This is a genomic window from Flavobacterium magnum, assembly GCF_003055625.1.
Classification (GTDB): Bacteria; Bacteroidota; Bacteroidia; order Flavobacteriales; family Flavobacteriaceae; genus Flavobacterium; species Flavobacterium magnum.
The window spans coordinates 3,400,422-3,458,092 of record NZ_CP028811.1 but is presented as its reverse complement, the minus strand read 5'-3'; the positions used below and the strand labels follow the sequence as shown (position 1 = coordinate 3,458,092).

The following is a 57,671-nucleotide window of genomic DNA, read 5'->3' as shown; positions in this document are numbered from 1 at the left end:
CGGTGTCGGCATTTCCTTTGGACTGGACCGGATCTATCTGGTTGTCGAGGCGTTAGGATTGTTCCCTGCAGCCGTTACAGCAACATCCAAAGCACTTTTTGTAAATTATGGTGAAACCGAGGCCCTCTATGCGATGAAAGCGATTATGAACCTGCGGAAATCGGGCGTGCGGACGGAACTTTATCCTGACAATGTTAAAGTAGGCAAACAGTTCCAGCATGCGGACAAAAGGCAGATTCCGTTTGTGGTCATTGTTGGTGACCAGGAGATAAAGGAGGGGAAGTTCACGTTAAAAAACCTAGCGACCGGCCATCAGGATTCAGTCGATTTTTCGCAACTCGAAATGATGCTTACGGACGAGCAATAAAAAAGCTCCTTAGGTAGAGGAGCTTTTTCGAAAGATGCAGATTGATTTTTATTTCAGTAATATTTTTTTGGTGATTCTGCCGTTCGGCGTATCGACGTTGACGATATAAACTCCTGCACTCAGCCCTGAGACAGGAAGATTGATGTTGGTCTGGTCCATTTCAGAGATGTTCCAGGTCACTGTCTTCTGTCCGGTAATATTATACAGGCTAACGGTTGTTGCATTATTGGACGTAGGATTTGAAAGTGCCAACACTTTGTCAGAAGCGATGTAATTGACAGAAATCTTTGCGTCGGCGACAGCACCCGTTCCCAAAGTGGACTGGGTTGAAAAGCGCAGCGAGAACCTGTTATTGAAAGTACCAATGCCGACTGAGGCGGTGAAGGGACCATTCTTGATGTTGAAATACGAGTTGTTGTCGGCATCATAAATGTAGACTTCCTGCGTTGGATCCCAATATTCTGCCGCATCAATATTTATCGAAATGGTGCCAACGGAATTAGAACGTACACCCAAAGGGTAAATCGCGTTCGTATCGTAGTACCCGACACCCTGAATGAAGAGTTCCGTGGTGCCACATAAAAAATAGAAATCATTCGGAAGGTTGAATACGTTGATCGCATCAAACCCGGGGTCAATGCCTTCCGTAGCATTGTCGTTTTCAAAGCCTATAAGGATTTGACGATAAAAGTTATTGTGCGAATGGAAGCCCAAACGGAGTTTTGTAAATGTCTCTTCAGTGAAGTCGTCATCCTGTCCGAATGACTTTGGTGCCACAAACAGCATCCCGACGAGGAATAGGGCGCTGAGGCTTGTGTAGATGTTTTTCATGATTTAGTAGGTTTTATTTTTGCTAAAATTAGGCCTAAAAAATTATGTTAAAAATTCTTTTCGTTGAGTTGCATATTTTCTCGTTGTATGGCGAAAACCACGTATTTTTATGGGGGTTAACATATTGATTTTATTGGGTTTATGGTATCAGTTAATAAGAAAAGGCGTCCAATATACCGGACGCCTTTCTTATTTATATGATGGGGTTTATGCTTATCTCACGATAATCTTTTTAGAAACAGACCCGGTTGTTGTTTTGACCTTAACAATATAGGTACCGGCACTGATGTTTTTAACAGGAATGCGGATGTTCTCCTGATTTTCGTTTTTCACATCCCAGGCGGAAATTTGTTGTCCCAGCACATTAAACAGGACCGCAGATTCCACTGTAGTCGAATTTAGCGTATTCTTAATATTGAGCGTCTGGTCATTATTTGTAAAGATCACGCCGATTTGATTTTCGTTTACCGGATTTGTCACCCCAAGCGGATTCGAGAACCTTAATGAGAAACGCTGTTCGAATGTTCCGGCATCCAGCACCGTTTCAAAATTGCCCTCCCTTAAATTGTGGTAAGAATCGTCAAGTGAATCATAAATATAAATAGGCTGATTGTCATCAAGTTCTTCCACGCCATCCAAGCTGAATTTCACGGGTGCAGCGGTGTCGGAAGTAACACCCAACGGGTAAATTGCAGCATCCTGAAAGTATCCTACTCCTTGGATTAACAGGTTTCCATCATTTGTCTTGAAGTACATATCGCTTGGATTCGCATCGAAGCTTAGGGCATCGTAACCGATATCGAAACCATCTGTAGCATCGCTGCCCATAAAGCCGATCAGCAATTGACGGTGCATCTCAGCGTTGTTGTCGAAACCAATCCTGATTTTAGGTTTGCCTGCTGAGGTCGCCGGAGTCGGTGTGTCTTCGTCAGTTGTTGTCTGAGCTGTCCTGAATAAGGCGTTTGAGGTGCTTTCGTTTTCTTTGATAAATGCACGCTGGCTGTTTTTAAATTTCAACGAGCCACCGGTGGTACTCCCTTGTACAAAGAATCCCTGTCCAACAGGAATATACCTTCCGGGCGTGTATGAGGTCGAGGTGCCGGTACCGCCCGTGCCGGATGCCTTAACCTGTGGAGGCAGACCGCCTACCAGGTTGAGCGTGGCATAGCCACCCTTGTAATTGGCGTACACGTGCGTGTTATTCTCAGGGGCGTGGATCCAGATATACAGGGCACTGTCCAGTGCGCCGCTTGTCCCGGGATTGCCACCGATTATGTTGTCTTTTATAAAAGCCTCAGAATCCAGTGCTGAAGGATATGGATTACCTACAAGGCTCAGGTTGCTGGCGGCTATAGGGCTGGTGATATCGCCGTTGTTCGGTTTGCCTACGAAAACGTAGTTTTGGTTGGATGCCGCGGCATTCGATCCCTTTAAGGTAAATCCCTGGCCGGCAGAAAGTGCTCCGGTTTCACCAACATATGACCAGCTCGCATACGCATTGGTAAGATTTTGGTATTTATATATCCAGGCGCGACTTAACGTTACGGGTGTGGTGCCCGGCGCATCCTGATCATTGATCCATTGCAGGTTTACCGGTGAGCCGGAGGTCCCGTCTTTCATTACGCCATCAACCGTATAGGTGCTTACGCCTGCACCATTCGTTGAAGGAATCACCGGCGAACTCCAATAATTGTAATTAAATGGATTTTTTGTTCCTTGCTGATCGCGCTCTATCTTACCGGTTGTTGTCGTGGCCAGGTCGCTGCTTGCACCCTGTATCAACTGAGATTTCCCGGTCAAATCTATTGTTCCCTGCAAATCTAAATACCAGGTGTTTTCAATTTTCTTGTCGCTGTTTACGGTGATTTTCTTCCCGGCGTCGACGATGAGGCCCACTCCCGTAAGATTGTTTGCCAACGTCACGTCGTGCTGCACCTTAATAATTGAATAATCATTGGCGGCTACGTCGGGACCATAAATGAAGTTCTCTGTATCGGTCAGCGCTGTGCTATCCAGAATTCCTGCCTGTTTCGTTTTGAATGGCAATGGCGCGTTCTGTGTTTTAAGGTACTTTACGTTATAAATCCTTGTGAATGCAGTATTCGACTTGTCATCGTCAATTCCGGCAATCGTATAATCGTCAATTACATCATTCTTGTAGTTATCCATCCTGAAGTAACCGATCAGGCTTGCCCAAGTTGTCGATTCAATTTCCTTAGTGGTAATTACCGTTCCTTTAACCTTGTTGGTTTCGCCAAGCTGGATTTCCTGATATACCATTTTTTGGATCTGGTCTGCAGTCAATTGGGTGTTGAACACACGAATTTCATCAATATATCCTTTGAAGAAATTTGTAAGGGCTCCGGAAGTTTTAGCGATGGTGAACTTTGAAGTGGTTGTCGGCAATGAACCTGAGGCTGCAACGCTCGACACCAATTTACCATTTAAGTACAGTAACAGGCTTCCTGATGAACTGTAAGACGCCGCGACATGGTACCATCTTTTCAAATCCAGAGCCGTTGAACTGAATGTAGTGCTCACGTTCGGTGTGGCTGCGCTTAATTTTCTGTCACTTCCCACGCTCAGGTACAAATTCGAGTTTCCGAAAAGCACCCCCGCGCTCGCGAAGAACTCATCTAATTTGATCCAGCCCATAATCGTAGCGCTGGACAGGTTACTGATCAAAGCCGGTCCTTCACCATAATCGTTTCGGCCATCAAAATCTATCAGCAGTTTCTTGTCTGTGAAACTTCTTGGAGAGCCGTAGCCGGCAGCATTTACTGTAGAGGTATTGTTGTCGATTGCGTCCCTGATCCCGTCTTTGTCAACGTCAGTGGTGCCGTCTACTTTGCCGTCATTATTGCCGTCGAATGACGCAAATAACGTTCCGGCAATATCAAATGTTGAACCGTTGGATTTTACATCCCTGTAATCGGCTTTACCATCATTATTTGTGTCGGTAGGGAAAGCTTTACGCTTCGTTGCATCAACAACCCCCGTACCGAATACGTTAGGATCTTCATCGTTAAGATCCTGGATTCCATCACCGTCAGTGTCCGCGCCGCTGTCATCAACACCGTCGCCGTTGATGTCAGCATCTCCGTTGTATTTTGCATTTGCGCCTCCGGTGTAGAACGTGTCTTTTTGTGCTTCGTCGATATCAAAAATGCCATCATTGTCGCTGTCAAGATCCATGAAATCATAAATCAGGTCGCCGTCAGAATCCAGTGGGGTCTGACCGACAACGAGGTCATTTAATCCGTTGGTATTTGCGTCAACCCATTTTGTGCCGTTGCTTAAATCCATCGTGCTCTTACCGCTGCTGTATGCGCCAAATCCTGCCTCTACAACATCAGGGATACCGTCATTGTCGTCGTCAAGGTCAAAAATGTCCGCGTCACCATCACCTTCAAGGTCGCAATACTTTTGAGAGATGACGATATCATCCATCGCCAAATCGTTACCGAATCCGCCCGGCGAGGTGTTGCTCAGCCTGATCTTAAAGCTGGTCCTTGATCCCAGGTTTGCCGTGGTGGTGAAATTTTTCCAGATTGACGTCGTACATGAGTTCCCGCTTGCACAACGCGTAATGCTCGGTGTTGTATAAGTTGTACCGGAAATTACCGCATTGGTGCTGGTGTCGATAAATTCTACTTTGATTGTTGGGGTTTTCCTTGGAAGCTCGCTTGGAGAGAAAGCGGAATCCAAATTGTCAAGGTTCATTACCCAAAAGCTATATGACACGTCTATATTAGGTAGAATGCCGTTGATGGTATTTTCGTAAAATACGCCGGCGTTGTTTGATGCGTTGAATACTGCCATCCTTCCGTTCGTATCACCCGGAGTATGGTCATCAGACTTCACCCAGGCATACCATGAGAAATCAGAGATATTTGTCGGATCAGCCTGATTAATACCCGCAATCTTGTAGTAAACGGTATAATCATCATCATAGAGCGTCTGGCCGCTTTCGAACGTATAATTCGTACTCGCCGAGGGTGTCGTTTCGCTGATCTGCACGCGGGTGGTGCCTGTCCCGAAATCCTCATTTAAAAATATCGTAGACGCCGTAAGGCTCGAAACAGATTTACATATTGATTCTTCTAAAGTGTCCGGCACCCCATCGTTATCGTCATCGAGATCGTTGTTGTCAGTGATGCCATCACCATCGGAATCCAGGTAGGTATTTCCGGTTCCTGCTATTGAAAAGTTGTAAGGGTTCGCGCCAGAAACGTTCGTCACGATGCTGAATGACCCGACACGCGATCCCGCTCCTGAAGGGTTGAAGCTGATCGTGAAAGTGACTTCCGCCCCGGGTGCAACTGTGGCAGCCGGAGTCGATGCACTGAATTCGACAGCATTTGTACCCCCGATGGTAACAGCGCCCAGCACCACCGTCGCGGTACCTGTATTTTTTATAGTGTAAGTCCTGGTCAGTAAGCCTGAAAATATATATTGGGCCCCAAGATTGGTAAAGTCTGACGTGCTTGGTGAATTGTCGTTGTCGGAAATTACGGTATTGTTACCCGAAATCGTCATGTTTGGTGTCCCTCCGTTACCGGTAATGGTAAACGTGTAAGGGTTTTCGTCGGCATCATTGTTGGGGATGCTGATGATTGCTGTGCGTGTTCCGACAGCACTCGGATCAAAAGTCACGGTAAATGTCGTTGATCCGCCCGAAGCAGCTACGGGTAGGGTAGGTTGGGTGGTTACTGAGAAGTCAGCCGCGCCGCTGCCTGAGAAGGTGATATTCCCGATGCCTAACAATCCCACGCCGCTGTTCTGGATGGTAAAGGTTTTCGAAATTGTCCCGGAATAATAATCGACCGTTCCAAAATCAGTGTTGTCAGAAGTTGATGGCGAATTGTCGCCCGTCGCAATATTATTTCCATTTCCGCGGATATTGATTTCAGGGTTGTTCCAGGTCACGATCACACGTCCGTTTGCGCCGGCACCACCGGAAACGGTTACCGCTGAGTTTCTCAGTGCTCCGCCACCGCCACCGCCGGGAGTTGTCCCTGCTGTACCATTTCCGCTTCCAACCGCCACCAGCCTGCCTGCTCCACCGTTTCCACCGCCATTGAGCGCAATTCCTCCGGTAGACGTAAGTCCCGTAGCACCATCATTGGCCGTACCAGCTGAAGCGCCGCCGCCTCCACTGAAGGCTACCCCAGAGGTAGCGCTAACTCCAGCCCCGCCGGAATATTTAATTGTTCCTGTACCGGCAGATGCCTGGCCGCCTGCTCCACCTGTGGCGGAGTTTAAACCGACCGTTTTGCCGCCTTTTGCGATGACCAATGTTGAAAAAGAGGAATCTTCGCCGTCAGCGATATCGGTCGTAGCGCCCGTACCCACCGTGACGTTGTATGTTCCTGCCGTAAGCACGATTGTGCTGCTGGAATACGCACCACCACCGCCACCGCCGCCCGCGCCGTTAGACCCGCTTCTTGAGCCGCCCCTTCCTCCGGCGCCCCATACGTGTATTGTGGCATTGTAGGTATAGCCAGCAGGTACGGTAAAAGTGCCATCAGAGTTAAAAGTTGCGGTGTTGTCCTGTGCAGCACTGTATGCTGCAGATAAAAGTAAACTGAAAAGAAACAACAGTTTCTTAAATGTCATTGTAGTATTTTCCATAAGACTCAGATTTTGATTTGGGATTAAAATCTGGGGCGAATGTAAAGTGTTAAAATCGAGCCGGGAAATATATTCGTTGAGTGGTATTTTTTATCGATAAAATACACGTTTCACATGCTCTGAAAAGCCTTTAAAAATCAGTGTTTTACGTATAAATTAAACATTTCGCACCATAACTTTTTGTGATAGTTATTTGTAGGATTTTTATTCACCTGCACAATAGCTTTTTTCACCGCAATTTTAGCTCATTTCAGAGTGCCGAAAAAGCAAAAAAAAATGGCCAATACTCATTGGCCATTTTTCGAAATCCTGATGTGGACAATTGATTATTTCATCACTATTTTCCTGCTGAAGCTTCCTGCAGACGTGTTGATTTTTACAATGTATGTGCCGGCAGCATGGTTTTTTACCGGGATTTGCAACAGCGCATCACTATTGCCGTCCATTTCCCACGTTTCAAGGCTTTGTCCCAAAACATTGAAAAGGGCTACGCTGTTGACTGTGAAACGGTGTTCGTTGTTCTGGATGTTGATCGAATTGTTGTTATTTGTAAAACTGATTGCAGGTCCGTTAGGCTGCTGGTTTTCAATCCCCAATGTCGAGCTTACAAACCGCAGTGAGAAGCGGCTTTCATACGTGCCCTGTGGTAAGACCACATCATACGTTCCGGCTTTGATGTCGTGGTAGGACTGGTCTTCGTCATCGTAGATGTACACATCCTGGTCGTCCTCGAAGTTAATCATTTCGTCTATGTTGAATTGCACGTTTCCGTCAATACCGGCCTTCACGCCCAGCGGATAAATATTGGCTTCGTTAAAGAACCCTTCTCCCTGGATGATCAGCCTGGTTTCTCCGTTGAGGAAGTACATATCGTCTGCCAATTGGTCGAACATCACCGCGTCATAACCCGGATCAATCGCACTGGTAGCATATTCGTTCATAAACCCAAGCAGCAGCTGCCTGTGGTAATTTGTGGCCGAGGTAAAGCCCAAACGAATTTTCGCAAATCCCGTAACGAGATAACTGTCGTCCTGGTTTCCTGAACCGTTGCTGTCGGAAGCCGAATTGGTTTGGTTGGCATTCCTGAACATGATGTTAGATGAGCCACTGGTTTCCTTTACAAAAAGGCGCTGGTTGTTGTTGAACTTAATTGATCCGCCGGTGCTGTTACCGACCACGAAGAATCCCTGTCCTACGGGAATGAACCTTTTTGGGATGCGGCTGCTCGAACCGAGTCCGCTGATGCCGGGCGCTGCCACCGGAGGCGTTCCACCCACATTGGTCAGTGCGGCGTAGCCACCCTGGTAGTCCGAGTAAACGTGGGTATTGTTGGTCGAATAGTGTTCCCACAGATACAAAGTCCCGTCAATCGAATCTAAGTTGTCGTTGATGAACTGTTGCGAATCCAGGGCCGAAGCATACGGATTGCCACACAAATTGAGGAATCCCGCGCCGATAGGCAGCGTAATGGCGCCATTGTTTGGTTTTCCGGTGAAGGTGTAATTCTGCGTCGGGGTCGCTGCCGCAGATCCTTTCATGGTGAAGCCTTCTCCGGGAAGCAATGTGCCGGTGGACCCGATATAACCCCAGTTGGCATAGGCGTTACCCACGTTTTGGAACTTGAAAATCCACGCATCGGAAATCGATATCGGATCGGATGCGGTAACGCTCTGGTCTGACACCCAGTTGATGTTCTTGATGTTGTCCGGATCGGAACCGTCCCTGATGACGTCAGTTATAGTATAGCCAAGGTTGTTTGCGGTCGTGCTCAGTGCGCTCACTGGCGAAGACCAGTAATTGTAATTGTACATGTTAGACTGGCCCTGCTGGTCACGCTCTATAGCACCTGAACTGGTAGGATCGAGATCGCTTCCGAAAGGCTGCACCAGTTGCGATTTGCCGACAAGGTCAATCTTTCCGTCAAGGCTCAGGTAATGGGTCACTTCAATCTTAATGTCATTGTCGGCAGTCAGTTTGTTGCTCAACATGTCGAGTTCCAACACGACTTTGTTTGTGCTTGTCGTAATGTTATGACTGGTCTGCACAATATTCCAGCCAATCCTTGTGGTGCCGTCAACAATAGAGAAGCTGTAAGGATTGTCCTGGACATCGCTGTTTTTCCAGGTAGTATCCGTGGTCCAGTCGCCGTCAGCATTTGAGACATAAGGCAGCGGTGCGGTCTGGTAATCTACCGTGATGAGGTTTTTGATGGCTGCGGTGTAGTCGTTGTCAGACATATCCTTGGCATTGGTATACGTATAAGTGGACATTGGGTAGTACGCTTTTACGCTCGACCATGGAATGCTTTTCACCTCATTCAGCGTGACTGTCTGCGGGACGATGCTTCCGTTCACTGTGCTGTCGCTGTGCTCGCGCAGTTCCTGGTTCATCACGTAACGCAGCTGTGCCGCGGTGAGCGCAGTGCCCCATACCCTGACTTCGTCAATGGTGCCGTTGAAGAACGATGTGGTGTTTGTGCCATCTGCGGCAGCGATAATAAACGATTGTGTATTGGCGGGAACCGGTAGCAAAGCTTCGGTGGTATCGAGTACACCATCGATGTACATGCGTGCATTGGTGCCGTCAAATGTAACCCCGATGTTGTGCCATTTCCCGGTAGGGATGACTACTGAGGAAGTGATGGTCTGCTTTGTGCCGTTCATCCAGCTCATTTCGGCAAAACCACCGCTGTTGATAGACAATTCGTATCCTGTCGTGAACGTGTTGTTCCTTTTGGAGAGAATGGTGCGGTTTGACGCATTCCTTTTTATCCACGCGGAAACGGTGAAATTGGTGTTGTTCAGGTTCAGTACATTTCCGGCATCCATGTAGTCGTCGACACCGTCAAATGAAATAGACCTGACAAAGGTGCGTTCCGGGGCGTAGCCGAAAGTGATGTATGTGGTACCGTTAAAATCGTAAGTGGTTTCCAATTTGGAGCCATTGGCGCGCATCACCCTGTATTCTGCCGTAGGGCTGAAAATCGGGCTGCTCGAAATGAACATTAAAAAGTCGCCCGGCGGAGTGATTGTCGAAGTCAGCAGGGTAGAAGGGACCGATACGGTTACGGTTTTCACGTCGCCGCCATTTTCAATCACTTTCCATGTCCTGCCGATGGAGACGAAATCAACCTGTGTGGTCAGCCCGGCCACTCCGGCACTCATGTTAACGAGAATCGGGGCCTGTGCGCCCAGTGTGCCATTGTTGCTTCCCCAGATCAGGAAGTTCTTGTCGTTGTCGAAAGTAGCGGTATTGTCTGAATTTTTGGCTTCAATGGTTGTGAGGCCCATGGTCACGTCACTCGAAGTATTTTCGGTACGCGATTGTTTTTGATTCAGTTGTGATTTATCATCCCTTCCGATTCCGGCGATGTTGTAGTTAAAACCGTTTGCCGACGGATAGATTGTCGTGCCATCAGAATCTACATAGTCCTGGCTCACACCATTGACACCTAAAGTGATGCCGTACTTGATGGCAAGGTAAGACTCGATCTTGCTCTTGTCTGCATTCGAATTCAGGCTGCTGTAGTTGATGATTTCAAGGATATCGCCTTCGTAGCTGGCATCAAAATATTCACTGCGGCCCAACCAGTATCTGGAGTTGACAATGTCTTTATAAGGCTGGTAATTGGTACCTGTAAGGTATTCGGTAGTGCTTAGTGTCGAGCCGTTGCACAACAGCATCATCCTGCCCGTTGCTGTGTTCCTTCTCGGGTTAAACATGTTTACGCCCGAATAGATTTTCGTAGCATTGTATTCGGCGATTCCGTAGCTGCTTGATGCCCCCTGGTTGTAGGCTACGATATCCGGGTTGGCACCATATCGCGTAGAGGTGTTGCCCATCTCAAACCCGGTAACATCCTGGCTGTTCTTATTGATTGCGATGTCGTCCCCACAATAGATATCCTGAGCGCTGGTAGACGACGTAATGTTGTTTTTAGGCTTTAAAACGATGAACATATCCTGGTTGTTGAATCCCTGGTTGCCATATAACGTACTGGCACCGTTGAATTTGATGACCGGATTGAAGTTTACGTTGTCAGCGGTATTGTTCCTGAATTTAGGTTCTCTCGAAAATTTTGCAATAGCATCTTTCGTGCTTCCTGTGGTCTGGTCATTCCAGATGCTGAGGTTGTCGTTGTCATTTACAGTACCAATCTCACTATTGGCCTTGAGCCAGAATTTGAGGTTGCTGGTCACACCTCCGGGTCCGTTGGTGAGTGCTGTCGTATTCTGTACCTGAGCCGTAACCACAAATGTAAATGTCGCTTTTGATGACGGGCTGTTGGCGTTGCTGGTCACAGTGACTGTAGCAGAGAATGATCCTACAGATGACGGCGTGAAAGTAACCACGAATGAAGCCGGAGAGCCCGAGTTGACTGTGCCTGACAAGGACGAAATCGTAAATCCTGACCCTGCAGTGATTGCTGTCGACGAAATGGCTAAACTGGATGTGCCGTAAGAATACACGTTGAATGGAATCGCGATCACTGTAGAAAGATCTGTGATACCGAAGTCGGTCTGGTTGGCAATGCTCGATGTGGTAGCACCGTCTGAAATGGCCACCTCATTGCCTTCGATACCGATATCACGGCCGGAGATTACACCGTTTCCTTCGATTACAAAATCGAAAACACCCTCGTCGTCGTCGCTGTTGTTGATGGTGACGATGGCCACGGCACTTCCTGTATTTGTTGGCGTATAACGGATCTGGAAGGTGGTGCTTCCGCCCGCTGCTATGGTGCCGCTTGGCTGGGTGATGACAGTGAAGAATCCGCTTCCGGTTACTGAAACATAGCTGGGTCCGCCGGATAAAGTCAATGGCCCCGTCCCTAAATTCTGTATTGTAAATGTACGTGTCGTTGAATTGCCAATGGTAGTAGTTGTGAATAGCGTACCGTCAGCAGCTGCGCCACGGGCGGCACCATCAGCAATGGTAACGCCGAGGCCCTGTATATTAATTTCAGGGCTTACACCAGTTCCGCCGGTTCCCCTTATGTAGAAATTAAACGGGTTCTCATCCGAGTCATTTGTCACAAAAGACAAAGTGGCATTCCTAACCCCGGCGGCTGTTGGCGTAAATTTTACGGAAAAAGTCGTACTTGCGCCGGCAGCCAGGTTAGTGGCTGGTGAAGTCATCAATACGAATTCAGAGGCATTGGCACCGGCGATCGTAAATGTTCCAATTGTCAGTGGCAAGGTTCCGATATTCTGTATCGTATAGGTTTTGGTTGACGAGATCAGCACGTTCACAGTGCCGAAATCGGTATTGTCTGTAGTTTCCGGCGTCGTATCTTCATCGGCGATGTTAAATCCATTACCTGATACGGCAATCTCCGGTGCATTCACTGTCGCCAATATACCTGTCCTTGGCGAGGTGACGCAGCCTCCGTTAGAAACTTCAATGTAGAATGTGGTAGAGGTGACGATATCCGGCGTCGCAAATGACGTGCCTGTTCCCAAAGCGGCACCTCCGGTCGCTGCAGCAAACCATGAAATCGTTCCGGTTGATGCCGTGGCGCCTAAGGTCACCGATCCCGTTCCGACCCGTGAGCCCGGAGTCGTCGTGAGCACGGTCGGCATGGCGGTGGCCGTTACAGCAAGGGTTCTCGGTGTACCGCTTCCGCAAGATATGGAAGGCGTGACGGTGATGTTACCCGAACCGCTTCCGGCAGTTACCGTAACGGAATTGGTTGTTCCTCCCGCGGTTTGTGTCCAGCCTGAAGGGAAAGTCCAGTTGTATGTTACCCCCGATACCGCTGTGACGCTATAGTTCTGGATCGTAGTCTCACACACATTGGTAGCCCCCGTAATAACGCTTGGCTGGGCCGGCGCAGTTGATGGTGTTACGGCAAGCGTGCGCGCGGTCGATGTGCCGCAGCTGTTTGTCGCTGTTACGCTGATATTTCCGGATCCCGCTCCAACGGTCACGGTAATCGAGTTGGTGTTTGTACCGCCGGTTTGTGTCCATCCTGACGGCAATGTCCAGTTGTATGTTACGCCGGCTACGTTTGTTACTGCATATGATACCAAAGTCGCGCCAATACATGGTGTAGCATTACCCGTTATCGCAGCAGGCTGTGCCGGCGTTGTAGTAGGACTCACGGCCAATGTTCTGGCGGTTCCTGAACCACAACTGTTTGATGGTGTAACCTGTACGTTGCCCGTGCCAGATCCTACCGTTACGGTAACCGAATTTGTAGTTCCTCCTGCGGTTTGCGTCCAGCCGGAAGGAAAAGTCCAGCTGTACGTTACACCTCCAACACCGGTCACAGAGTAAGATTGTGAGCTTCCGATACATGGGGAGTTGTTTCCTGTGATCGTTGAGGGCTGCGCCGGCGTGGTGATTACGGTCGTCGAGGCAGTGTTATTTGTACTTATTGATGAGCTGCAATTATTTGGCGATGTGCCGCCGCTTGCAAGATTTGTTATTGTTACGGTAGTCGCGCCGCTATTTGCCAGTGCACTGGTGTTGAAAGACCCGGTCCCGGCTACGGTCACCGTCATTGAAGCAGTGTTGCCCGTTGCAGTATTGCTTCCTGATAGGTTATATGTCACGGTGTAAGTGCCTGTAGGAAGGTTTGCTGCAGCGCCGTTTAAAGTGACTGTTGCGGCACTTCCCTGACAGGTATTTGCGGGCAGCGTACTGGAAGTCAGGCTGTAAGTGGAGCATACCCATGTAATAACTACCCTTCCTGCTGATCCACTTCCACCGGCCCTGTCAGTAGTGGTTCCTGTGCGCCCGCCTGCACCTCCAGCACCATAGCCACCGGCAGCAGCTCCGTCTCCGCTGGTTGCTGAGCCGTTAGCCCCGGCAGTACCGCCTGTGACTGCAACTCCACCGGTGACGCCTACGGCAGCGGATCCATTGGAACCTGTACCTGCACTGGCACCACCACCTCCTCCAGAAGTACCTCCGGCAACTCCGGTGCCACCATTTCCGCCATAAAAATTAGTGGTGCCACCGACGTTGCCCATTATAGGAGCCGTCGCACCTGCTGCTGTATTGCTGTTTACGATGGCTGCATTTCCGCCGCTGCCACCCACTGCCAATATCGTCAGAGTGGAGCCAAACCACGAAGATCCACCCGCGCCACCGTTACCTGTAGAACCGACGCCGCCGGTACCTACCGTAACCGTGTAGGTGTTACCGGGAATAACGTTGACGGCATTGTTCCTGACATAAGCGCCACCGGCTCCGCCACCACCGGCAGAAGGTGCGCCGGTAGCCCCGCCGCCCGCGCCACCGGCACCCCAGGCTTCAACCCGAATGCTTGTTACGCCTGCCGGCACGGTAAATGATCCTGTTGTTGTAAATGTTTGCGATTGCGCAAAACTTAGGGCAGTAAAGAGCAAGCAGGCTAGTAGGGTTAGCCTGCCCATTAGTAGGGTAGTTTTTTTCATATCCTTTGGGGTTAGATATTAAAATATGTATTTATTCTTTTTCAGAGAACTGCGATAAAACTACTACATAAATTCCTAATAATAAAACTTTTGAGGCAAAAATTTTAACAAAATAATCGACGAACGGTTTTCAATCGTCGCCAAAGTGCATAAAATAAGGGTTTTTAAGATTTCTTTAAGAAATTATTTTTTTTGGTATTTCAGACTATTTTTACTTGGCAACTCATTATTAATGTAGATTTATACAAAAGTTATCAACATAACGCGTTACGGTTTTTCCAAAATTAATCGCGCAAACTCCATTCGCCGAATCGGAGCTAAAGTAAAAAGGCCTTCTAACAAACAGAAGGCCTTTTCGGATTGAAATAAAAATGGATTTTTTAGTACACCACTTTTTTGGTGATTACGGTATCATTTTGGGAGGTGACCTGAACGAGAAGCACTTCTTTTTCTGCTCTTAAATCGTTTAGCTGCAGGGAAGTTGAATTGACTTCATTTCGCTCGTAGATCAGTCTTCCGCGAATATCGAAAATCTTAACGGATGCCATCGGCTGTATCGATGTCCTGATGTTTAAGAAGCCGTCTGTCTTGTACACTACGACATTGTTTTCATTAAACACGGGACTGTTAGTGCCGAGTGGCGCGCTTTGGTATACAATTTCGAACCGGTTGGCAAACGTTCCTTCCAGGCTCTCGAACGTGTAGGCACCTTGTGACATGTTATGCGTCAGCCCGACGACGTTGTCCTTGATAAAAATAGACTGGGCACCTGCAAATAGGCCGTCGACATGGTCAATGGACAGCGTATACGTCCCTGGGACATCAGCACGGAAATTAAGCGGAACCACATCGGTATCCACGAATGGCAGCGCACGCCCCTGGATTACAAAACTTTCATCATCGATGATACTTGAAATGCTGCTCCCATTTTCAATCAATACACCGTCTATCGATTCGTCTTTCGCCTGCGTAGCGCCATCCATGTAGGCAACAAGGATCTGGTTTGCAGGTCCGTTGTTGCTGCTAAGGTTCAGCCACATACGGTGTTTCTCAACAGGAACGGTCCTGAAAAACTGGCCTGCATTGTTACCTGTCCTCATGGCATTGGTAAACGTGGCGGTACCCGGCGTGGTTTTTGCGAGTACAAAGCCCTGTCCTGTCTGTATGCTTCCGTTAGGTGTAGCGCCTCCAGCAATAGAAGCAACGCCTCCGGTGGTGTTGTATGTGGCATAATTTGCCCCGCTTTCTGCGCTTTGTGACGTGTGGGTCCAGAAATACAGCGTTCCGGGGTTGCTTGCCAAGAAAGCATCGGCATCGATTGTCGAAGGGTAGGGGTTACCAATAAGGTTGTACCCTTGTCCGTTCGTCACCGTCACCGGCAGGGTTTTGCTACCGTTATTCGGCACCCCACTGAAACTACCGTTGAAGGTGGTTGGGGTAGTCGGGAATGTATTGGGCGCCCTGATCATATATCCTTTAGCCACAGCAAAGTCAGTCGTCGACGGATTTACAGGTGCAAATGAGTTTGTGGTTTCGTCGAGTACATAAAACCGATTCGTCAGCGTTAGCGGTGAGAATGTCAGCAGGTTTTGCGGATATACCGGCGACGACCAGTAAACATAATCCTGGCGGCGCATCTGTGCTGTTCTTTTGGAAGTGATAGTGCCCGAATTTGCAACGTCTTTGATCTGTATCAAATTCGCGTTGTTCCTGAAAGTTACGGTCGCAGTTGGCGAAACGGTCACTTTGCCGGCAATGGTAAAGTCGTGACCTGATAAGACATTGACATCAAAACCGCCATTTATTTCCAGTTCGCAGGCGGTCAGGTCGCCGACAGAGGTGTAATTGGCGTTAATCACCGCCTTGACACCGGCAACGGGGTAGCCGTTAGTCCACGTGTTTCCATCCCAGGTAGTGATAATCGGGGCAGTTACCGTGAAGTTTTGTGTTTTAGAACAGCCGCTCGCATCGGTTATGGTACAACTGTAATTGCCCGGAGCAAGGTTTGTTGCAGTAGCAGCATTACCTCCTGATGGCGACCAGGAATACGTATAGGGGGCGGTACCACCTGTAGCAATGACCGTGGCTGTTGCATCAGTTTCACCGTAACAGCTGATACTGGTCTGGCTGAACGAATTGCCTAATACTGTTGGCTGGGTAATGGTGAACGCCTGGTCCTTAAAGCAACCGTTGGAATCAGTAATCCTTACCGAATAATTCCCGGCAGCCAGGTTTGACGCCGTAGCGGCAGTCCCGCCCGAGGGCGACCAAAGATAAGTGTAACTTCCGGTCCCGCCTGAAGCGACAACGGTAGCCGATCCTGTCCATGCTCCGAAACACAATACGTTGGTTTGTGATACGGTATTTGAAATTGCAGCCGTTGGCTGTGTAATTGTGAACGCCTGATCCTTAAAGCAACCGTTGGCATCGGTAATCCTTACCGAGTAGTTTCCTGCAGCCAGGTTTGAGGCCGTAGCGGCAGTCCCGCCCGATGGTGACCAAAGGTAAGTGTAACTTCCGGTCCCGCCTGAAGCGACAACCGTAGCCGATCCTGTAGCCGAACCAAAACACAGTACGTTGGTTTGTGAAACAGTGTTAGATATGGCAGCTGTTGGCTGTGTGATGGTGAATGCCTGGTTTTTAAAGCAACCGTTGGAATCAGTAATCCTTACCGAATAGTTTCCTGCAGCAAGGTTTGAAGCTGTTGCGGCAGTACCGCCCGAAGGCGACCAAAGGTAAGTGTAACTTCCGGTCCCGCCTGAAGCGACAACGGTAGCCGATCCTGTCGATGCGCCGAAACACAATACGTTGGTTTGTGATACGGTGTTTGAAATTGCAGCCGTTGGCTGTGTAATGGTGAACGCCTGATCCTTAAAGCAACCGTTGGCATCGGTAATCCTTACCGAGTAGTTTCCTGCAGCCAGGTTTGAGGCCGTAGCGGCATTTCCTCCCGAGGGCGACCAAAGGTAAGTGTAACTTCCGGTCCCACCTGAAGCGACAACGGTAGCCGATCCTGTCGATGCTCCGAAACACAGTACGTTGGTTTGTGATACGGTGTTTGAAATCGGAGCTGTTGGCTGTGTAATGGTGAACGCCTGGTTCTTAAAGCAACCGTTGGCATCGGTAATCCTAACCGAGTAATTTCCTGCAGCCAGGTTTGAGGCCGTAGCGGCAGTCCCGCCCGATGGCGACCAAAGGTAAGTGTAACTTCCCGTCCCGCCTGAAGCGACAACGGTAGCCGATCCTGTCGATGCGCCGAAACACAATACGTTGGTCTGTGATACGGTGTTTGAAATTGCAGCCGTTGGCTGTGTAATGGTGAACGCCTGATCCTTAAAGCAACCGTTGGCATCGGTAATCCTTACCGAGTAGTTTCCTGCAGCCAGGTTTGAGGCCGTAGCGGCATTTCCTCCCGAGGGCGACCAAAGGTAAGTGTAACTTCCGGTCCCACCTGAAGCGACAACGGTAGCCGATCCTGTCGATGCTCCGAAACACAGTACGTTGGTTTGTGATACGGTGTTTGAAATCGGAGCGGTTGGCTGTGTGATGGTGAACGCCTGGTCCTTAAAGCAGCCGTTTGCATCGGTAATCCTTACCGAATAGTTTCCTGCAGCAAGGTTTGAAGCCGTAGCGGCAGTCCCGCCCGATGGCGACCAAAGATAAGTGTAACTTCCGGTCCCGCCTGAAGCGACAACGGTAGCCGATCCTGTCGATGCTCCGAAACACAATACGTTGGTTTGTGATACGGTGTTTGAAATCGGAGCTGTTGGCTGTGTAATGGTGAATGCCTGGTCCTTAAAGCAACCGTTGGCATCGGTAATCCTTACCGAATAGTTTCCGGCAGCCAGGTTTGAGGCTGTTGCGGCAGTCCCGCCCGATGGCGACCAAAGGTAAGTGTAACTTCCGGTCCCGCCTGAAGCGACAACGGTAGCCGATCCTGTCGATGCTCCGAAACACAATACGTTGGTTTGGGAAACAGTGTTAGATAGAGCAGCTGTTGGCTGTGTAATGGTGAACGCCTGATCCTTAAAGCAGCCGTTGGCATCGGTAATCCTAACCGAGTAGTTTCCCGCAGCCAGATTTGACGCCGTAGCGGCAGTCCCGCCAGATGGCGACCAAAGGTAAGTGTAACTTCCGGTCCCGCCTGAAGCGACAACGGTAGCCGATCCTGTCGATGCTCCGAAACACAATACGTTGGTTTGTGAAACAGTGTTAGATATAGCAGCGGTTGGCTGTGTAATGGTGAACGCCTGGTCCTTAAAGCAGCCGTTGGCATCGGTAATCCTAACCGAATAGTTTCCTGCAGCCAGATTTGACGCCGTAGCGGCAGTTCCTCCCGAAGGCGACCAAAGGTAAGTGTAACTTCCGGTTCCGCCTGAAGCGATTACGGTAGCCGATCCTGTAGCCGAACCAAAACACAATACGTTGGTTTGTGATACGGTGTTCGAAATCGGAGCTGTTGGCTGTGTAATGGTGAACGCCTGGTCCTTAAAGCAACCGTTGGCATCGGTAATCCTTACCGAATAGTTTCCTGCAGCCAGGTTTGACGCCGTAGCGGCAGTCCCGCCCGATGGCGACCAAAGGTAAGTGTAGCTTCCGGTTCCGCCTGAAGCGACAACGGTAGCCGATCCTGTCGATGCTCCGAAACACAGTACGTTGGTTTGTGATACGGTATTTGAAATCGCAGCTGTTGGCTGTGTAATGGTGAACGCCTGATCCTTAAAGCAGCCGTTGGCATCGGTAATCCTTACCGAATAGTTTCCGGCAGCCAGGTTTGACGCCGTAGCGGCAGTCCCGCCAGATGGTGACCAAAGGTAAGTGTAACTTCCGGTCCCGCCTGAAGCGACAACGGTAGCCGATCCTGTCGATGCTCCGAAACACAATACGTTGGTTTGTGAAACAGTGTTAGATATAGCAGCTGTTGGCTGGGTAATAGTAAACACTTCATTTTTCGTACAGCCCGTCGCATCGGTAATGGTACAGGTGTAGGTTCCGGCGGTGAGGTTAGACGCTGTGGCCGCGGTTCCTCCTGACGGCGACCAAGAGTAGGTGTAAGGTGCTGTTCCGCCGGATGCTACTACAGTAGCTGAACCGGTTGCGGCGCCAAAGCACAGAACATTCGTTTGCGATGGGGTATCGGTAACATTACAGATATCAATGTTGAGCACCTGCCCGCCTAAAAGCGCGGTATTGTTTCCTTTTACGGAGAATTTGAAGCTATCCGGATTCGTATTGGCACCACCGTGCACATACGTTACGAGATTGTTATTGATGTCAGCCTGCGTGAAGGAACCGCCCAGGGCTAATGTCGTTCCACTTAATTTCAGGGAGCCATAAGTCGGTAGTTTGGTGATATTGTAAATCAATTGTGTTGCCGTAGCTGAAGGTTGTGCGGCAAGCAGCTTACTCTGCGCAATAGTAGCCGTTGCTGATTGCGCCATCTTGACCGAGTTTATTGTTGCCGTTACGTTGTTCACTACCTGTAACTTTCCGCAAACGGTCATACTCATGCCGGTGAAATTTCCGCCAGCTCCGGTTACCCTGTCGGTAGCCAGTAAAATCCACGTTCCCAATGAAGAGGAACCGTTAAAATTCGACAAGGGCTGGTTGGGTTGTTTTGTACCGGTCAGACCGCCGCTGCAACCGGTTGGTATAGGCGAGGCGCTGTCATCCCAGGTTACATTCATTCCGGATCCTGAGCAATCCCGATTATAGATTTCAGCAAAGTTTCCGGTTGGGCCACTGAACTGCATCTTAAGGTCGGTCATTTGTGTATGCGTACCGGTCAGCGTGAGGTTGACGTCGCTGATCATGATGTCATCGGGCACATCGAGACGGGCGCTCACAGCGTTGGTGCCTGTAGTTTCCCATGTCGCATCATTATTCTGGAAATACACATTGGAATATGTTTTGCAAAGGTCGTTAGCTATCTGGAAAACGTACACTTCCGAAAAACTGCCGCTGATGCAGGGGTTGATCGGTTTTACTCTCCAATAATTTATAGTGCCCTGCGTCAGGCCTGCCGTTTGGTAATACGGCGTGGTTACTGTGGCACTTTCCGTAACAGTAGCAAAGGTCGGATCGGTTGAAATCTGTACCTGATAAGACGAAGCGGTAGTAAGGTCAGACCATGAAAGCAGGGTAGAGGTCTGTTGGTTTTTTGCTCCGTTGGACGGACTTGTCAAAGTGACGTTGCCGATGGCGTTGTCAAACACTTTCAGCGTCAGCGGAAGGTTGATCGTAGCGCTGGGTGCCGTTCCGGTAAATGTCAGCGGATAGATTCCTGCAGCGACACCACTGATTCCATTAACGGTCATCGTCACCGTGCCGGAAGCCGCTAAGGTCGTCGGTGAGAATACTGCAGAGGCGCCGGAAGGCAAACCGGTGACGGAGAAGGCGGTAGTTTCAGTGAACGGGGTTGCTTTGGTGTAGGTTACTGAAAACACTGCGCTGTTTGGCTTGCATGTTGGTACGGTGGCTTGTGATGTCGTCAGTTCAAAGGTGTTGGCCTTGATTTCAAAATCTGCATTGGAAATGTCGAAATAAATGTTACCGACTGCTTCCACCTTAATCCTCATATTTTTACCGACGTTGTTAGGAACCGTAATTGCCTGCGTACCGTCGTTTGGCGTAGACGCCAGTATCGTTACGGGATAGGTGTATCCGCCATCGGTAGACAGCTTGATGGCCACGTTGGCCGTCGAAACCGGGGTAGCGGAGGTTCCTGCAACATCCCAGGTTACGGTTTTGGTTTCACCGACATACCACAGGATGCCGGAAGTATTGGGCGATGTGACCAGAAACGGACCTGCCGAGGAAACCGTTACAACAGAGTTGTCGCTATTGGTCTGTCCGCCCAGCGTGCTGTTGTCGCGGACGGTCAGCCTGAAGTTGAGTGTACGCGCTACGCTGGGCAATACTTCCCAGGTTGGGGTGGTATTCGCGACAATTGCGGTCATTTTAGGGAAAGTCCGCGCGGGGCTGGTCGTAGCAAAATATGACCTAAATACAGGTCCGGCCGTGTTGGTGCTTACGGGTGGCTGGGTACCGCCGTCGGTAGCGTCAAATTGTTCCCAGCAATAGGTGAGTACGTCTGCCGTATCAACATCGGTGGCTGAGCCGGTCAGTGTAAAAGGCGTTCCCTTCGGGATGGTATAGTCAGCGCCGGCATTAGGTATCGGTTCCGTATTGGCGATAGCGGCTTCTGATTCACACGTATGGCCTGCTATCGCTGCGGTGATTTGTGCGATGCTCCTCGCGTGGAAATATGCGTCACTGTTGTATTGCACGTTCGGTGAACAGACGCCGGCATACCCCATGATGGTGGTCCCGCTTCCCACTTCGTAATCGTCAGCTACCTTTGAACCAAAACAGGCGTTATAATAGGTATGTCCTGCAGAAAACTGGTGCCCGATTTCGTGGCATACATAATCGATGTCGAAAGGGTCGTTTTGCGGCGACACGATTCCGGTCACGCCGCTACCTTTAGTGGACGCGTTACATGGGCCGGTTCCGGCGATCCCGCCGCCGCCTGTGCTGAATACGTGCCCGATGTCGTAAGCACTCGCACCGATCAGGCCGGTAATGTTTGATGTGTTTGCGCTGAGCATCGTGCTTCCATTGTAATTGTCGTATGGGTCAGGATCGGCTGTGGGCGTATCGATGTTGAATTCGTTAATGTATACGAGCCTGTTTTCACTGGGCACAACCTGGAACACTACGGCAAAATCGTTTCGGTACACGCTGTTTACCCTTGTGATGGTGGTATTGATGGCAGCGAGTATGGTACTCATGGTGTTGCCATAATAAGCGGAGTATTCTGATGTACAGGCAATCGCTATGCGGTAGGTCCTTAGTTTGCCGTCGATTGAGTTCCTTGCGGTACTTGGCGTGGGGGCGCCGTCGGCAAGGTTGATGTCCAACTCTTTCATGTCGGCGTTACAAATAAATGGATTCTCAGGGTCTTTAGAACAATCTGCCCTGTCATACACGATGTAGTCATTTCCGTTATTCCTGAAATTGTACGGATCGATGTAGATGGTTTTTTCTCCTGTGATGAGGCCCGTAAATCCGCCCTGATCCATACTGATGTAAATTTTGTTCAGCGGATTCCTGGCACTTACGCCGTAATATGACCTGATGTCGGTGTAGGTTTTCTCGAGATCAGGATGCAGGACGCTGACCCTTTCTATGTTGAAAGTTTCAGTGGTGCCGTCTTCGCGTGGAAAATCGATTTTTACGGCTGCAGAAAGGTTGTTGTGTTCGTCCCTTTTTACGGCATGGCTTAATTCGGATCTGATGGCCTGTAAATCCAAAGTATAGATTTTGTATTTGTCGGGAACCGTTTTGCGGTCCGGTCGTTTCATAGACGCGGCACCGCTTTTAGATTGCCATGGATTTATGGTCTGGGAAAAACATAAAGGGGCAAAAAGGATGCTGGCAAGAATTGCCAGTAGGGTAGATTTTTTCATTTTAATCAGATTTGGTAGACCAAACGTATTAAATGAAAGTTAAATCACCAAATTTTTTATCGATTAAATGCATTATTTTATCGATAAAATACATAAAAGCACTTAAAAGTAAGTATAATCCTACTTATTTATGTTTTTTTTGATTTGTTTTATCATCTGACTAATAGTTGAAACAATTCTAAATAGAAAAAGGCTCTCAGAAAGTCTGAAAGCCTTTTATTTTCTTGGTAGCGAGGACGGGAGTTGAACCCGTGACCTCAGGGTTATGAATCCTGCGCTCTAACCGACTGAGCTACCTCGCCATAGTTTCGGTTACTGCATCCGGGAATGCGGGTGCAAATATATAATTAAATTCAAAGGGTGCAAACTAAAAACCCACAAAAAAATTAATTTTTCAAAATGCGCTTTTTTAATTTTTATTCTATATATTTCCAAAAAAATTACCCCGTTTCATGGAAGTTAAAGTAAAATATGAATTGGAATTTCCTATAAATTCTTCACCCCAACTCTTATACCAGTATATATCAACACCTTCGGGTTTGTCTGAATGGTTCGCCGACAATGTAAACTCACGCGGTGAATATTTTACTTTCATCTGGGATGACTCCGAAGAACGGGCGCGGATCGCGTCAAAGAAAACCGGAGAAAAAATTAAATTCCGCTGGATTGATATCAATAATGAGGATACCGATTATTTCTTTGAGCTTCGCATCCTTGAGGATGAGATTACAAAAGACGTGTCGCTCATGATCATCGACTACGCACCTGAAAGCGAGCTTGACGAAGCTGCATTGCTTTGGGAGAATCAGATTTCAGACCTGAAACATGTGATCGGTTCGGTATAAATACTAAAACAGAACGCTTATATTTGCCCTGAATTTTCAGGGCTTTTTTTTATGGTGAATTTTAATGGTACGATTCTGGATTCGGAAAATGCAAACCTCGCTTCAAATCGCGGTTTCCTATATGGCGACGCCGTTTTCGAGACAGTAAAGATTGTAGACGGCAAGGTCCTTTTTTCGGAAGACCATTATTTCAGGCTGATGGCGTCAATGCGTGTCGTCAGGATGGAAATCCCTATGGACTTCACGCTCGAATATTTTGAGGAACAAATACTAGATCTTGCCCACGCTGAACACTGCAGCGCCTCTGCCAGGGCCAGGATAACGGTATACCGGAACGACGGCGGGAAATATTTGCCCGTCGGCAACGAGGTTTCTTTCATTATTTCGGTTTCGGTGCTGGGAAATCCGTTGTACCAAATTTCATCCGGGGATTATGAAGTAGACCTGTATAAGGATTTCTACGTCGCTAAACAGTTGTTGTCCGGGATAAAATCCACCAACAAGATTCTCAATGTGGCGGCCTCAATTTACGCCAACGAAAATGGCCTACAGAATTGCCTGCTGCTCAACGACGAAAAAAATGTCATTGAGGCGACACAGGGCAATGTTTTTATGCTGACCGGCAGCAAGCTCGTTACCCCTCCCGTTTCGGAAGGCTGTGTCAACGGGGTCATGCGTCGCCAGGTGCTGGCTGCCGCAAAAAATATGGGTAACCTTGAAGTGTCTGAACAAGTCATTTCTCCATTCGACCTGCAAAAGGCAGATGAGCTTTTCATTACCAATATCATTATCGGAATCCAGCCGGTGTCAAAATACCGGAAAAAAGAATTTGGATCGGCAGTTGCGGAAGCTTTACTGCAGAGGATCAATACTCAAATTCGACTCGGTTAGTTCAGGATTGGGTTTTCGGGAGCGTTTGACCAGATCAGGTAATCACCGCCCAGCTCAATGATTTTTTCTTTCCAGAAATTGGCAGTTGATTTGCCGATAATGCGGTTCTCGTAATCATTCCGCGCGATGATCCATGAATTGGAGTCCATTTCGGATTCGAGTTGCTTGGGTTCCCATCCGGTGTATCCCAAAAAGAATCGGATATTTTCCTTATTGATTTCGCCCTGGTTGATCAGTTCCTTGGTGGATTCAAAATCCCCACCCCAATAAATCCCGTTTGATATTTCGATACTGTTTGGGATCAGCTCCGGGATGTTGTGTATGAAATACAGGTTGTCCTGTTCGACCGGCCCTCCGTTGTATATCTTGAACTTGGCATGAATTTCAGGAATCAGGTCGTTGATGGTGTATTTGAGCGGTTTGTTGATAATGAAACCGACAGAGCCTTCGGCGTTGTGGTCCGCCAGCAGTATCACCGATCTGTTGAAAGAAAGGTCTCCAATTATTGACGGCTCTGCAATTAGCAAATGTCCTTTCTCCAGTTTGTCTGAAATCATTTTGCTGAATTTTTACTAAATTTAGTAATAAAAAAATTAAGTTTCCAAATATAATATTACGTTTTTTACTGCCGGACTTACAAATGACAATAAAAAAAGCCTTCAAATGAAGGCTTTTCGTTTATATTGTAGAAAAGTGATTATTTCAAGCCGCCTTCCAATTCAGCACCCGCTTTGAATTTAACTACTTTTTTAGCAGCAATTTTGATTGTTGCTCCAGTTTGTGGATTTCTTCCGTCTCTTGCAGCTCTGTCAGAAACTGACCAAGATCCGAATCCAACCAAAGATACCCTGCCGCCATTGTTCAAAGCACCAGCTACGTTTTTCAACATTGACTCTAATGCCGCTTTTGCAGCTGCTTTAGAAATTCCTGCGTCAGCAGCCATTGCATCGATTAATTCTGATTTGTTCATAATAATAGTTATTAATTGTTGGTTAAAAATTCTGTTAATAGAAACAAATTTAGCAGGAATTCCTTACTGCACAAGCGCTCAGCACCGATTTTCGCTTTTTTGTTGATAAGTCAATTCATTTGTTGATAAACTTAGTTGCTTTTTTCAAAAATGCGCTCATCTCAGCAATGGCGCAAGCTTAGCAAAATTTACTTTCCTGCGCGAAAGCCATTCCGTTGAGCAATTCTGCAGCAGTCATTTTTTTCTTTCCGGGCAATTGCAGGCTCAGGATATGCACAAAGCCATCCTTCACTGCCACGCTGATCGTTTTCCGGTCGGTCTTTAACGATCCCGGCGTTTGCTGATGCGCCGCTTGTTCAAAAGCCGCATCGTAGATCTTGATTTGCTGTGGTGTCGCCCCGTCGTCAAAAAAGCACCATGCAGCCGGATACGGTGACAAACCCCTGATCAGGTTATGGATTTCTTTCCCAGGTTTTTCCCAGTCGATTTTGCAATTGTCTCGATGCAGTTTGTACGCGGTTTTAAGATCGTCCGAGTCGGTTTGCACATGGGTCCGGACGTCACCCGATGCGATAAGTTCCAAAGTACGGACTACTGTCGCTTGCCCGATATCCATCAGCCTGTCGTGCAGTTCGCCGGCATTTTCAGTTTCTGAAATGCTTGTTTCCGAGCTGAGGATGATTGCCCCGGTATCAATCTTATCATCAATAAAAAAAGTGGTCACGCCGGTCCTGGTTTCTCCGTTAATGATGGCCCAGTTTATTGGCGCAGCACCACGATATTGCGGCAGAAGCGACGCGTGCAGATTGAATGTGCCGTACTCGGGCATGTCCCAGACTGCCTTTGGCAACATCCTGAACGCGACCACAACGTGAAGGTTGGCCCCGAAACTTTTCAACGCTGCTAAAAAGGCCTCGTCCTTGAGGTTCGTGGGCTGGAGCACGGGAAGATCCTTTTGTAATGCATAATCCTTTACGGCGGAATATTTAATCTTCTGCCCGCGGCCTGCAGGTTTGTCAGGCGCGGTGACCACTGCAGCGACTTCGTATTGATTTCCGATGATGTTGTCAAGGATCCCGACGGCAAATTCCGGCGTACCCATAAAGATGATTTTCAATTTTCTCATGTTTTCCTAATGCTGTATCTGTTGTCTGTCCCGATCCTGATAATGTCATGGTCGAGCAGTTGTCTGAGTGCAAAGATAACGTCGTCCGGCGGATGTTTGATATGATTTTGGATCTCGCGCGAATTTAACGACTGTGTCTGCAGTAAGTCGTGGATTTCGGTGGCTACCGACACCCGGGAAGCACGAACCGGTTTCCGGTTCTTCCCGATGCAGAACGAACAGATTCCGCAATCCTGGATTTTGTCTTCGCCGAAATATCGTAAAATCAGGCGCTGCCTGCAGGTATCGTCGTCGGTTACATAATCCAACACCGACTGCAGTTGGTCTTTTTTTTGGCGGTTTTGCATTTCCAGGTATTTCGACAGCCGATTGATGGTTTTTTCATCTTCCCTGATCTCGTTGAAAACCAGCGTGGCATCATTGCTGCGCGCTTTGTAATCGATCAGTCCGCGCTCCTGCAATTTCTTCAACACGGTTAGGATCTGATCTTCGGGCGAACCGCTTTTTTTTGAGACAAGACTCAGGTTCAGTGCACACGGCGCATCGTAAATCCCGCTGTAATTCCGCAGTATTGTCAGGATGACCGGCTCGTCCTGCGGATTGAGGCTCGTGTAACGCAGCACCTCTCTTGAATCAGCCAGAAACTGGACTGATACTTTTTCCGAAAATTCCTGTGAAAGACTTACAACGCCCTGCCGGTCGAGGAACTGCAATGCGTTGTAGGTTTTCAATACCGGGAAATCATATTGTGTGCAAAAATGGTTCAGGTTGAAGCCAAAGCGTTCGTCAATTCCTTCCCCGTAGGCGATGCGAAGGTAGTTGCAGAGTTTGACAAATACCCTGGTCAGGAACTCTTTATCAGGCAAAACCGAGATAAACTGGCTGCGGGCCTGTGTCGTGTCCGACCGATGGTACAACAGCACCGCAAATGCTTTTTCCTCATTACGCCCGGCGCGTCCCGCTTCCTGGTAATAACTTTCGATGTTTTCAGGCAGCTGGACGTGGATTACGTTTTTGACATTGCCCTTATCGATACCCATCCCAAATGCGTTCGTGGCTACGATGACCTGTGCTTTTTCTTCCATCCATGACTGCATGTTCCTTGATTTTTCCGCGGCCGGGAGTCCGCCGTGATAATACGTCGCCGAAAAACCCAGCGATTGCAGCTGCGATGACATATCATGACATGATTTGCGGTTGCGGACATAAATGATTGACGGCTCGGGGTTTTTTTTCAGGATTTGCGTGATGCGGTGCAGCTTGTCTTCCGTCTCAAAAACCATGTATGCAATATTCTTCCGCTCAAATGATTTTTGGAAAACGGATACCTCTTTCATGCCGAGCCCGGAGATGATGTCCTGTTGTACTTTCGGGGTCGCTGAAGCAGTCAACGCCATAAAAGGTACTTTGTTGAAATGGTTCCTGAGGTTGGCTATCTTAAGGTATGCGGGACGGAAATCATGTCCCCATTGTGACACACAATGCGCCTCATCGATGGCAATAAGGTTGATTGAGAGGCTTTTCAGGCGTTCTATAATCCAGTCAGACTGCAGCCTTTCGGGTGACAGGTACAGGAATTTATAATTTCCGAATTGGCAGTTGTCGAGCAGGTCCGAAACCTCTTCTGTGCGGAGTCCGCCCGTGAGTGCAATGGCCTTGATGTTTCGCTTTTGCAGATTGGCTACCTGGTCCTTCATCAGGGCAACCAGCGGTGATATCACAAGACAGAGGCCGTCCTGCATCAATGCGGGGACCTGGAAACAAATTGATTTTCCACCGCCTGTAGGCAATAGTGCAAAAGTATCCCGCTTGTCCATGGCAGCGTCAATGATGTCCTGTTGCAGGTCCCGGAAACGGTCGTGGTTCCAGTAATTTTTGAGGATTTCAACGGCGGTAGGCATGGCTTATAATTCGAAATTTAACATGTCGTCGGTTACTACGTCGGAAAGTTAGTCAAATAAAACCGGATTCCGCGCTTAGGAAATATGGCGCAGTATAAAATCAATACGCTCATCCACAGTGCCCTTAGGGACATCGATGAGCTTGTAGCCGTAACTTTCGTAGGTTTCGACCAGGTGGCTGTAAATGAGTTTGGCCTGTTCGAAATTCTCATAGCGTTCGTCGTCGCTTTCATATATTTCCTCCCAGGGTGGAAGAATGAAAATTTTGGTGTAGGTATTTTCACGACATGCCGCATCGAAATGTGACGGGTAACTGTCGCCGATATAATGCATGTAAGCCAGTACGTCAGGGATGCCGCGGTCGAGGAATACAATGTCATGCGATTCGGAGCAGGCGTTGATGAATTGCTTCTTGCGGCCCTCCAGCAGCAGTTCGCTGAACAGTAACGGATTTTCAAGGAACAATTGTTCGATGCCCTGTTTCTTGGCTTCCATGGTCACCTCGCGCGAGATTTCGGGATAACAGCAGTATCCTTTTGCCGTGAGCCCGTCGATGATGGTGGTTTTACCGGTTCCGGGACCGCCGATGATGACAACAATTTCCTTGTCCACTTTTTGAAAATAAGGCGCAAAGATAACGATTGGTAATTGATATCCTGCAATCGGCAATTAACAATTAATAATAAATTGCATCCAGGCACTATCGGCAGAAATATAAAATGTGGAATGCAAATCGGCAATCTCCGTTCTAAAACTGTATATTTGCGTTTATTTTGATAAAATGGATAAAAAGACAGAAGAATTCTACGTGCGGTTAAAGGAAGAGTTATCCACGACAAGCAGCTGGCCTTCAGAATATTTATATAAATTTATTGTCCCGACCGATCCCGCCAAAATCCGGGAAGTCGAGAATGCGTTCAATAACCTGGGCGCGGTAATCTCGACGCATCAGTCCAAGACAGGAAAATACACCTCGGTTTCGGTGAACGTAACCATGGTAAATCCGGACGCCGTAATTGAAAAATATGTTGCCGTGTCGGATATTGAAGGCATAATTTCGTTATAAATGAACCAGAAATACATCAAGGAAAACGCGAACGACGTTGTAAACGAACTCGAATATAACGCCGAACGCCCGCACCTGATCATCAGGGAGTACGGGCGGCACCTGCAAAAACTGATTGACCAGGCAGTGGTCATCGAGGACCGCGAAGAGCGCAACAAGGCAGCACGATACATCATCCAGGTGATGGGCAGCCTCAATCCGCATTTGAGGGATGTGCCGGATTTTCAGCATAAATTGTGGGACCAGATTTTCATCATGTCCGATTTTAAGCTGGATGTGGATTCACCATACCCGATTCCCTCGCGCGAGGTATTGCAGCTTCGGCCGGATGTCCTGCCTTATCCGCAGAACTTTCCGAAGTACCGGTTTTACGGCAACAACATCAAGTACATGATTGATGTGGCAAACAGCTGGGAAGACAATGAACTGAAGAACGCGTTGATAAAAGTCATTGCCAACCACATGAAGAAATCGTATCTGAGCTGGAACAAGGACACAGTGAAAGACGACGTGATTTTTGAGCACCTGTATGAACTTTCGGGTGGTAAGATCGACTTGCTGAATGGCTCGGAAGAATTGCTTGATACCATAGACCTGATGCGGACCAACAAAAAGGTGTCGAACAAACACCAGCAGCCCGTCGTCCAAAAGCCAAAAGCCGGTAAAAACGGCAAACTGAATACCGGATTTAAAAACCAAAATAGGAAAACACAATAAGATTTCAGGTCGCGGATTTGGATTTTCTCCCTATGATTTCTCAAATCTGTAATTTGGAATCCCAAATCTGAATAAACAAAAATGGGAACTTTTAAAATTGAAGGCGGTGTAGCGCTTAAAGGTGAAATTACGCCGCAGGGTGCCAAAAATGAAGCTTTACAGATCTTATGTGCGGTATTGCTGACACCCGAAAAAGTCACGATCAACAACATTCCTGACATTATCGATGTCAATAAACTCATTACACTGCTTAAGAATTTAGGGGTGAAGGTGGAGAAACTGGCCAAAGGCTCCTATACCTTCCAATCGGACGAGGTCAACGTGGGTTACCTTGAAACCGAAGCGTTCAAGAAAGAGGGCGGTTCGCTGCGCGGATCGATTATGATTGTCGGGCCTTTGCTGGCGCGCTTTGGCCGCGGATACATCCCAAAGCCGGGCGGCGACAAGATCGGGCGCAGGCGGCTCGATACGCATTTTGAAGGATTCATCAATTTAGGTGCTAAATTCCGTTACAACCGCGAAGACCATTTTTACGGCGTAGAGGCCGCGGACGGTTTGCAGGGGGCTGATATGCTCCTCGACGAAGCCTCGGTAACCGGAACCGCAAATATCGTCATGGCCGCCGTACTGGCCAAAGGCACTACGACCATTTACAACGCAGCCTGCGAGCCTTACCTGCAGCAGTTATCAAAAATGCTTAACTCGATGGGCGCGAGGATAACAGGCGTCGGATCCAACTTACTGACTATCGAAGGTGTTGAAAAGTTATCGGGCTGTACACACACCATCCTGCCCGATATGATTGAAATCGGTTCCTGGATTGGCCTTGCCGCCATGACACGCAGTGAGATCACCATCAAGAATGTAAGCTGGGACAATCTTGGAATCATCCCCAATACATTCAGGAAACTGGGCATCACGCTCGAACGCCGCGGGGACGATATTTACATTCCCGCACACACCAATGGTTATGAAGTCAAGACTGACATTGATGGCTCGATACTCACAATTGCTGACGCACCGTGGCCCGGTTTTACGCCTGACCTGCTGAGCATAGTGCTCGTCGTGGCCACGCAGGCGAAAGGCGACGTGCTGATTCACCAGAAAATGTTTGAAAGCCGTTTGTTCTTTACCGACAAGCTGATCGACATGGGCGCAAAAATCATGTTGTGCGATCCGCACCGCGCCGTAGTGATCGGGCACGATTTTAAATCACAGCTGAAAGCCACCACGATGTCATCACCGGATATCCGTGCCGGGATCTCGTTGCTGATTGCCGCACTTTCCGCGAAAGGGACCAGCACCATCCAGAATATCGAACAGATTGACCGCGGGTATGAGGACATCGAAGCGAGGCTGAGGGCCATCGGGGCTAAGATTAGCCGCGAGGATTAATTGCGGCGACCGGATAATGCCCGCAATGCAATTGTAAAGCAAATAAAAAAAATCCCGTCAGGTCATGACGGGATTTTTTTTACACCACTTTCCAAAATTGATTATTCCAGGATGTTTAAGAATTTCAGGCCAAAAACCACGCCATCCCCGACAAATCCGTTTTGATAAGATCTCACGTAATCAACCCGCAGTACCTTAAGTTTGCCTAAGCCCAGATTATCGAGCCCGACGGAAAATTCCTGGTAGGGTTTCCGGTCTGGAACGGCAAGATTGTGCGCCCCAAGGACCAGCTTCGCCCGCAAGAGGTTCAATAGCGGGATCTTATTGATGAGGTAACCTTTATCATCGTATTCGATGTGGGTTTCCGTGTATGCGTCGTTCGTGCTGGCAGCATAGTAGGGCAACAGGTTGAACACGTTCAGGTAGCGCTCATCCTTTCCGATATGTGTCTGGTTCCCGTTGAAATGCTTGTAATCGATAAACGAAATATTTTCTCCATTGAAGAATTTTCCTCCTTTAATATTAAACGAAAACGTGCCTTTGTTTCCGGCGGTAAAATCATAGTAGATCCGTCCGGAAAGCAATTGGAACTCATAATTCTTTTCACTTGCCCCAAAAGCGTTGTCGTAGGCAAGAAAGATCGTAGGATAATCCTGGTTGCGCAGGTTTATTTTACCGTCCGGCCTTGTAATGTATTTATTCCCGAAATTGATGCGTGCGAAAACCGACGCTTTCGTCAGATGATGGGTCGCAAAGGCAGGCGCATCGTTGGCCGGATCAAGCGGATTGTTTGATGTGTACGGATCGTCGTTCTTTATTACCGTATAATCCGTGTGGTTTACCAAAGTCTTGCGTTGCTGGTACTCGACACGGCCCATAAGGTTCAGCCCGTTAGCGACGTCACGCCCGTAAGTAATTCCGGCGTACTCCTTATTGTACAGCTTCATGTAGTTGTCCTTGAAAAACAACGTGCTCACCGAGTTCACCAGTTTACCGATCGGTTCCTCGGGATTGTATTGTGCCACGGTAGTCCCACCTGAGAGATGGACAAACGCATAATTCCGGTTGTTGAAACGGTGGGAAAAATCGCCGGTGACACGCAGCCGGTCTTCAGCAAACCCGTAATTGACGTTCGCACTGGCGTTTGTATATTTCCCTTTCTCCTCGTCTTTCCACTTGCGGTAAGACAACCCCGAGCCCAGGTTCCAGCCCTGCACGGTATTGAAGCTCAGTGAACCCAGATTGATCAGGCCGCGGTAATTGAACGACCATTTCTCATAGCTGTTGGCATAGCGATAGCCGGTTATCGGACTCAGCAGGCGGAACCTGTTGCCTTTCCTGTCAATGGAGTCGAGGTAGGTCCTGGAATTCCGAACTTTGTAAATACTGTCTTTCTTCACATAATCTTTGCTTTCCTCATCTGTCAGCGGAATCTGTCGGTTGCTGTCCCAAAAGGTATTGTCCTTTTTGTTTGAATTGTCTTCGAAACTGATGATCTCATTGGTAAACGTCTTTTTCTCAAACGATTCCCTGAAGTCGTAGTTTGTGTAGACATAAGAAAATTTTCCGTTGAATTTAATGCCGAAGATTCCCGCGTTAAATTCGAGGCTCTGCGTGTTTTTCGACCAGATGCCGTTGTTTCTGTTGTAACCGAAATTCTGTACCAGCTTCATCGTGTCAAGGAATTCCTGCTTGATGCGGTAGCCCTTAATGTCGACATCCACCGCATAGATCGCCCAGGAATCCTCGACGATGTAAATGAACCCTTCAAAAACCGGCTCTGAGTCACGACGCGGGATGATCCTAATTTTACTGATGATGTTGTTGTTGTCGTCCGTGAAATTGCCTTCAAGCTTGTATTTGTAGTAATTAAAGGCATTGTCCGCAATCGGGGAAATCATATTGATGCCGAATTTCAGCGTGTTGTCGTAAAAGTCGTACACCGTAGCGCCCGCAGTATTGTAGCTGAAGCCGTTGTCGTTTCCGCTGATTTTTGAAGCGATGATGCGTTCCTTGAGGTTGTCGGGTTTCTCGAAAGTGATTTTTGACACGGTTTCTGAAAGATACAGTATGCCCGTTCCGGTAGAATCAAGCATGCCTTCCATGTCACCTACTTCCTCACCGAAAATTTTCTTAGGCATGTCTTTCAGTTTGAAAATTCCGCGCGAATAGAAGTCGGCGGTGTAACGCGCGGTTTTTGCCGAATTGGCTTTTTTAGCCGCGATGGCTTTCCTGATCAGCGCATTGGCCGGATTGTCTTTGGTGTTGATTACAACCTCTGACAGCGACAAACTTTCTTCCGAGAGCACGGCATTCTGCACAAATGGAAATTTGTCAACATTGACGGTAATTTTTTTGGTTTTAAAACCGAGGTATTGAAAAATGAGTGTGTATTTCCCGGGTTGGGTGACATTCAGTTCATACTGGCCCTGTTCGTTGGCTGAGGTGCCGTTGTAGGTGTTTTCGACCAGGACGGTGACGAGCGGCAGCGGGACATTGTTATCATCGGTCACCGTGCCGCGGATCTGCCCGGATGACGAAAAGGCAATGCAGAATAGAAAGAGCGTAAGGAATTGTTTCATGGTTTATTGGTTTTTGTTTTGTATGTTGACGAATTCAGCGCCGATAAGGTTGCATCGGCTACAAAAAAGAGCGGACGGCCAGCGCGTAGCCCTGCAGCCCGAAACCGATGATGACCCCCGCAGCATTCGGGGAAACGAACGACTGGTGGCGGTAGCTTTCACGGGCAAATGTGTTTGAAATGTGGACTTCCACGACGGGTGCCGTAATTGCTTTTACAGCATCGCCGATGGCGACCGAAGTGTGGGTATACGCGGCAGCGTTGAGGATGATGCCGTCGCAGGAGAACCCGCATTGTTGCAGGAATCCGACGATTTCCCCTTCGATATTGCTTTGGAAAAGCAACAATTCGACCGTGGGAAACTGTGCTTTGAGGCGGTCAAAATAATCTTCAAAAGTCGTGCTGCCGTAAACTTCAGGTTCCCTTGTTCCCAGGAGATTCAGGTTAGGGCCATTGATGATGGCGATTTTCATGGTAGGTTGTTTTGGTAAAAATATGGGTTTGGACTTAAATAAAAAAGCCGATCCTTAAAAGAATCGGCTTTGAATTACTTCGCACAGTTATTTAGAACTTGTATCCTAAAGACAGCTGTGCAGTCATGTTTTTAATTTCAGCTTCTTTTGATGCTTCCGTAAGTCCGACGATATAACGCGCCGAAGCGAAGAATCCTGCAGCGATATTCACTGTAGCGCCACCGGCAATACCCAGGTCAAATGATTTTGTCTTGAAATCACCCGGAATGTTCCCGAAGTCATCGTTTACCAGGAAACCGAACTGCGGACCCGCATCGATACTCACCACGTCAGGCAGTACGTAAAATCTCGCCATCACGGGAATGTTGATGTAGTCAAATTTTACATCGTCAAATCCTTCTACTTTGGCACCTTGTGAAGAGTAGAGCGCTTCAGGCTGTATGGCGAAACTTGGTGTGATGCCAAGCTCTACAAATACACCACCGTGAAAACTCGTGATGCTCTTGCTGTCTAGGTCCCCACCGTCGAAATTGGCGAAGTTGGCTCCGCCCTTAATACCGAACTTTACACCTTGTGCCTGAGACACAGTGCCGAACACCAGAAACATTGTTAATAAGATTACTTTTTTCATAACTTCTTTTTTAGGTTAAATTGGTTCTTGTTTTTACTTACCCACGAAATTAGTCTGAATTCCCAAAAACCTCAAAATAATTAACAATACTTTAAATCATCCAGGTTGTTTATAACTTGTTAATAACTGTGTTGATAACTCCCAATACTTGTTAATTTTTGAGTCTTGGAATCGATATAAATTTGTTTCAGTTAATTTAAAAACAAAACAGAATTATGAAAAAAATTATTTTATCAGCTGTTGCATTATTGGCTTTCGGTTTTGCAAACGCACAGGATGATGCCAAATCAAATGGTGGTCAGACTGCTAAAGGAAAATGGTTGATCGAAGCCAACACAGGTTTTGGTGCAATCCGTGGTGCTAACACCAGTTTCGGATATTCTTCACAAGGAGATGTGAAAGTAATGAACCTTGGTGCTGAGGCAGGTTACTTCATTATGGATAACCTTGCTATCAAAGCGGGTATCGGTTACAACTCTTTTGATGATGGAACAGTTGACGGAAGCGGTTTTGCTTACAAAGTCGGTGCAAAATACTACATCTTAGGAATGATTCCGGTACAGGTTGACTATACTGGAGCTTCTGGAGACATCTACGAGGTAGGTCCGGATGCTGAAACACCATCTTACTTAGGTTTGCAGGCAGGTTACGCATGGTTCCTTGGTGACAATGTGTCTATCGAGCCAGGTGTAAGGTACAATTCAAGCCTTAACGATAACTATACTGAAGACGGTATGTTCCAGGTAAATATCGGATTTGCATTGCACTTCTAATATCTGCTTAAAATAAAGTGAAAGCCTCCTGACCGGGAGGCTTCTTTTATGCGTAATTATTGCTTTATTTGCAGTATGGGCAAATGGATATCATTCATAAAAAGTTACCAGTCATACCTGCGCATCGAACGCGGATTGTCGTTGAATACGATCGGCAATTACACCCTTGACATCGAAAAACTCTGCTCTTTCCTGGATGACAATGGCATCGATGTATCGCCGGTTAAAATAGGCCCTGAACACATCCAGCAGTTTATTTACGATATTTCCAAAACGATAAACCCACGCTCGCAGGCGCGGCTGATCTCCGGGTTAAAGAGTTTTTTCAATTACCTCATTTTTGAGGATTACCGTAAGGACAGCCCGATGGAGCTCATTGAACCGCCCAGGACGGGCAGGAAGTTGCCCGACACGTTGTCGCTTTCTGAAATCGATCAATTGATCTCAGCCATTGCGCTTAAGGATAAAAAAGGGGCAGACAGCATTGAGGGATACCGCAACGAATCCATGCTCGAGACGCTTTACGGCTGCGGCTTGCGCGTGTCTGAACTGGTCGATCTGAAAATTTCGGATTTGTTTTTTGATGAGGGATTTATCCGGGTTACGGGTAAAGGCAATAAGCAGCGGTTTTTGCCCATCGGGAGCCACACCCGGAAATTGATCGACTCATACAAGGACCACATCAGGACCGCGTTCCCAATACAAAAAGGCCACGAAGATACCCTTTTCCTGAATCGGCGCGGCCGCAAACTGACCCGCGCGATGGTTTTTACAATCATCAGGAACCTCGCGGAGAAAATCAGTCTGAACAAATCGATCAGTCCGCACACCTTCAGGCATTCATTTGCCACGCACCTGCTTGAAAATGGTGCTGACCTTCGGTCGATCCAGCTGATGCTCGGCCATGAGAGCATCACCACTACAGAAATTTACGTACATCTAGACAGAAAACACCTTACGCAGGTAATTAATGCATTTCATCCGAGAAAATAGGTTTTTAGCCGATTTTTTATATTTTTGTAAAAAGCTTAAAACAATGGGAGTACGGAAGTCCGTCCTTTTTAATATCGACAGATGAAATTAGATTTCTTTGCGAATTCCTTACAGCAGGACGATAAGATCAATTTCTACAATAAACTCTTGTCACAGGTTCCGGACTTGATTTTCCAGATGACTATTTCTGGCGAAGGCAGGATCAGTTTCCCTTTCATGAGCGAGTCGGTGATCAATCATTTTGAGCTCACCGAAGAGGAAATCAACTACTACACCATTGATGTTTTGCGCAGCAAGATTATTCCCGAAGATTTTGACAGGCTCATGGAGGCTATTGCCAACGCAAGGGAAAGCATGCAGAACCTGCTTTTCGAATTCCGCTGCAATTTACCCGTCAAGGGATTACGCTGGTTCAAGGTCCGGGCCACTGTTGAGGAGGATAATAAGGGCGGGCTCGTGTTTTACGGCCGCATCAATGACCACACCGACAGCCGAATCCAGGCGTTGAAACTCAAGATTTCTGAAGAACGCTACCAGTTTGCCCTGGAAGCATCATCAGAAGGGATATGGGATCTAGATGTGCGCACAAACAAGGTCTTCTTTTCTTCACAGTCGATGAAGATGCTTGATTTTGATGAAAAGGATGCGATCCTCGACATCCGGGTTTGGGACGACAGGATCCATCCGGAAGACAAGGAAAAATACAGCAATGACATTCAGCGTCATCTCGACAACCACACGCCTTTTTATGAAAACCTGCAAAGGGTCCGCACAAAAAACGACGAGTACCGCTGGGTACTGAGCCGCGGCAAGATTATAGACCGCGATATCAATGGGGAACCGTTGCGCGTTATCGGGACACACAGCAATATCTCGGCCCGGATTGAAAAAGAGAACGAACTGCAAAAGACCCTGCACCTGTTAAGCGAACAAAACAAGAAACTGCTTAATTTTGCCCACATCGTGTCGCACAACCTGCGTTCGCATGCGGGCAATTTTAAGATGCTGCTCGATTTGATGGAGACTGAAACCGACGAGGCCTTGCGGCAGGAAAGCATGATTCACATCCGGACCAACTCGAACCACCTGACGGAAACGATAGCCAATCTTAAGGAATTGGTGGAAATACAGTCGGATTTAAAGCCGGTACGCGAGCACCTGAATGTCCGGCATTACCTGCGTAAGATGCTTACGCTGCTCTCAGAAGAATTTGCCAGGCACCAGGTGGCATACCGAATCGACATCCCTGATGACGAGACCGTCTACTTCAATCCCGCTTACCTCGAGAGTGTGCTGCTGAATTTTTCGACCAACGCGGTCAAATATTCCCATCCGGACCGAACGCCATTGATCCATTACAATTTTTATTACGAAGAGGGCAGGAAGGTGCTTTCCATTGCTGACAACGGTTTGGGAATCAATCTGGAAAAGCACGGAAATGTCTTGTTCGGGATGTATAAGACTTTTCACAAGCATCCCAATTCACGCGGATTGGGATTATTCATGTCAAAAAACCAGGTTGAAGCCATGGGCGGAAAAATTGTCGTGGACAGCGAGGTAAATAAAGGCACCATTTTCAAAATCTATTTTAATGAATAAATATAAAGACCTGTTTGTGGTCGACGATGATAAGATTTACCATTTTATCCTGCGGAATTTACTGAACAAAAATAACATCAGGCTGACCCCTTCCTTTTTTGAAAATGGATTTGATGCGATTGAGATTTTAAAGCAGAAGCTGCATGCCAACGAATTTCCGGACTTGATTTTACTCGACATCAATATGCCCATCATGGACGGATGGCAGTTTTTGGAGGAATTCAGGAAGCTTCGGGAGAATTTCGAACTGACCACCGATATTTACGTGGTCACCTCGTCGAATGACAACATAGACATCAGCAAGGCCAGGGATTTTGAGAACGACATTGCAAGTTACTTTCTCAAGCCCATCAGCCAATCGGACATTAACAAAATATTCGCCCCATAAAAAAATAAAAAAAGCTCCGTTAAGGAGCTTTTGATTTTATAAAAGGATCAGGATTACTTTGCAATATTCACCGCCCTTGTTTCCCTGATTACGGTAATTTTTACCTGACCCGGATACGTCATTTCAGTCTGGATTTTCTGAGAGATATCGAAAGAAAGACTGGCCGCATGGTCGTCGGATACTTTTTCGCTTTCCACGATTACACGCAATTCACGTCCTGCCTGGATCGCATACGCGTTTTTCACGCCATGGAATCCGAAAGCGATCTCTTCAAGGTCCTTAAGCCTCTGGATGTACGAATCAAGCACCTGGCGGCGTGCTCCCGGTCTTGCTCCCGAAATCGCGTCGCAAACCTGCACGATAGGAGAGAGGAGTGACTTCATCTCAATCTCGTCGTGGTGCGCCCCAATGGCGTTGCACACTTCTTCTTTTTCGCCATATTTTTCCGCCCATTGCATTCCCAACAGTGCGTGTGGCAAGTCACTTTCGGTATCCGGCACTTTACCTATATCGTGCAACAGTCCGGCCCTTTTGGCAAGTTTTACATTGAGTCCTAATTCAGCAGCCATGATACCACAAAGTTTCGAAACCTCTCGAGAGTGCTGTAAGAGGTTTTGTCCGTATGAAGAACGGTATTTCATCCTTCCGACAACTTTGATCAGTTCAGGGTGTAATCCATGGATGCCCAGATCGATAACCGTACGCTTTCCGACTTCAGCAATCTCGTCGTCAATCTGTTTGGTTGTTTTGGCAACCACCTCTTCAATCCTTGCAGGGTGTATACGGCCATCGGTCACCAGTTTGTGCAGCGACAGTCTGGCAATTTCCCTCCTGACCGGGTCAAAGCACGACAGGATGATTGCTTCCGGCGTATCGTCGACAATGATTTCCACACCGGTTGCCGCCTCAATTGCACGGATGTTACGACCCTCACGCCCGATGATCCTACCCTTGACATCATCCGATTCGATGTTGAAGACTGACACGCAGTTTTCGACTGCTTCTTCGGTCCCGACGCGCTGGATGGTGTTGATGATGATTTTCTTGGCTTCCTGTTGTGCCGTGAGTTTTGCCTCCTCCAGGGTATCCTGGATGTATGACATCGCATTGCTTTTGGCTTCGGCTTTCAGGCCTTCTATGAGTTGGTTTTTGGCGTCTTCCGTAGACAGGCCTGAAATCACTTCAAGCTGCTCGAGCTGGCTTTTGTGCATGCGCTCCACCTCGGCCTGCTTTTTGTCGAGGACATCTATCTTGTTATTGTATTCCTTGGTTTTACTTTCAAAATCATCATTGATTTTTTTGGCTTTAGCCAATTCATTGGAAACCAGGGATTCCTTGTCGCGGATCCTTTTTTCTATTTCCGCTACTTTCTTTTCACGGTTCAGGATGACCTGTTCGTGCTCCGCCTTGAGTTCAATGAACTTCTCCTTGGCCTGAAGGATTTTGTCTTTTTTGGTATTTTCGGCTTCGAGACTGGCATCTTTTAAGATGGACGCGGCTTCTTTACGGGCATTTTTGATGAGATTGGAGACGTTCTTCTTCTCCAGGATCTTGGCGATTACGAATCCACCGGCCACACCTGCGATGGCGGAAATGATTATGATTAAAATTGTATCCATTTTTGTTTAGTGTTTATGTATAAAAAAAGCCTACATTAGGGTGAATGTATAAACTCGTAAAGACAAGTTTTGAGCTAACCCGCTGTTCAAGGATCTGCCCGGAATGGCAGCTTGCTTTAGAAACGGTGATTCGCTCATTCTAAATTGTTAGTGTTGAGTTTACCAAATTGAACTAATGTAGGCAGTATCTTAGTCTGTATAAAGAACGTATTGTCATTTACCTTCGGCCGCCTCAGCTGCACTCCGGTTATTGAGATAGTCGGCCAGCATGTCGCTGATTTTCGTTAATCTTTCATTGGTCTCCGCGCTGTCGGCAGTCTTGTCGATTTGCTTTTGCTCGAGCTGCGAGGCAAACTGCAATGCACACATCGCTAAAACGTCCTGCTTGTCACGTACCGCATAATTCTGCTCAAACTGCTTGATCATCGTATCAATCTTCCTGGACGCACTCCTGAGCCCTTCTTCCTGAGAGGGATCCACCGTTAACGGATACACCCTGTCGGCAATTGATATTTTGATTTTCAGCTTTTCGTCCATGCGTGTTAATCGGATAATTGCGCAATGCAATAATCAATTTCCCGGATTAATGAATTTATCTTAAGCTTTGTATCTCTTTTATTTTCATCACTGCCAAGCAATGAATTGGCAATCCTGAGCGTGTCGTGCTGTGATTTCAGCGTTTCAATTTCCCGGGATTGCTGCTCTATGGTCAGCGCGGCTTGCTTTAACTCCTGCTTTAATCCTTCAGCACTTTTTTCAAGACTTTCCAGTTTTGATAAAAGTTTCTGCAGCCTAGCTTCCAGAGTATCAATAATTTCCGCGATTTCGCTCATAAAGTTGCCATTCGTCGCTTAATCTCACAAAGTTAGTATTCTATTTTATTATACCAATAGTTTTCCATTTTTTTTCAAAACTTTATTAGCGCGAACCGTAATAATTTACACCATAAGCAGTTATAAACCGGAGGTTTTTCTTCAAAAAGCCGGCCATTATTTATATATTGCGGTATGTATTAGCCAAAACCAACATTTTATGAAAACCAGATTACTTTTCCTTTTACTATCCGCCAGTTTATTCGCTCAAACCCAGTATCCTCTGGATTATTTCCGATCGCCGCTCGATATCCCGCTTTTCCTCTCAGGGTCCTTCGGGGAGCTGCGGGCCAACCATTTCCATGCCGGGCTCGATTTCAAGACACAGCAAAAAGAAGGCTGGCCTGTCCGTGCCGCAGCAGACGGCTACATCGCGAGGATCAAGATTTCCCCTTACGGTTACGGTAAGGCCATTTACGTCAACCATCCCAATGGCTACACCACGGTCTACGGCCATCTTTCAAAAGCCGGCGGCGCCATCGAAGCGTACATCAAAAAAGCGCAGTACGAACAGCAGAATTTCGAAGTGGAATTGTTTCCGGCAGCAGGTGAGTTGCCGGTACTCAAGGGTGACACCCTCGCGTTTTCCGGAAATACCGGCGGCTCCGGCGGCCCGCACCTGCACTTTGAAATCCGTAATACGATAACAGAGAAGATATTGAATCCGATGCTTTTCGGTTTTGACCGCCTCATAGCTGATACTCGTGTGCCGGTAATCAATACGTTGATGGTATATCCCATCGGAAAGGAATCTGTGGTGAACCAATGCCACAAACCGCAGGCGGTGAGCATGTCACTCCAGCCCGACGGCAGTTATATCGCCGACAAGATCCTGGTGAACGGAAAAGTGGGTTTTGGGATCAGTGCATATGACCTGACTGATTCGAATTATACCAAAAGTGGTGCTTATGAGATCGAAACCTTCAACAACGGGAATCCGGTTTTCGGCTACCGGTTCGACACCTTCGCATTTGACGAGGGGCGCTATGTTAATGCGCTGCTGGATTATCCGCGCCTTAAAAATACGGGCATGCGCATACAGCAATTGTACATGGAGCAGCCGTATCCGCTGAGCCTCATCCGCGCAGACAAAAGCAATGGTGTTATTGAAGCCGCGCCCAATCTGGCGCAGACCTACAAAATAAAAGTGAGTGATGCGCACCACAATGCGATTTCGATTGATGTGCCTATTGAATATTCGGACCTGCCGGCAATTGATGAAGCCGTTGCCGTTAAAAAAACATCCTATCTGCTCAAATCGGCCAACGACAATAATTATACGAAAGACAACGTCTCGGTTTTTATCCCGGCCAATACGTTCTACGACGATTTTTACCTCAATTTCGATGTGACTAACGGAAAGCTTACCCTGGCCGATGATTCGGTTCCTGTGCATTCGAACATCACCATAACATTTGAAGATACTGTGACGCCTGAGAAGGATCGGGAAAAAATGTTCATCGCCTCCGTCGACGGCAAGAAACTCAGTTACAATTTCACTACGCGCAAAGGCAATAACTTTACGGCCTACACGAAGAATCTCGGCGATTTCATACTCGCGAAAGATACCGTGGCGCCGGTAATCACGGCAGCAAATTTCAAGGAAGGCAAGTGGCTCAGCAAGCAGAATACGCTCGAACTCACCATCCGGGACAACCTGAGCGGCATTAAGACCTACAACGGATGGCTTAACGGGCAGTGGATTCTTTTTGAATTCGATTATAAAAACAGGAAAATCATTCACCGTTTTTCGGACAATATCTATACCGACGGGCGTAATGATTTAAAAGTGGTTGTTTCAGATAATGTGGGAAATTCTGCTATCTTTGAAACGCATTTTTTCAGGAAAAAACAATAAAAGCGCGACATTTGAAAACAAGATTCAGCTTCCTATATATACTATTCTTATTAGCCGGTTTTAATGTTATGGCACAAACGGCAAGGGTTCAGGGTGTAGTCCTCGATGAAAGCCAGAAGCCGGTGCCCGATGTCAACGTCAGGGTTTCAGCGGTTTCAGCCACTACCGACAGAAACGGCTACTACGTAATCAATATTCCTTCCGATACCGACGTGTCCATTGAGTTCACCCATGTCACACTGAAAAAGGCCCGCATTATCGTAAACCTCAAAGCCAATGAGAATTTCGAATTTAACCCGGTTCTGAAAACCAACGAAGAGCAATTGCCAGAGGTCGTCATCAATACGAAAACACGCACAAGGCTTGAAGGGTTGGTCAACATCGACCCGAAGACCATCAGCAAAAACCCCAGTGCAATGCCCGGCGTGGAAAGCATCCTTAAGACAATGGGCGGCGTGAGCGGCAACGACGAATTGAGTTCACAATACTCGGCCCGGGGCGGCAATTATGATGAAAACCTGGTGTATGTAAATGAGATTGAGGTCTACCGCCCGTTCCTTGTCCGTTCAGGACAGCAGGAAGGTTTGAGCTTCACCAATACCGACCTGGTTTCGAATGTCGATTTCTCGGCAGGTGGTTTCCAGGCCAAGTATGGAGATAAACTGTCGTCCGTACTCGATATTACCTACCGGATTCCGTCCAAGTTTGGTGCCTCCCTTGATGCCAGCCTTTTGGGCGGCGCCATGTCAGTCGACCTCGTGTCCAGAAACCGAAAATGGACGGCTGTAACTGGCGTCCGTTACCGTGACAACAGCCTTTTGGTCAACAGCAAGGAGACCGAAACCAATTACCATCCGTCGTTTGTCGATGTACAGACGTATGTTACTTTTACCCCATCGACCAAATGGCAGTGGAGTTTCCTCGGGAATATTTCACAAAACAAATACGATTACACGCCGCTGACCAGGCAGACCAACTTCGGGACTATTGATCAACCGATTGCGCTGCAGATATTTTATGAGGGCCAGGAAAAAGACCGATACCAGACATTTTTTGGCGCCTTAAAATCGGAATTCCGTGCGAGCGATCGTTTTACATTGAAGTTTATCGGTTCAGCTTACCATACACTGGAACAGGAATATTTTGATATCCTTGCGCAATATCGATTGGGCGAAGTGGACAGCAATATCGGCTCTGAGGATTTCGGGGAAGTCAAATTCACCGAAGGTATCGGATCGCAGCTCAACCATGCCCGTAACGATCTGGATGCGTTAATCGTCAATGCAGAAGTTAAGGGAATCCTCGATATCAGCAGCAAAATGAGCGAGCAGCGCAAGAACAACCTGATTGAGTGGGGCATCAAATACACCAGGGAAGACATCCGCGACCGTCTCGTAGAATGGGAAGTGATTGATTCTGCCGGCTTTTCCCTGAATCCGCCCATCGTTGATTTACCGCATAACGAACAGCCGTATGTCCCCTACACCGGTCCGTTGGTACCTTACCAGAATGTGCGGGCGACCAATTATGTGACCATCGACAGGATTTCAGGCTATGCGCAATGGAACCGCAAAGGGATGCTCGGGTCGAACGAATTTTCAGTGAATGCCGGGGTGCGGATGCACCAATGGCAGGTTTCAGGCGACGGATTGGAATCAAAGACACAGTCCGTTTTCAGTCCGAGGGCGCAGTTTGCCATCAAGCCGAACTGGGCCGGAACGGATATGGTGTTCCGTATTTCAGGAGGATTGTACCACCAGCCGCCGTTTTACCGCGAACTGCGAGATGCGGAAGGCGTGGTGAATCCCGGAGTTAAGGCACAGCAATCAGCACATATTGTCGTCGGTAATGAATACAGTTTCCAGATGTGGGGCGAAAAGCCGTTCAAACTGGTTTTTATTACAAATCGTTGTCTGATGTAAACCCATATACTCTGGAAAATGTACGGATCCGCTATGCTGCTGATAACAATGCCAAAGCGTTCGCACAGGGATTTGATATGAGGCTTAACGGTGAATTCGTTAAAGGGACAGAGTCATGGCTGAGTTTCGGATACATGAAAACCGAAGAGAATATCAATAACAAAGGGTACATTGCAAGGCCGACTGACCAAAGACTGAAATTCGGGATCCTGTTCCAGGACTTTATGGAGCGTTTGCCAAGCATGAAACTGTACCTCAATTTAGTATACAACACCGGATTGCCGGGCGGCTCGCCTTCTTATGCCGACCCGTATGTATACCAAAGCCGCCTCAATGATTACCGCCGTGCCGATGTTGGGTTTTCGTATGTATTTACGGAGAACAACCCCGCCCGTCCTGAAGGACACTGGCTCAGGAAGTTTAAGGATTTGTCGGTCGGATTTGAAATCTTTAATGTTTTTAACAACCAGAATGCCATTACCAATACGTGGGTCAGGGATGTCTACACCAAATCACAATACGCGGTGCCAAATTACCTGACTTCAAGGGTATTTAACATCAAAGTGAGCGCAAGGCTGTAGGCCTGATTCGGTTTTATCGTCTGAAAATGGTATATTTGATACTCGTTTAAAATGCTTCCTATGAAATTTACAACAAGATATATTGCTTTGGGTTTGCTTGTATTTGCCGCCTCATGCCGTGAAAGTGAACCCGAAAAGCCAAAAGTTACCTATTCGGACAGCAACAAGGGCAAACAGGTTGAGGCCAGGCAGGATACCTCCCAGATCAAGATCGCTGACCTGCCGATACAGATGGAAGGGACCAAATACCTGATCCACCCGATCGGGGACTACAGGATTTACGAAGGAAGATCAAAAGCGGCAGCCAATTCGTCGTCTGCAGAGCGCGTAAGTTTTTCAGTTTCCAATTACAACCTTTTCGAAATCACGGGCTTTTTGCAAAACCTGAAGTTCCAGCATATCGATTCTACGGCAATCCGCCCGCTGACCACCCGCCCGGTATCGATCCAGACAGCCACTTACCTGAATACGGTAGCGTTAAAATCAAAGCTGCAACTCATGGTGTATTCGTTATCCGACATGGACACCAACAAGGATGGCAGGCTTGACGCGAGCGACATTAAGACGCTATACATCAGTGAAATCAGCGGGGCCAGGTTTACAAAATTGTCCGGCGATTTTCAGGAACTGATTGACTGGAATGTTGTCGAATCTAAAAACCGCCTGTATTTCAGAACTATAGAAGACACCAACAAGAACGGCGAATTTGATAAGGACGATGTTGTAAAATACCATTTCGTAGATCTCATGGCTAAGGAATGGAAGCCCGAGAATTACGATCCCGTCCAATAGCGGACTGTCATAAATCATAGTGAAATCCGGTATCGTCCGGATTTTTTTATATGATTTCATCTACTCAAGATCCCGTAATTTGGGGCCATCACGATAAGTCATAAAAAAATCCGGCGTGAACCGGATTTCTGTTTATAATGAGTTGATGAATTCCAACAAATCGCTGCGCTGTTTTGCGCTGAGGTTTTTGTATTTGTTTTTCGACTTTTCGGCCTCTCCGCCATGCCAAAGGATGGCTTCCTCTATGTTTCTTGCGCGCCCGTCATGCAGGAAATCGGTATGCCCGTTAACAAGATTTGTCAGTCCGATGCCCCACAACGGCCGTGTCTTCCATTCACTTCCTGAAGCCATGAAATCCGGACGGTTATCCGCAAGTCCTTCGCCCATGTCATGCAGCAGCATGTCGGTGTAAGGATACAAGGTCTGGTTTGACAATGCCGCCACCGAGGCATTCCCGGTCACCTGTTTCGGGACGTGGCATTTGGCGCAATCCAGTTGTTCAAACAGTTTGGCTCCGTTTTTTACCTCCGGTTTGTTTGTATTCCTGGCCGCAGGTACACCCAGTGTCTTACAGTACAGCGCCACTTTTTCGAGTGTTTCCATGTCGACTTCCGGCGTCGCGCCGGGGATGCCCCCGTTGGTCTGGCCATGTCCGGATTCCAAAGTAAAAATGGGATTTGTAATGCCCATATCTTCCACATAGGCTCCGGCACATTGTACGATAACACTGGCGGTATTCGCTTTCCATCCAAAACGCCCGAGTTCAGTCTGGTGCGTGAAAGGATTCCATACAAAGTTGGCTTTACCTGATATGCCATCGCCATCGGAGTCGTTGATGTCCTGTCTGGCGGTGATGTTCGCTTCCGGGATCTCCTCGAGCAGTCCCAATCCGAAAATCGGCGTCCCCAGTCGGGTTGACAACATCACCCCTGGTGGCAGCGGCAAGTAAGTGTCGGTGAGCATGATATTCGGCTTCCTTAGCGTCACCGTCGTCCCATCCGCAAAAGTTTCGGTTTGGGTGGTGTAAGAGGCCATGTAGGCGGCTTCAGGCACATACCCGCTGACGGCGCGATTCTGAATCTGTAAGCCGAATCCGGGAACCGGTACAGGCCCTCCGTGCTCGTCAGTACCGAAAAGGCTCGCCCTTATGAGCAGCCCATTGGCCGAGTTGACGTTGGTCGGATGTCTGGCCCGTCCGTCACGGGGGTGGCAATTGATGCACGACGCGTTGTTGTAGATGCTTCCCAGGCCGGGGTTGACCTGTGCGGGAGCGGTAACAAAACTGGCTTCGAAAAGCAAATCGCCTACAAAATGATTGTCAGTTTCCGCCGCCGAAAGGTTAGGTGCGGGGCTGCTGAACGAATTTGTCGTGGTGGAAAAAATAGTCGTTTCCCCGCCCGCATTGATGCGTTCAGACAAATCGATATCTTCATATCCATTGTCCTGATCTTCGGCACAGGAGAACAGGGCTACAGACAACAGCGGAAGTAAATACAGTTTTCGGATCATTTTTGCTTAATTCAGTTAGGAAGGCGGAAAAGACTCCCTTTTTGTTATTGCAGATTCGTAATCAGCGGCAGCAGTTGGCTTTCCAATAGTGTTTTCAACTCGTTTACCTTGGTTTGCGCATTCTGGACCGCGGTCCTGTTGTTGCTGATGGCGTCGGTGAATGTCCCGGGAATGGCGTTGATTGCTGTAATGGCGGCAGTAATTTTCGCCTGGATATTGGTGTCCAGCGTCGGATTTGCAAATTTCACGATGTCAGTCAGGCCTTTGCCTGTCGCGCCGTTATAATCGCCGAGATAAATATTCTCGATACTGCGGATGTTATTGGCAAAATCGAGCTTGGAGTTGTTGCTGAAACGCGATTCTTCCGCTTCAGGTTTCGCGGTGCCCGCATTGCCGTTTAAAGGTTCCTCGATTTTTCCGGTGGCGACTTCAGTAGCGATACCCGCAAGTCCCTGAACAATTTCATCCAATGCAGCCTTTTGTGAAGGGTAAATGCTTCCCAGACCACCAGCATTCGAGAAATTTGCAACGTAGTTCCCTCCGCCTGCTTTCCAAGCATCATAGAGTTTTTGCGTATTCTGCTGCAAATCGTCGGCTGCCGCACGCAGGAATTCTATCTCCCTTGCGGTAATCTCAGCGGCTGTTTTGTTGCTGTTAATACCCCAGATAAAATATTCGATCGTGTGGAAACCCCGGGCATCATCATTATCAGCCAATGAGCTTGCTGTAATCGGGTTCGGGTTGTTTTTTATGACTTCAATCGAAGCCACGTCAACAGGCCACGAATCGATGGCCGGATCCACCACTTCCTCGATACCTACAGGTCCGTAAAGGAAGCTTTCAGATTGCTCCCAGGGCGCTCGTGTCGCCTGCCAGGCCAGTTTAACGGCCATGACCTGCTCTTCGGTCGCCGGGAAAGTCATGGCATTGATAGATGCTTTAAGCGCAATGGCTTTAGTGTTCAGTTCACCATACGTCTCGACAATCACATTGTTTGCTACGTTAGTAAGCACTTCATCATACAAGGGCCCGTTTGGGTTTTCTATTGTCACCTCGTTGTTATTGCTGCAATTTACCAGTGCTGCCGAAGCCATTGCGAGTATTGCCAGGCTGAATATCCTATTTTTCATAATTAAAATGGTTTGTGATTAAAATACGTATGAAATTCCTGTTGAAAATGTGTTTTCCTTTTGCCGTTCGCCCGTAAACTCCAGCGTCGACGGATTGACGTTCTGCGATCCGAGCCTGCGGTTTGAGTACTGCGCCTTCACAATAACCTGCGGAAGAACGTACCAGTTAACCCCTCCTGTAATCGAACTCCTTTCCCAGCGGGGGTTGTCAATCACGTTTCCTTCCACGTTTCGCATGGTATCGTAATAGTCGTAGCGCACAAACGGGTAAATGTATCTCCTGGTTTTCGGTTCCCAGAAATGCCTCAGGTCGTAGCCCACTTCCGCAGAAAAACCAATCATATTCTTGGCAACCGGCGTCCTTTTCACGCCGAGGTTGTTCGACAGGCTGGCATTTTTCCTCGATACGATATCTGAATTCTCGAGATCGCCGAAAAGGAAAATGGAGTTGAACCGCAGGTAATTCTGGTCGTAGGTAATGTGTGCATCGATCATTTTAACATAAGCGGTTTCGCTCATGTCGTTCTTCGGACGGTTCGCCGCAGCGTCGTTGACGTATCCGGCAATCCCGACGTAGTTTTTTCCACTGCGCCCGAATTTATAATCCAGCCTTCCCATGAAAGCAAACGCCTCTGCATTGGCCATTTCGAACCGTTGCTGGTAACCATCCTTGATCCAGCCGCGCGAGCTGAAACCTGTGGCATCAAGGCCGCCCGTAATTGAGAAACGGTATTCAAACCGGTTCCTTAAAAAAGTCCCGTTGAACTCAATTCCGTTTTCATACCAGCCCAGAGGCAGGATCTCATTTTCCATTTCGGGACGGTGTGTCGTAAAATAATCGTCCGGATCATCGAGGCTTTGAGCCAGGCCGAACATGACTTTAACGCGTCCTGCGCGAATCGTAAATGTTGGCGTGATGCCAAATTCAATGAATGCCTGCTCGACCTTTACTTCTCCGCCCGCTTCAATCTCAGATTCATATTCCCCAAATTCCTCCTGGGTGTCCAGTTCGAGCGTCGATCCGGTACCATTGTGCTCAAATTCAATTTCCGATTGGAAACGAATCCATTTGTTGTATTGATAACCCAGGTACAGGTTCAGTCTTTCCGCATCAAGTTTGTCTTTGAGGTTGCGGTCCGTATCGTAATTGTAGTTGTAATAATTCACGACACCGTAGCCGTTCAGGTCAAATTTCCCCCAATTGAATACCGACAAATTTTCATTGGCAATTTCTTTCTTCACTTCAGCCTTCAGCTCTTCCTTGAGTTCTTTCTTGATTTCCTCCTTGAGTTTTTCGCGGTCAATTTCCTGCTGTGTCTGGGCATTTGCGGCGAAACTGAAGAGCAGTAAAAACAAATAATTGTTTTTCATTTTATTTAGACTGTTTAAGAATAGGGTGCAAATTTAGGAAAAACTTTATATACGCAAAAGGTATTGCGAAAGTTTATTTGACCATTTTTAATGCGTTCGCAGGCTAAATTAAGATCTCGCTTTCCAGGTCCGATTTTTCAATATCAAATTGGAAACCGAGGCGGTTAACGAGCTCAATAACGAGGTTTTTATACCAGTTTTCTGATTTCGGGTGGATGTAGATTTTCCCGATGAGCTTACAGAGGTCGACGTCGATTTTCACGCCGTTGTCAATTTTCATGTTGTACGTCGTCATGTCAGAGATGATTCGCACCTCACGCTCGTACTGGAAGCTTTTGCGCTTGAAAAGAAATGGGAAAAAAGCATTCTCAAACGGAATGTACTCTTTTTTATAATCGATGTAGTTGACTTCGCCGATGTGCTGCTCATAGTCCTTTTCCGCCGCAAGTGCCTGCTGCAGCCTGCCCAAAGTGGATTGTATGGCGAGCCCTTCACTTTTCTGCGTAAATATCTGCCACATCGCAAACGACTCGTATTCGTTGATGTGCCAGCTGCTGATTACCACCTGCTGGCGGTGGATCTTGTAATAATCGAGGAAGTCGGGGTTGTCGACGGACAGCTTCCGGATTTCCTCAAAAGTAGGTTCGCTGAAGGTACCCTCATACTGATCCTCAAATTTGTCTGACCGCGACATGAACAGTTTCTTGTACAATAAGAGGTCAACGAATTTCGACAGGTCAAGGTATTTCCAGACTACCGTATCCGGATCGTTTGGAAGCTTGATATTGTCGTCGCTGATGTACATTTTAAAATGCTTTGGGGAATTTCATCGAATACTGGCCTGCAAAGAAACCGATCAATACCCAGATGACGATAAAGCGGCTCAGGTTGTCCCAGGTTTTCTCCGCGCCGAAAAGGAACTCAGACCCGAAGATCAATCCGACAAAGACAATCAGGAACAGCATTCCGAAATATTCTCTCTTCATAACGGTGGTTTAGGATTCAAAACTTTGCATTTCCACCAGTTTCCGGTAAATGCCGTTGTAGAGCATCAGTTCTTCGTGGTTGCCCATTTCAACGATTTGCCCTTTTTGCATCACGACAATCAGATCGGCTTTCTGTATGGTCGAAAGCCGGTGGGCAATCACGACTGAAGTCCGGTGCTGCATCATGTTTTCCAACGCCACCTGAACGAATTTCTCGCTTTCGGTGTCCAGCGCCGACGTCGCTTCATCAAGAATCATGATTGGTGGGTTTTTGAGCACCGCCCGTGCAATGCTGAGGCGTTGCTTCTGTCCGCCGGAGAGCTTGTTGCCACTGTCCCCGATGTTCGTGTAAATGCCTTCCGGTAAATCCTTTACGAATTCGTAGGCATTAGCGATTTTGAGCGCTTCGACCACATCCTCGTCGGTGGCTTCAAGATTTCCAAGCCGGATATTATCGCGGATCGTACCATTGAACATGATGCTGTCCTGGGTGACCAGTCCGGTCAGGTTTCGCAGCGACTGCATGGTGACATTCTTGATGTCGTGCCCGTCGATGAGGATTTCGCCCTGCTGTACATCATAAAAACGCGTCAGCAGATTGGCAATCGTGCTTTTTCCACTTCCGGACTGCCCGACGAGCGCTACCGTTTTCCCTTTCTTTATCGTCAGCGAGAAATTAGTCAGTACGGGATCTTTACCATATGAAAACTGGATGTTGCGGAGTTCAATCTCGTGATGGAATCCCTCCAGGACCAAAGCGTCGGGTTTATCCTGAATCGTATTTTCAACTTCGAGCACCTCAAAAACCCTCTCGGCCGCGGCGAGTCCGTTCTTGACCTGGTAAGACGCCTTGGATATGGATTTTGCCGGCGTGAGGATGTTGTAGGCCAGGCCGATGTAGGCAATGAACAGTGAGCCATCGAGCGATTTGTCGACCAAAACCAGATTTCCGCCGTAAAAAAGCAGGATCGAAATGACAATGATGCCTAGGAACTCAGACATCGGTGAGGCGAGGTTGTTCTTTTTCCCGATGCTGTTCGTCAGCGTATACAAACGGTTGATCGAATCGTTGAATGTTTTGGTAAAATAATTCTCAGCGTTGTATCCCTTTACGACTTTAAGGCCCGAAAGCGTTTCTTCCACCACGGAGATGAGGTGGCCATTTTCCTGCTGCGCTTTCGCAGATTTGCTCTTGAGTGATTTCCCTATTTTGGAAATGATAAATCCGGAAACCGGGATGAATACGAAAACAAACAACGTAAGTTTCCAGCTGATGTTGATCATGGCAAAAAGCGAAAACAGGATGGTCAGCGGTTCTTTCACGATGAGTTCGAGCACCATGAAGAAAGAGTTTTGCACTTCATTTACGTCGCCGAGCATACGCGCCATTACGTCGCCCTTCCGTTTTTCGGAATAATAGGGCACCGGCAATTCGATAATCTTCTGGAACATTTTTTCCCGCAGGTCACGAAGCACACCCGTCTTGACTTTAGTGAGGTGCTGCAGGCCGAGGTATCCGAAAAGGTTCTTGAACAGGAACGTGACCACGACCAGCGAAACCGTCAGGAGCAAGGCGTAATTCGGCCCGTAATCGACAGTGTAATGGTGCACATAATAAAACAGCATATCATTAAGATAAGAGTCGATGTGCAGCAGCCCGTTATACTCCGGAAGTTTTGTGACTTTTTCCTCATTGCCGAAAAGCACCTTCAGCACCGGGAAAATCATGACCATCCCGAGCGTACCGAAAAGCGCATACAGTATGTTGTGGATCACATTCCACACGACGTGCGCCTTGTACTTCTTCGCAAACGGGATGATCTTTTTAATATTCTCGTCCATCTATTGAATTCCCAGGTCGGAAATGATGTTTTTGATTTTCAGATCGAGTTGTTTTTCTGCGGCGGCGAAATCCGAAAGGCTTGAAATTTCAGCATTTACACTGATGTAAAACTTGATTTTCGGCTCGGTGCCCGAAGGTCTTGCCGCAATTTTCGCACCGTCTTCGGTGTAATAAATCAACACATCGGATTTGGGGATGTCCATCGTTTCAGATTCGCCGGTCAGTAGGTTTCTCATCACTGACGTTTTGTAGTCCTCGACCACAATCACCCGTTCTCCGTCAATCTCCTGCACGGGGTTGTTGCGCATATCGACCATCATCTGGTTGATTTCCGCCAATCCCTCGATTCCTTTTTTGGTGAGCGAAACCAGGTGTTCCTTATAAAATCCGAAGTCAACGTACAATTGCAGCAATTCGTTGTAAACTGAACTGCCCTTTGCCTTTGCCCTTGCAGCCATTTCACAGACCAGCAATGTGGCTGCCACGGCATCCTTGTCGCGCACGGCGTCGCCCACCATAAATCCGAAGCTCTCCTCGCCGCCACCGATGAATTGCAGTTCCGGGAAATCCTTGATCATCTTGGCGATCCATTTGAATCCGGTCAGTCCTACTTTGCATTCTACGCCGTAAGCGCCCGCGAGTTCCATCATCATCGGCGTCGATACGATGGTCGATCCGATAAATTGTTTACCATTGATTTTCCCGGCCTTGCGCCACTGTTCCAAAAGGAAATGTGTCATTAACACCATCGTCTGGTTGCCATTGAGCAACACCATCTTACCTGAATTGTCTCTTACCGCCACGCCCAACCGGTCACAATCGGGGTCAGTGCCTACCACAATATCCGCGTTCAGCTTGTCAGCCAGCGCCAGCGCCATGGTCAATGCCTCAGGCTCTTCCGGATTCGGGGATTTCACCGTGGGGAAGTCGCCGTTGGGCTCGGCCTGCTCCGGAACAATATGCACGCTCCGGTAACCCGCTTTGGCAAGCACATCGGGTACGGCCCTGATCGAGGTGCCATGCAATGACGTGAACACAATTTCGAGCGCATCTTTGGCCTCCTGCGGTGTGTCAAAGCTGGCATTTTCAATCGATGACGCCCAGAACGCCTCGTCGATTTCGGTGCTGATGTATTCAATCAGGCTGTCATTTGCGCTGAACCTGATGTCGCCGTATGCCGTAGCCTCAATCACCTTAATGATTTCGCCGTCCTGTGGCGGCACGAGTTGGCCGCCATCCTCCCAGTACACTTTATAACCGTTATATTCCGGAGGGTTGTGCGATGCTGTTAAGACGATGCCCGCCTGGCAGCCCAGGTATTTGAGTGCAAAGGACAACTCCGGCGTCGGCCTCAATTCAGAAAAAAGATACACTTTGATCCCATTGGCCGAAAACACATCGGCAACGGTTTTTGCCAGGGTGTCGCTATTGTGGCGGCAGTCGTAAGCGATCGCCACCTTAATGTCTCTCCCGGGGAAAACACTTTTCATATAATCAGAAAGCCCCTGGGTGTTTTTCCCCAGTGTGTATTTATTAATGCGGTTTGTACCCACACCCATGACGCCGCGCATCCCGCCGGTGCCGAATTCCAGGTTTTTATAAAAACTTTCCTCAAGCTCTTTGGGCGCCTCAGCCATCATTTTTCGGATGGCCTCCTGCGTTGCGTTGTCAAAAACCGGCGTAAGCCACTCGTTGGCCTTATCCAAAATCTGTTGTTTGTCCATGGTATGCTTATTTTTAGGAGCTGTTTCCCGCTTTCGCCTTTATCTTGCTTTCGCTGCCGCTACAGCAAGGATACCGGCTCTATCGGGGCTGTGCGCTCCGTGTTTTACTTTAAATTCAGTGTTTCAGATATTTTGTATCGTCCTTCATTGCTTTTCGTACGCAAAATGATTTCGCCCAGAAAACCGGCAAGAAACAACTGCGTCCCGATAATCATTGTCGCCAGTGCGATGTAAAACCAGGGATTTTCGGTTACCAAAACCGTCGGCTTGTGACTGTACAGCCTGATGAGTTTGTTGATTCCGATAAATCCTGCCGCAAAAAACCCAATGATAAACATCACCGATCCCAATGCCCCGAACAGGTGCATCGGCCTTTTTCCGAACCGGGATAAGAACCAGATGGTGATCAGGTCGAGGAATCCGTTGACAAAACGGTCCATCCCGAACTTCGTCTCCCCATATTTACGCGCCTGATGCTTCACTACTTTTTCGCCTATTTTCCCAAATCCGGCATTTTTCGCCAAAACAGGGATGTAACGGTGCATTTCGCCTGAAACCTCAATGTTTTTGACGACAACTTTTTTGTAGGCTTTCAATCCGCAGTTGAAATCGTTGAGGTGTACCCCGGAGGTTTTGCGTGCCGCCCAGTTGAATAATTTTGAAGGCAGGTTTTTTGCCACAACCGAGTCATAGCGCTTTTTTTTCCAGCCCGAGACCAGGTCGAATTTCTGGTCCACGATCATGCGGTACAGTTCCGGGATTTCTTCCGGATTATCCTGCAAATCGGCATCCATAGTGATGATGACATCGCCTTCGGCTTTGGCAAAACCGGCGTGCAGGGCCTGTGACTTTCCGAAATTCGTCAGGAAACGGATGCCTTTCACTTCCTGGTTTTCACCCGACAGCTTTTCGATGATTTCCCATGATCGGTCCGTACTGCCGTCATCGATAAAGATGATTTCGTACGAAAAGTTGTTGGATTTCATCACCGTTACTATCCAGGAGTGGAGTTCCCTCAGTGATTCTTCTTCGTTCAGAAGCGGTATTACGACAGAAATATTCATTTACAGTAAGGCTCTTTTATTTCGGATTACCAATGCCGCAAGGAACCCGAACAGGCAGTCCCGCAGTAAATACAAAATGGATGGTGTGATGACTTCTTTCACGGAAAATGGATCGTAAGCAGGCCAGGATGCCGTCATCTTATCCTTATCAGCTTCCGGTGCAAGATTTTGCTTCATCAGGTTCAGGTTGAACTCGTACATTTGCTGCTTCATCGACACTTTGGTTTCCGTAGTAAGTACGAATGACGTAATAATTACTGCAAATACGCACTGCATGGCATGCGCGGTAAAAATGGTCAGGAAATACGTTGCAAAAGCTTCCCGGAAAGTGATGAAGCCCCCCAATTTTCTTCGGACTAGTATGGCCGCGGCCGTCCCTGAAATAACGATGCCCAGCAATGTAAGCATGCCCACAACCACATTGTTGAACCAGCCCAGGTCCTGAAAGTAAATGTACGCCGACAGTAAGATTAATAACGTTCCTAAGGCAATTCCGGATTGAAGGCCGGTCTTCTTGACGATTGAAGTCATTGGTGTTTCGTGGTTTTAATCTGCAAATATAACAATTCCGCCGCTCACGGCCGAAAAAATAGACAACGCACATTATTCAAAAAAATAAGCGCAACAGTTTTTTTATTCGGAAATAATTGTAAATTTGCAGGCTTAAAATAACAAAGTAAACAAAAAGCTGTTCGGCGTTTATACCTTTCAAAACGGAAAGCCGCAAAACGAAAAGCAGCCAATTAAAGAAAAATAATTTACCATGAAAAAAGGAATCCACCCGGAAAATTACAGATTAGTTGCTTTTAAGGACATGTCGAATGACGAGGTTTTTATCACTAAATCTACAGCTGACACAAGAGAAACGATCGTTCACGAAGGTGTTGAATACCCAGTAGTGAAAATGGAGATCTCCAGAACGTCTCACCCTTTTTACACAGGTAAATCAAAACTTATCGATACAGCAGGACGTATCGACAAGTTCAAAACCAAATATGCTAAACACATTAAATAATCTTTACGTGTTTCAAAATAAAGTAAAGCCTTCCATCTGGGAGGCTTTTTTATTTTCACCTCCGAAAAAACTTTGCTACTTTGGTACCCTGTAACCTTGCTACCTCTATATATGAACTACATCCTTTTCGACGGCACTGTCCGCAACGCCTTGCTCCCATTCACCTTTACGCGTCCTGTGGCTGATATCCGCATCGGTATCCTGACCATCCGCGAGAAATGGGAAAAATATCTGGGGTCAACCACCACCACGCTTACCGAAGAATACCTTTCCGAGAAATTCCCGATGGTGGAGATGGAGGAAAACGTGATGATCAACGCGTCCTTCCTT

Annotated in this window: 38 protein-coding genes, 1 tRNA gene, 1 other RNA gene and 1 pseudogene (2 of these 41 cut by a window edge); 15 read left to right on the top strand and 26 right to left on the bottom strand. The window is 47.8% G+C overall.

The annotated features are described in order from the left end of the window. A protein-coding gene (gene hisS / locus HYN48_RS15110) for a histidine--tRNA ligase (RefSeq protein ID WP_108373699.1) crosses the window boundary here: on the top strand, positions 1-367 show its 3' portion. It extends 1,013 nt beyond the left edge of the window; 367 of the gene's 1,380 nt are visible here — the last part of the coding sequence; the start codon falls outside the window, past its left edge; the stop codon is at positions 365-367. 48 nt (positions 368-415) lie between these two features. On the opposite strand, the gene HYN48_RS15105 is transcribed toward hisS, so the two are convergent. The 5 genes from HYN48_RS15105 to HYN48_RS15085 all read right to left on the bottom strand — a co-directional run bounded on the left by HYN48_RS15105 (position 416) and on the right by HYN48_RS15085 (position 23,008). Further along, entirely contained in the window at positions 416-1,198 is a 783-nt protein-coding gene (locus HYN48_RS15105; protein WP_108373210.1) for a T9SS type A sorting domain-containing protein, read from the bottom strand. Between the two features lie 213 nt (positions 1,199-1,411). Further along, complete coding sequence (locus tag HYN48_RS15100; protein WP_108373208.1) at positions 1,412-6,832, bottom strand: choice-of-anchor D domain-containing protein; 5,421 nt, start codon at positions 6,830-6,832, stop codon at positions 1,412-1,414. Positions 6,833-7,158: 326 nt separating this feature from the next. Next, the gene (locus HYN48_RS15095; protein WP_146171832.1) at positions 7,159-14,235 is read right to left on the bottom strand and encodes a DUF8202 domain-containing protein; all 7,077 of its coding nucleotides are present in this window, start codon (positions 14,233-14,235) and stop codon (positions 7,159-7,161) included. Positions 14,236-14,615: 380 nt separating this feature from the next. Next, positions 14,616-22,706, bottom strand: coding sequence for a zinc-dependent metalloprotease family protein (locus tag HYN48_RS15090; RefSeq protein ID WP_108373204.1), 8,091 nt, complete (start codon positions 22,704-22,706; stop codon positions 14,616-14,618). Between the two features lie 225 nt (positions 22,707-22,931). Then, positions 22,932-23,008: transfer RNA gene (locus HYN48_RS15085), tRNA-Met, on the bottom strand. Between the two features lie 150 nt (positions 23,009-23,158). Between HYN48_RS15085 and HYN48_RS15080 the strand changes: the two genes are divergently transcribed. Both HYN48_RS15080 and HYN48_RS15075 read left to right on the top strand, forming a co-directional pair. Further along, positions 23,159-23,551: an START-like domain-containing protein gene (locus HYN48_RS15080; protein WP_108373202.1), complete on the top strand. Its 393-nt coding sequence runs from the start codon at positions 23,159-23,161 to the stop codon at positions 23,549-23,551. Between the two features lie 51 nt (positions 23,552-23,602). Further along, positions 23,603-24,442, top strand: coding sequence for an aminotransferase class IV (locus HYN48_RS15075; protein WP_108373200.1), 840 nt, complete (start codon positions 23,603-23,605; stop codon positions 24,440-24,442). Here the strand turns inward: HYN48_RS15075 and HYN48_RS15070 are convergent. The 5 genes from HYN48_RS15070 to HYN48_RS15050 all read right to left on the bottom strand — a co-directional run bounded on the left by HYN48_RS15070 (position 24,439) and on the right by HYN48_RS15050 (position 29,051). Then, positions 24,439-24,999, bottom strand: a complete 561-nt coding sequence (locus HYN48_RS15070; protein WP_108373198.1) for a YqgE/AlgH family protein — start codon at positions 24,997-24,999, stop codon at positions 24,439-24,441. The two genes, HYN48_RS15075 and HYN48_RS15070, sit on opposite strands and share 4 nt — an antisense overlap. 140 nt (positions 25,000-25,139) lie before the next feature. Further along, the gene (locus HYN48_RS15065; RefSeq protein WP_108373196.1) at positions 25,140-25,412 is read right to left on the bottom strand and encodes an HU family DNA-binding protein; all 273 of its coding nucleotides are present in this window, start codon (positions 25,410-25,412) and stop codon (positions 25,140-25,142) included. 178 nt (positions 25,413-25,590) lie between these two features. Continuing rightward, a complete protein-coding gene (gene fmt, locus HYN48_RS15060; RefSeq protein WP_108373194.1) occupies positions 25,591-26,538 on the bottom strand; it encodes a methionyl-tRNA formyltransferase in 948 nt (315 codons plus the stop codon). Next, on the bottom strand, positions 26,535-28,439 hold the full coding sequence (locus tag HYN48_RS15055) for a RecQ family ATP-dependent DNA helicase (protein ID WP_108373192.1): 1,905 nt from the start codon (positions 28,437-28,439) through the stop codon (positions 26,535-26,537). Before HYN48_RS15055 ends, fmt begins: the two co-directional genes overlap by 4 nt. Positions 28,440-28,514: 75 nt before the next feature. Further along, positions 28,515-29,051 (bottom strand): AAA family ATPase, encoded by a 537-nt coding sequence (locus tag HYN48_RS15050; RefSeq protein WP_108373697.1) that lies wholly within the window; start codon positions 29,049-29,051, stop codon positions 28,515-28,517. A 169-nt stretch (positions 29,052-29,220) separates the two neighbouring features. Between HYN48_RS15050 and HYN48_RS15045 the strand changes: the two genes are divergently transcribed. From HYN48_RS15045 to murA, 3 genes are all read left to right on the top strand, one after another. Continuing rightward, positions 29,221-29,505: a DUF493 family protein gene (locus HYN48_RS15045; protein WP_108373190.1), complete on the top strand. Its 285-nt coding sequence runs from the start codon at positions 29,221-29,223 to the stop codon at positions 29,503-29,505. Beyond that, positions 29,506-30,222, top strand: coding sequence for a DUF4290 domain-containing protein (locus tag HYN48_RS15040; RefSeq protein WP_108373188.1), 717 nt, complete (start codon positions 29,506-29,508; stop codon positions 30,220-30,222). It begins immediately after the preceding gene. Positions 30,223-30,303: 81 nt separating this feature from the next. Further along, positions 30,304-31,617: a UDP-N-acetylglucosamine 1-carboxyvinyltransferase gene (gene murA, locus HYN48_RS15035; protein ID WP_108373186.1), complete on the top strand. Its 1,314-nt coding sequence runs from the start codon at positions 30,304-30,306 to the stop codon at positions 31,615-31,617. 101 nt (positions 31,618-31,718) lie between these two features. On the opposite strand, the gene HYN48_RS15030 is transcribed toward murA, so the two are convergent. From HYN48_RS15030 to HYN48_RS15020, 3 genes are all read right to left on the bottom strand, one after another. Beyond that, positions 31,719-34,199, bottom strand: coding sequence for a DUF5686 and carboxypeptidase regulatory-like domain-containing protein (locus tag HYN48_RS15030; protein WP_108373184.1), 2,481 nt, complete (start codon positions 34,197-34,199; stop codon positions 31,719-31,721). A gap of 58 nt (positions 34,200-34,257) precedes the next feature. Continuing rightward, positions 34,258-34,671: a type II 3-dehydroquinate dehydratase gene (locus HYN48_RS15025; RefSeq protein WP_108373182.1), complete on the bottom strand. Its 414-nt coding sequence runs from the start codon at positions 34,669-34,671 to the stop codon at positions 34,258-34,260. 91 nt (positions 34,672-34,762) lie between these two features. Continuing rightward, positions 34,763-35,302: a porin family protein gene (locus HYN48_RS15020; protein WP_108373180.1), complete on the bottom strand. Its 540-nt coding sequence runs from the start codon at positions 35,300-35,302 to the stop codon at positions 34,763-34,765. A 215-nt stretch (positions 35,303-35,517) separates the two neighbouring features. Here HYN48_RS15020 and HYN48_RS15015 point away from each other — a divergent pair, with 215 nt between their 5' ends. The 4 genes from HYN48_RS15015 to HYN48_RS15000 all read left to right on the top strand — a co-directional run bounded on the left by HYN48_RS15015 (position 35,518) and on the right by HYN48_RS15000 (position 39,055). Beyond that, on the top strand, positions 35,518-36,075 hold the full coding sequence (locus HYN48_RS15015) for an outer membrane beta-barrel protein (RefSeq protein ID WP_108373178.1): 558 nt from the start codon (positions 35,518-35,520) through the stop codon (positions 36,073-36,075). 75 nt (positions 36,076-36,150) lie between these two features. After that, complete coding sequence (locus HYN48_RS15010; RefSeq protein WP_108373176.1) at positions 36,151-37,068, top strand: site-specific tyrosine recombinase; 918 nt, start codon at positions 36,151-36,153, stop codon at positions 37,066-37,068. Between the two features lie 81 nt (positions 37,069-37,149). Then, positions 37,150-38,667, top strand: coding sequence for a PAS domain-containing sensor histidine kinase (locus HYN48_RS15005; protein ID WP_108373174.1), 1,518 nt, complete (start codon positions 37,150-37,152; stop codon positions 38,665-38,667). Then, positions 38,660-39,055: a response regulator gene (locus HYN48_RS15000; RefSeq protein ID WP_108373172.1), complete on the top strand. Its 396-nt coding sequence runs from the start codon at positions 38,660-38,662 to the stop codon at positions 39,053-39,055. Before HYN48_RS15005 ends, HYN48_RS15000 begins: the two co-directional genes overlap by 8 nt. A 53-nt stretch (positions 39,056-39,108) precedes the next feature. Here the strand turns inward: HYN48_RS15000 and rny are convergent, their stop codons facing one another. From rny to HYN48_RS14980, 4 genes are all read right to left on the bottom strand, one after another. Then, complete coding sequence (rny, locus tag HYN48_RS14995) at positions 39,109-40,674, bottom strand: ribonuclease Y (protein WP_108373170.1); 1,566 nt, start codon at positions 40,672-40,674, stop codon at positions 39,109-39,111. A gap of 50 nt (positions 40,675-40,724) precedes the next feature. Beyond that, a non-coding RNA gene (ssrS, locus tag HYN48_RS14990) (6S RNA) lies at positions 40,725-40,833 on the bottom strand. 54 nt (positions 40,834-40,887) lie between these two features. Further along, positions 40,888-41,211 carry a cell division protein ZapA gene (locus tag HYN48_RS14985; protein WP_108373168.1) on the bottom strand — a complete coding sequence of 108 codons (324 nt, stop codon included), beginning with the start codon at positions 41,209-41,211 and terminating at the stop codon, positions 40,888-40,890. Positions 41,212-41,216: 5 nt separating this feature from the next. After that, the gene (locus HYN48_RS14980) at positions 41,217-41,507 is read right to left on the bottom strand and encodes a hypothetical protein (protein WP_108373166.1); all 291 of its coding nucleotides are present in this window, start codon (positions 41,505-41,507) and stop codon (positions 41,217-41,219) included. 199 nt (positions 41,508-41,706) lie between these two features. On the opposite strand from HYN48_RS14980, the gene HYN48_RS14975 reads away from it, so the two are divergent. The 3 genes and pseudogenes from HYN48_RS14975 to HYN48_RS14965 all read left to right on the top strand — a co-directional run bounded on the left by HYN48_RS14975 (position 41,707) and on the right by HYN48_RS14965 (position 46,699). After that, entirely contained in the window at positions 41,707-43,404 is a 1,698-nt protein-coding gene (locus tag HYN48_RS14975) for a M23 family metallopeptidase (protein WP_108373162.1), read from the top strand. Between the two features lie 68 nt (positions 43,405-43,472). Further along, a pseudogene (locus HYN48_RS14970) lies at positions 43,473-45,907 on the top strand (TonB-dependent receptor). Positions 45,908-45,967: 60 nt separating this feature from the next. Further along, the gene (locus HYN48_RS14965; RefSeq protein ID WP_108373695.1) at positions 45,968-46,699 is read left to right on the top strand and encodes a CREC-EF hand family protein; all 732 of its coding nucleotides are present in this window, start codon (positions 45,968-45,970) and stop codon (positions 46,697-46,699) included. Positions 46,700-46,831: 132 nt separating this feature from the next. Here HYN48_RS14965 and HYN48_RS14960 read toward each other — a convergent pair whose 3' ends face one another. The 9 genes from HYN48_RS14960 to HYN48_RS14920 form a co-directional block, all read right to left on the bottom strand. Further along, complete coding sequence (locus HYN48_RS14960) at positions 46,832-48,208, bottom strand: di-heme oxidoreductase family protein (protein ID WP_108373160.1); 1,377 nt, start codon at positions 48,206-48,208, stop codon at positions 46,832-46,834. Between the two features lie 44 nt (positions 48,209-48,252). Continuing rightward, a complete protein-coding gene (locus HYN48_RS14955; RefSeq protein WP_108373158.1) occupies positions 48,253-49,338 on the bottom strand; it encodes an imelysin family protein in 1,086 nt (361 codons plus the stop codon). 18 nt (positions 49,339-49,356) lie between these two features. Further along, on the bottom strand, positions 49,357-50,709 hold the full coding sequence (locus HYN48_RS14950) for a hypothetical protein (RefSeq protein ID WP_108373156.1): 1,353 nt from the start codon (positions 50,707-50,709) through the stop codon (positions 49,357-49,359). A 103-nt stretch (positions 50,710-50,812) separates the two neighbouring features. After that, positions 50,813-51,514 (bottom strand): hypothetical protein, encoded by a 702-nt coding sequence (locus HYN48_RS14945; RefSeq protein WP_108373154.1) that lies wholly within the window; start codon positions 51,512-51,514, stop codon positions 50,813-50,815. A gap of 1 nt (position 51,515) precedes the next feature. Continuing rightward, positions 51,516-51,695 (bottom strand): hypothetical protein, encoded by a 180-nt coding sequence (locus HYN48_RS14940; RefSeq protein WP_108373152.1) that lies wholly within the window; start codon positions 51,693-51,695, stop codon positions 51,516-51,518. A 9-nt stretch (positions 51,696-51,704) separates the two neighbouring features. Next, positions 51,705-53,537: an ABC transporter ATP-binding protein gene (locus tag HYN48_RS14935; RefSeq protein ID WP_108373150.1), complete on the bottom strand. Its 1,833-nt coding sequence runs from the start codon at positions 53,535-53,537 to the stop codon at positions 51,705-51,707. After that, complete coding sequence (locus tag HYN48_RS14930; protein ID WP_108373148.1) at positions 53,538-55,262, bottom strand: phospho-sugar mutase; 1,725 nt, start codon at positions 55,260-55,262, stop codon at positions 53,538-53,540. Between the two features lie 104 nt (positions 55,263-55,366). Beyond that, positions 55,367-56,326, bottom strand: a complete 960-nt coding sequence (locus HYN48_RS14925; RefSeq protein ID WP_108373146.1) for a glycosyltransferase family 2 protein — start codon at positions 56,324-56,326, stop codon at positions 55,367-55,369. Continuing rightward, positions 56,327-56,857 carry a DUF4199 family protein gene (locus HYN48_RS14920; RefSeq protein WP_108373144.1) on the bottom strand — a complete coding sequence of 177 codons (531 nt, stop codon included), beginning with the start codon at positions 56,855-56,857 and terminating at the stop codon, positions 56,327-56,329. It lies immediately after the preceding gene. Positions 56,858-57,089: 232 nt separating this feature from the next. On the opposite strand from HYN48_RS14920, the gene HYN48_RS14915 reads away from it, so the two are divergent. Beyond that, complete coding sequence (locus HYN48_RS14915; RefSeq protein WP_108373142.1) at positions 57,090-57,341, top strand: type B 50S ribosomal protein L31; 252 nt, start codon at positions 57,090-57,092, stop codon at positions 57,339-57,341. A 111-nt stretch (positions 57,342-57,452) separates the two neighbouring features. Then, on the top strand, positions 57,453-57,671 hold the 5' portion of the coding sequence (locus tag HYN48_RS14910) for a GlmU family protein (protein ID WP_108373140.1). It continues 957 nt past the right edge of the window; only the first 219 of its 1,176 coding nucleotides appear in the window; it begins with the start codon at positions 57,453-57,455; its stop codon lies beyond the right edge, outside the window.

Bases quoted from the DNA above. Each gene is read 5' to 3' on its own strand.
- HYN48_RS14955 (WP_108373158.1), bottom strand. From the start codon at position 49,338: ATGAAAAATAGGATATTCAGCCTGGCAATACTCGCAATGGCTTCGGCA.
- HYN48_RS15010 (WP_108373176.1), top strand. From the start codon at position 36,151: ATGGGCAAATGGATATCATTCATAAAAAGTTACCAGTCATACCTGCGC.
- HYN48_RS14935 (WP_108373150.1), bottom strand. From the start codon at position 53,537: ATGGACGAGAATATTAAAAAGATCATCCCGTTTGCGAAGAAGTACAAG.
- HYN48_RS14965 (WP_108373695.1), top strand. From the start codon at position 45,968: ATGAAATTTACAACAAGATATATTGCTTTGGGTTTGCTTGTATTTGCC.
- HYN48_RS15090 (WP_108373204.1), bottom strand. From the start codon at position 22,706: ATGAAAAAATCTACCCTACTGGCAATTCTTGCCAGCATCCTTTTTGCC.
- HYN48_RS15070 (WP_108373198.1), bottom strand. From the start codon at position 24,999: ATGATTTCAGACAAACTGGAGAAAGGACATTTGCTAATTGCAGAGCCG.
- HYN48_RS15040 (WP_108373188.1), top strand. From the start codon at position 29,506: ATGAACCAGAAATACATCAAGGAAAACGCGAACGACGTTGTAAACGAA.
- HYN48_RS15045 (WP_108373190.1), top strand. From the start codon at position 29,221: ATGGATAAAAAGACAGAAGAATTCTACGTGCGGTTAAAGGAAGAGTTA.
- HYN48_RS15000 (WP_108373172.1), top strand. From the start codon at position 38,660: ATGAATAAATATAAAGACCTGTTTGTGGTCGACGATGATAAGATTTAC.
- HYN48_RS14975 (WP_108373162.1), top strand. From the start codon at position 41,707: ATGAAAACCAGATTACTTTTCCTTTTACTATCCGCCAGTTTATTCGCT.
- HYN48_RS15095 (WP_146171832.1), bottom strand. From the start codon at position 14,235: ATGAAAAAAACTACCCTACTAATGGGCAGGCTAACCCTACTAGCCTGC.
- rny (WP_108373170.1), bottom strand. From the start codon at position 40,674: ATGGATACAATTTTAATCATAATCATTTCCGCCATCGCAGGTGTGGCC.
- HYN48_RS15030 (WP_108373184.1), bottom strand. From the start codon at position 34,199: ATGAAACAATTCCTTACGCTCTTTCTATTCTGCATTGCCTTTTCGTCA.
- HYN48_RS15065 (WP_108373196.1), bottom strand. From the start codon at position 25,412: ATGAACAAATCAGAATTAATCGATGCAATGGCTGCTGACGCAGGAATT.
- HYN48_RS15020 (WP_108373180.1), bottom strand. From the start codon at position 35,302: ATGAAAAAAGTAATCTTATTAACAATGTTTCTGGTGTTCGGCACTGTG.
- murA (WP_108373186.1), top strand. From the start codon at position 30,304: ATGGGAACTTTTAAAATTGAAGGCGGTGTAGCGCTTAAAGGTGAAATT.
- fmt (WP_108373194.1), bottom strand. From the start codon at position 26,538: ATGAGAAAATTGAAAATCATCTTTATGGGTACGCCGGAATTTGCCGTC.
- HYN48_RS14920 (WP_108373144.1), bottom strand. From the start codon at position 56,857: ATGACTTCAATCGTCAAGAAGACCGGCCTTCAATCCGGAATTGCCTTA.
- HYN48_RS14985 (WP_108373168.1), bottom strand. From the start codon at position 41,211: ATGGACGAAAAGCTGAAAATCAAAATATCAATTGCCGACAGGGTGTAT.
- HYN48_RS14980 (WP_108373166.1), bottom strand. From the start codon at position 41,507: ATGAGCGAAATCGCGGAAATTATTGATACTCTGGAAGCTAGGCTGCAG.
- HYN48_RS14940 (WP_108373152.1), bottom strand. From the start codon at position 51,695: ATGAAGAGAGAATATTTCGGAATGCTGTTCCTGATTGTCTTTGTCGGA.
- HYN48_RS14925 (WP_108373146.1), bottom strand. From the start codon at position 56,326: ATGAATATTTCTGTCGTAATACCGCTTCTGAACGAAGAAGAATCACTG.
- HYN48_RS15080 (WP_108373202.1), top strand. From the start codon at position 23,159: ATGGAAGTTAAAGTAAAATATGAATTGGAATTTCCTATAAATTCTTCA.
- HYN48_RS15005 (WP_108373174.1), top strand. From the start codon at position 37,150: ATGAAATTAGATTTCTTTGCGAATTCCTTACAGCAGGACGATAAGATC.
- HYN48_RS14950 (WP_108373156.1), bottom strand. From the start codon at position 50,709: ATGAAAAACAATTATTTGTTTTTACTGCTCTTCAGTTTCGCCGCAAAT.
- HYN48_RS14960 (WP_108373160.1), bottom strand. From the start codon at position 48,208: ATGATCCGAAAACTGTATTTACTTCCGCTGTTGTCTGTAGCCCTGTTC.
- HYN48_RS14945 (WP_108373154.1), bottom strand. From the start codon at position 51,514: ATGTACATCAGCGACGACAATATCAAGCTTCCAAACGATCCGGATACG.
- HYN48_RS15075 (WP_108373200.1), top strand. From the start codon at position 23,603: ATGGTGAATTTTAATGGTACGATTCTGGATTCGGAAAATGCAAACCTC.
- HYN48_RS15105 (WP_108373210.1), bottom strand. From the start codon at position 1,198: ATGAAAAACATCTACACAAGCCTCAGCGCCCTATTCCTCGTCGGGATG.
- HYN48_RS15100 (WP_108373208.1), bottom strand. From the start codon at position 6,832: ATGGAAAATACTACAATGACATTTAAGAAACTGTTGTTTCTTTTCAGT.
- HYN48_RS15025 (WP_108373182.1), bottom strand. From the start codon at position 34,671: ATGAAAATCGCCATCATCAATGGCCCTAACCTGAATCTCCTGGGAACA.
- HYN48_RS14930 (WP_108373148.1), bottom strand. From the start codon at position 55,262: ATGGACAAACAACAGATTTTGGATAAGGCCAACGAGTGGCTTACGCCG.
- HYN48_RS15055 (WP_108373192.1), bottom strand. From the start codon at position 28,439: ATGCCTACCGCCGTTGAAATCCTCAAAAATTACTGGAACCACGACCGT.
- HYN48_RS14915 (WP_108373142.1), top strand. From the start codon at position 57,090: ATGAAAAAAGGAATCCACCCGGAAAATTACAGATTAGTTGCTTTTAAG.
- HYN48_RS15015 (WP_108373178.1), top strand. From the start codon at position 35,518: ATGAAAAAAATTATTTTATCAGCTGTTGCATTATTGGCTTTCGGTTTT.